Origin of the sequence: Pseudomonas sp. USHLN015, assembly GCF_037153275.1 — a bacterium.
Taxonomy (GTDB): Bacteria; Pseudomonadota; Gammaproteobacteria; order Pseudomonadales; family Pseudomonadaceae; genus Metapseudomonas; species Metapseudomonas tohonis.
Genome location: NZ_JBBCKP010000021.1, coordinates 1 through 41,717, shown reverse-complemented (window position 1 = coordinate 41,717; position 41,717 = coordinate 1). Strand labels below are relative to the sequence as shown.

Genomic DNA, 41,717 nt, shown 5'->3' with positions numbered 1-41,717 from the left:
CTGCGCAGCGATGCGCAAGCTGCTGAACATCGCCTATGGCGTCTTGAAATCGGGCCGGCCATTTGACGCAAAACTGGCCCTTGCTCACTAGGAATCAAGACGGTATCTACACAACGGTCATGTCCGAGCCTGTGTAGGGGCGACTTTAGTCGCCAAGCGCTTCGCTCCAAAGGCTGACGGCCATGCTGTGACTGGCGCCGGGTTGCAACAGCAGGGCGTCGTCCAGCACGCGGGCGGTTTCGATGCAGAGCATGCGCTGCCAGGCGTCGTCGGCGAACTGGGAGAGACGGGCGGCCTTGTCGATCCAGGGGTTCCACACCACTGCCGAGGCGGAGTCGCTGGCTTCGATCAGCACCCGGCGCTGCCAGGCCTGGTCGCGGATGGCCAGGCGGGACGGGGTGCCCAGGTAGATGCGGTCGGTCTCGCCGGCGAAGCCGACATCGCCTTGCTGGACGCGGCGCTCCCAGCCTTCCAGGGTCTCGATGTAGTCGCAGCCGTCCAGGCCTTCCACATGGGCCTGGTGGATATCGCCGATGGCGAAGTAGCTGTGCAGCGCCTGGGTCAGGGCCAGGGGCGCGGTGCCGCGGTTGCGGGTTTCCAGTTTAAGGTGCAGGCGCTGGTCGAGGCGGATCTCCAGGCGCAGCTCGGCGTCGCCGTTCCAGCCGGGCAGGGGCGAGCGGCGGCTGTCCCAGGACAGCACCAGGCGTGCCGCGCCCTCCAGGGCCTCGACGCTTTCGAGTTCCCAGTCGAGGCTGCGCACGCCGCCGTGGGCCGGGGCCTCGCTGTCCGCCGGGTAGTGGGCCTGCACGTCCAGGGGGTTGCGCCGCAGGTCGCCGAACCAGGGCCAGCACACCGGCACGCCACCGCGCACCGACTGGCCGCGCTTGAACGCCGCCTGCTCGCTGAGCCAGATCAGCGGCTCTTCGCCGTTGCGCTGGTAGCCCAGCACCTGGGCGCCCTGCTGGGCCACCAGCAGTTCCGCGTCGGCGGTGCGCAGGCGCCAGCACGCCAGTTCGTCCATCTCGATCCGCTCGATCTGCGGAACCTTGCTTTCGCTGTTCATCCGGGGGCTCCTGGGCCTGTGGCTGCTTGCCGTCTCCATTGGGCAGGGGCGGGCCGGCGGGGTTCCCCCGAAACCGGCGAATGCGTGAGCAAAATCAGGAAGAAGGGGCGTTCGCGGCTGCGGCGCCCCTCGTGCTGCTCAGCCGCGGCGCGGCGGAACGGGGCGGGTGCGACCGCTGCCGTCGATGGCGACGAAGACGAACACCGCTTCGGTGACCTTGCGCCATTCACTGGAGAGCGGGTCGTCGCTCCATACCTCGACCAGCATCTGGATCGAACTGCGGCCGATCTCCAGTGCCTGGGTATAGAAGGAGAGCTGGGCGCCCACGGCCACCGGGACGAGGAACGCCATGCGGTCGATGGCGACGGTGGCGATGCGGCCGCCGGCGACCTTGCTGGCCATGGCCGTGCCGGCGAGGTCCATCTGCGAGACCAGCCAGCCGCCGTAGATGTCGCCGAAACCGTTGGTTTCGCGCGGTAGCGCGGTGATCTGCAAGGCCAGGTCGCCCTGGGGAGTCAGGTTTTCTTCTTCTTCGATCTCGATCATGCCTGGGGTGCCTCTGCCCCTGTGCTGCTCTGGATGGCTTCTATGGACGGGGAAGGACAAGGTGCCCTGCAAAGTTCCCCCTGCGCCCGCCGACCCACTGCATGTCGCCCGCGCGCAACAGCGCGCAGTATATAGCTCGCCGCGTCGGGCGACGACCGCCGGGTTTCGCTTTTGACCACCCATACGTCAGAGATTGTGTGCGCCCGGCGGCTTTTTGCTATTTTGCGGACCGGCCCGCCGCCAACGCAGCGGCGGGGCATGCCCTGCCTGCACTGACAAGAGACCTTCCATGTCCACCGTTACCGCCTCCGAGGCCCCCGCGCGGCCGTTGACCCGCAGCGACTACAAGACCCTCTCCCTGTCCGCCCTGGGCGGTGCCCTCGAGTTCTACGATTTCATCATCTTCGTATTCTTCGCGGCGGTGGTCGGCAAGCTGTTCTTCCCCGCCGAGATGCCCGAGTGGCTGCGCCAGTTGCAGACCTTCGGCATCTTCGCGGCCGGTTACCTGGCGCGGCCCCTGGGCGGCATCGTCATGGCGCATTTCGGCGACCTGCTGGGGCGCAAGCGCATGTTCACCCTGAGCATCTTCCTGATGGCGGTGCCGACGCTGATCATGGGCCTGCTGCCGACCTACGCGCAGATCGGCATCTGGGCGCCGCTGGCCCTGCTGTTGCTGCGGGTGATCCAGGGCGCCGCCATCGGTGGCGAGGTGCCCGGTGCCTGGGTGTTCGTCGCCGAGCACGTACCGACCCGGCACATCGGCTACGCGTGCGGCACCCTGACGTCGGGGCTGACCTTCGGCATCCTGCTGGGCTCGCTGATGGCGACCCTGATCAACACCCTCTACACCCCGGAAGAGGTGCAGGCCTGGGCCTGGCGCGTGCCCTTCCTGGTGGGTGGCGTGTTCGGCCTGTTCTCCGTCTACCTGCGCCGCTGGCTGCACGAGACGCCGGTGTTCGCCGAGTTGCAGCAGCGCAAGGCGCTGGCCGAGGAGGTGCCGCTCAAGGCTGTGCTGCGCGAGCACCGTGGCGCCATCGCCATCAGCATGCTGCTGACCTGGGTGCTGTCGGCGGGCATAGTCGTGGTCATCCTCATGACCCCCACCGTGCTGCAGACCGTGTACGGCTTCGCGGCCGCCACCGCGCTCAAGGCCAACAGCCTGGCGATCGTCTGCCTGACGGTCGGCTGCGTCGCCTCCGGTGCCATCGCCGACCGCTTCGGCGCGGGCCGTACCTTCCTGGTGGGCGGGCTGTTGCTGGCGGCCAGTTCCTGGACCTTCTACACCAGCCTCAAGGCGCACCCGGACTGGCTGTTCCCGCTCTATGCGCTGACCGGCCTGTTCGTCGGCACCATCGGCGCGGTGCCCTATGTGATGGTCAAGGCCTTCCCTCCGGTGGTGCGCTTCTCCGGCCTGTCCTTCTCCTACAACCTGGCCTACGCCATCTTCGGTGGGCTGACGCCGATGATCGTCTCGCTGCTGATGAAGTGGGACCCGCTGGGCCCGGCCTATTACGTGGCGGCGCTGTGCGGGTTGGCGATGGTCATTGGTCTGTACCTGATCGGCAAGAAGCGCTGATCAAGGGCATGGCGCTGCGGTGATGGGCGCCATGCCCCTGCAGGAGCACTTCGTGCTGGGGCATTCCCCTAGGGTGGGCTTCAGCCCACGCTGACCCCCGCTGGTGGGCTGAAGCGGAACGCCGCCCGGCCCACCCTACATGGCCGCCACGTACGGGGCATCGATGCGGTTCGCTGAGCTCACCGCATCCTACGGACCGGCTCTATGCGCTGCGGCGATGGGCGCCATGCCCCTGCAGGGAGCACTTCGCGAGCAGAGCTCGCTCCTACAGGGGTGAAGCTCGGCGGGGCTGGCCTGGCCATCACTGGGCGGTGGAGGTCACCCGCCAGACCTTGTTGCCCACGTCGTCGGTCACCAGCAGGGCGCCGCGAGCGTCGAGCATGACGTCCACCGGGCGGCCCCGGGCGTTGCCGTCGGCATCGAGGAAGCCGGTGAGCACGTCCACCGGCTGGCCATTGGGCTTGCCGTCCTTGAAGGGCACGAAGATCACCTTGTAGCCGCTGTGCGGTTCGCGGTTCCACGAGCCGTGCTGGCCGACGAACAGGCCGTTCTGGAAGTCCGCCAGCGCGCTGCCGCGGCCGAAGGCGATGCCGAGGGAGGCGGTGTGCGGGCCCAGGGCGTAGTCGGGCACCAGGGCCCTGGCGACCATATCCGGGTTGGCCGGCTCGACGCGCTCGTCGACGTGCTGGCCGTAGTAGCTCCAGGGCCAGCCGTAGAAGCCACCGTCCTTCACCGAGGTGATGTAGTCGGGCACCAGGTCGCTGCCGATCTCGTCGCGCTCGTTCACCGCCGTCCACAGTGCGCCGGTCTCCGGCTCCCAGGCCAGGCCGTTGGGGTTGCGCAGGCCGCTGGCGAACAGGCGCTTGGTGCCGCTGGCGCGGTCCACTTCCCAGATCGCCGCGCGGCCTTGCTCCATCTCCAGGCCGTTCTCGCCGACATTGCTGTTGGAGCCGACGGTGACGTAGAGCTTGGTGCCGTCGGGGCTGGCGATGACGTTCTTGGTCCAGTGGTGGTTGATGCCCGCCGGCAGGTCGGTGACCTTCTGCGGCGTGGCGTCGATGCGCGTCTGGCCTTCCTGGTAGGGCACGCGCACCAGGGCGTCGGCGTTGGCGATGTAGAAGTCCCCGCCCACCAGGGCCATGCCGAAGGGCGAGTGGAGGTTTTCCAGGAAGGGCGTCTTCAGGTCGGCCACGCCGTCGCCGTCGGTGTCGCGCAGCAGGGTGATGCGGTCGGCGCTGGGGGTGCGGGCGCCGGCCTTCTCCATGACCTTGCCGGCGATCCAGCCCTTGAGGCTGAAGCCGCCATCGGAGGCCGGGGCGTTGCTCTCGGCCACCAGCACGTCGCCATTGGGCAGCAGGTAGAGCCAGCGCGGGTGGTCCAGGCCTTCGGCGAAGGCCTTCACCTGCGTACCGGTGGTGGCGGTCGGCAGGCCGCCTTCGGCCCAGCCCTTGGCCGGGGCCACGTTCACCGTGGGCAGCAGGGTCTTGTTCGGCGGCGGCAGCCTGGGGTTGGCGCCGGTGCCGTCGCTCACCTCGAGGGTGGCCTTGTCGCCGCAGGCCGTGCAGGCGGCGAGGAGGACCGCCAGGGGCATCAGTCGTAGGGGGTGCATGGTCGTTCTCCTAGGGGTGCGGGCTCATTCAAGCAGGTTTGGACCGTCATGATGGCCATTCATCCAATTGTCATATTCGGTTCATAGAGTGTTCATACGGCCTGCAGATACTGGCCCCCGATTCATCCAACCCGATCCTTTGCTAGGAGCAAGGCATGAAACTGAAGCGTTTGATGGCGGCCCTGACTTTCGTCGCCGCCGGCGTTGCGACCGCCAGCGCGGTTGCCGCTGTCGACCCGTCCATCCCGTCCTACACCAAGACCACTGGCGTATCCGGCAACCTCTCCAGCGTCGGTTCGGACACCCTGGCCAACCTGATGACCCTGTGGGCCGAAGCCTACAAGCGCGAATACCCGAACGTGAACATCCAGATCCAGGCCGCCGGTTCCTCCACCGCGCCGCCGGCTCTGACCGAAGGCACCGCCAACCTGGGCCCGATGAGCCGCAAGATGAAGGACGTCGAGCTGCAGGCCTTCGAACAGAAGTACGGCTACAAGCCGACCGCCGTCCCGGTCGCCGTCGACGCCCTGGCGATCTTCGTGCACAAGGACAACCCCATCAAAGGCCTGACCATGCAGCAGGTCGACGCCATCTTCTCCGCCAACCGCCTGTGCGGTGGCAAGAGCAACATCAAGACCTGGGGCGAACTGGGCGTGACCGGCGACCTGGCCGAGAAGCCGATCCAGCTGTTCGGCCGCAACTCGGTATCCGGCACCTACGGCTACTTCAAGGAAGAAGCCCTGTGCAAAGGCGACTTCAAGGCCAACGTCAACGAGCAGCCGGGTTCGGCTTCCGTCGTGCAGTCCATCAGCCAGTCCCTCAACGGCATCGGCTACTCGGGCATCGGCTACAAGACGTCCAGCGTGAAGACCGTCGCCCTGGCCAAGAAGGAAGGCGGCGAGTTCGTCGAAGACAACGAGCAGAACGCCCTGAACGGCAGCTACCCGCTGTCCCGCTTCCTCTACGTCTACGTCAACAAGGCCCCGAACAAGCCTCTGGCCCCGCTGGAAGCCGAGTTCGTGAAGCTGGTCCTGTCGCAACAAGGCCAGCAGGTCGTGGTGAAGGATGGCTACATCCCGCTGCCGGCCAAGGTCGCTGAAAAAGCACTGAAGGATCTGGGCCTGTAATCCAGGACAGATGAAGGGGGCGGCCGCTTCGCAGGCCGCCCCGCAAGGACGCGACGATGGCGGGAGACCCCCGCCATGGAGGCCCGCCCCCGGCAGCATGCCCAGGGTGGGCCTCGTTGCGTCACCTCGCTGTAATCTTTCTGTCATACGAAGGCTTTAGGGTGTGCCCATGAATGACCTGGCCAGTTCCCCCATGACCTCGACGAATCCCCCCGAGCGCATCGACTTCAATACGCCGGCGCTGCAGCGCAAGCGTCGCATCCGTGCGCTGAAAGACAACCTGACCCGCTGGTACGTACTGGTGGGCGGCCTGGCTGTGCTCGCGGCCATCACCCTGATCTTCTTCTACCTCGCCTACGTGGTGCTGCCCCTGTTCCAGGGTGCCGAGCTGACCGCGAAGAAGGTGCAGAGCCCCGCCTGGCTCCAGCAGGACGCCGGCAAGGCGCTGCTGCTGACCATCGAGGAGCAGAACCAGGTCGGCATGCGCATTTCCGACAAGGGCGAAGCGGTGTTCTTCGCCACCAAGGACGGCGCCGAGCTCAAGCGCACCCCGCTGCCGCTGCCTGCCGGCGCGAGCGTGGTGTCCATCGGCCAGGACCAGCCCGGCAGCCCGCTGGTGGCCCTGGGCCTCTCCAATGGCCAGGTGCTGCTGTTCAAGCACAGCTATGCGGTGACCTACCCGGACAACAAGCGGGTCATCACCCCGCAGATCGACTTCCCCTACGGCGACAAGCCCCTGGTGCTGAACCAGGACGGCGGCGCGCTGGAGCACGTGGCGGTCAACCACAACGACGAGACCCTGCTGCTGGCCGGCTCCACCGGCAACCAGTTGCACGTGCAGGAACTGGTCAGCGAAGAAAACATGATGACCGGCGAGACCACGGTCGAGCAGAACGCCATCGCCCTGCCGCAGATGACCGAGCCGATCAAGGCCATCTACGTCGACCCGCGCCAGCAGTGGCTGTACGTGGTCAACGGTCGTGCCCAGGTGGATGTCTTCAGCCTGCACGACAAGAGCCTCAACGGCCGCTACAAGCTGTTCGAGGAAGGTGATCGCGAAGTGTCCTCCAGCAACCTGCTGCTGGGTGGCATCTCCCTGATGATCGGTGACTCCAAGGGCGACGTGAGCCAGTGGTTCATGGTCCGTGGCGCCGACGGCGAAGCCCGCCTGACCCACATCCGCAGCTTCCAGCTGGGCCAGGCGCCGGTGGTGCAGATCGCCCCCGAGGAGCGTCGCAAGGGCTTCCTCGCCCTGGATGCCAGCGGCAAGCTCGGCGTCTTCCACAGCACCGCCGAGCGCACCCTGCTGATCGAGCAGGTCACCGACGGCGCCGGCCTGATGGCCTTCTCGCCCCGCGCCAACCGCGTGGTGATCGAGGAAGGCGGCCAGCTGCTGCCCTTCAGCCTGCGCAACCCGCACCCGGAAGTCTCCTGGAGCGCGCTGTGGGGCAAGGTCTGGTACGAAAGCTACGACGCACCCAAGTACGTCTGGCAATCCACCGCCGCCAACACCGACTTCGAACCCAAGCTGAGCCTGGCGCCGCTGACCTTCGGCACCCTCAAGGCCGCCTTCTACGCCATGCTGCTGGCCGCCCCGCTGGCCATCGCCGCCGCCATCTACACCGCCTACTTCATGGCGCCGAGCATGCGCCGCAAGGTCAAGCCGGTGATCGAGCTGATGGAAGCGCTGCCGACGGTGATCCTCGGCTTCTTCGCCGGCCTGTTCCTGGCGCCCTACGTCGAGGGGCACCTGCCGGGCATCTTCAGCCTGCTGCTGCTCACGCCGATCGGCATCCTGCTCGCCGGCTTCCTCTGGAGCCGCCTGCCCGAGTCGATCCGCCTGCGCGTGCCGGACGGCTTCGAAGCGGCGATCCTGATCCCCGTGGTGCTGCTGGTGGGCTGGTTCGCCCTGGGCATGAGCCCGCTGCTGGAAGCCTGGTTCTTCGGGGGCGACATGCGCCTGTGGATCAGCAATGACTTAGGCATCACCTACGACCAGCGCAACGCCCTGATCGTCGGCCTGGCCATGGGCTTCGCGGTGATCCCGAACATCTTCTCCATCGCCGAGGACGCCATCTTCAGCGTGCCGCGCAGCCTCACCTACGGCTCCCTGGCCCTGGGTGCCACGCCCTGGCAGACGCTGACCCGCGTGGTGATCCTCACCGCCAGCCCGGGCATCTTCTCCGCGCTGATGATCGGCCTCGGCCGTGCGGTGGGCGAGACCATGATCGTGCTGATGGCCACCGGCAACACCCCGGTGATGGAAGTGAACATCTTCGAAGGCATGCGCACCCTGGCGGCCAACGTCGCGGTGGAGATGCCGGAATCCGAGGTGGGCGGCTCGCACTACCGCGTGCTGTTCCTCGCGGCCCTGGTGCTGCTGATGTTCACCTTCGTCATGAACACCCTGGCAGAGCTGATCCGTCAGCGCCTGCGCAAGAAATACGCCTCGCTTTAAGGTGGAGAATTCCGTGAAACAGGTTTCCCTCAAATACTGGTTCAAAAGCGGCGCGCCAGGTGTGTGGATGAGCGGTGGCGCGGTATCCATCGCCGTCATCATGACCATCGGCCTGCTGTCGGTGATCGCCGTGCGCGGCCTCGGCCACTTCTGGCCGGCCGACCTGATCGAAGCCCAGTACAGCGTTCCGGGCCAGGCGTCCAAGGCGCTGATCGGCGAAGCGGTGCAGATCGAGGAAGTCTCCCGCGCGCGCCTGAAGGGTGCCGGCCTGCCGGTGCCCGAGGAAGGCCCCGAGTTCATGACCCGCGAGCTGGTCAAGGTGGGCAACCGCGAGGTGTACGGCAGCGACTTCACCTGGGTGGTGGGCGAATGGCTGCAGGACCAGAAGAAACCCGCCGAGCTGGTCGCCATGGAGCGCCGCGAGTGGGGCAACTTCTACGGTCGCCTGGTGAGCGTGAAGGAGAACGGCCAGGTCGTCGCCGAAGGCGAGGCCGCCATGGCCGAGCTGCAGAAGCGCCTGAAGCGCGTCGACGACCTCTACGCCCAGCTCTACAAGCTGGAGAAGAAGGACATCGGCGCCATCAACCACGGCCTCGAGCGCCTGCGCCTGGAAGGCCGCAAGCTGGAGCTGGACGGCAAGCTGGACGCCGCCGCGCAGGCCGACCTGGCTGCCGCGCGCGCCGAGCTGGAAGCCCGCTACAAGGGCCTCGAAGCGCAACTGGGCGGCCTGCACGAAGCCTTCAACCGCGACAGCGTGGTGGTCCGCGAGGCCGGTGGCCAGGAGCAGGAGATCTCCCTGGGCAAGGTGGTGCATGCCTATCAGCCCAACTCGATGGGCCTGTTCCAGAAGATCGGCTTCTACTTCGCCAAGCTGTGGGAGTTCCTCGCCGACGACCCGCGTGAAGCCAACACCGAGGGCGGCATCTTCCCGGCCATCTTCGGCACCGTGATGATGACCCTCATCATGGCCGTGATCGTCACCCCCTTCGGCGTGGTGGCGGCCATCTACCTGCGCGAATACGCCAAGCAGGGCCTGCTGACCCGCATCATCCGCATCGCCGTGAACAACCTGGCCGGTGTCCCGGCCATCGTCTACGGCGTGTTCGGCCTGGGCTTCTTCGTCTACGTGCTGGGCGGCTCCATCGACCGCCTGTTCTTCCCCGAGGCCGCCCCGGCGCCGACCTTCGGCACCCCGGGCCTGCTGTGGGCCTCGCTGACCCTGGCCATCCTCGCGGTGCCGGTGGTGATCGTGGCCACCGAGGAAGGCCTGGCGCGCATCCCCCGCGCGGTTCGCGAAGGCTCCCTGGCCCTTGGCGCGACCAAGGCCGAGACCCTGTGGAAGATCGTCCTGCCGATGGCCAGCCCGGCCATGATGACCGGCCTGATCCTCGCCGTGGCCCGTGCCGCCGGCGAAGTGGCGCCGCTGATGCTGGTGGGCGTGGTGAAGCTGGCTCCGAGCCTGCCGGTGGACGGCAACTACCCGTACCTGCACCTGGACCAGAAGATCATGCACCTGGGCTTCCACATCTACGACGTCGGCTTCCAGAGCCCCAACGTCGAGGCCGCCCGTCCGCTGGTGTACGCCACCGCGCTGTTGCTGGTGCTGGTGATCGCGCTGCTGAACCTCTCGGCCGTGGCGATCCGCAACCACCTGCGCGAGAAGTACAAGGCGCTGGATAACTGAGTCAGCCCCGAGCGGCGTGCAGCACGCCGCTCCGCTTGAAACTTGAAGCTTGTAGCCTGGCGCTACGAACGGAGTGAAACCATGCAACACGAAAGCCACAGCCACGGCGTCAACATCTCCGCCCTCGGCCGCAGCAAGCAGAGCCTGAGCCTGGCGCAGGAAACGGTTGCCCTCGAAGTGCCGGGCCTGAACCTGTTCTACGGCGAGAAGCAGGCGCTGTACGACGTGCAGATGAACATCCCGAAACAGCGCGTGACCGCCTTCATCGGCCCGTCCGGCTGCGGCAAGTCCACGCTGCTGCGCTGCTTCAACCGCATGAACGACCTGGTGGACGGCTGCCGCGTCGAGGGCGAGATCCGCCTCGACGGCAACAACATCTACCGCAAGGGCGAGGAAGTGGCCGAACTGCGCCGCCGCGTCGGCATGGTGTTCCAGAAGCCCAACCCCTTCCCCAAGAGCATCTACGAGAACGTCGTCTACGGCCTGCGCATCCAGGGCATCAACAAGAAGCGCGTGCTCGACGAAGCCGTCGAATGGGCCCTCAAGGGCGCGGCACTGTGGGAGGAGGTCAAGGACCGCCTGCACGAATCCGCCCTCGGCCTCTCCGGCGGCCAGCAACAGCGCCTGGTCATCGCCCGCACCATCGCGGTCGAACCCGAAGTGCTGCTGCTCGACGAGCCCTGCTCGGCCCTGGACCCGATCTCCACCCTCAAGGTGGAAGAGCTGATCTACGAGCTCAAGAGCAAGTACACCATCGTCATCGTCACCCACAACATGCAGCAGGCCGCGCGCGTCTCCGACTACACGGCGTTCATGTACATGGGCAAGCTGATCGAATTCGGCGATACCGATACCCTGTTCACCAACCCGGCCAAGAAGCAGACCGAGGACTACATCACCGGTCGCTATGGCTAGTCGCGTGGGACGCGACAGCTGCAAGCCGCAAGCTTCAAGCGGCAAGTCAGCTCAGGGACACGAATCAACCGACTTGAAGCTTGCAGCTTGAAGCTTGCGGCTTTCGCGGAGCGAAAACATGATCGACAAAGACAGCCTCACCCATCACATCTCCCAGCAGTTCAACGCCGAACTGGAGGAAGTGCGCAGCCACCTCCTGGCGATGGGCGGCCTGGTGGAAAAGCAGGTCAACGACGCCGTCACCGCGCTGATCGACGCCGACTCGGGCCTGGCCCAGCAGGTGCGCGAGATCGATGACGAGATCAACCAGATGGAGCGCAACATCGACGAGGAGTGCGTACGCATCCTCGCCCGTCGCCAGCCGGCGGCCTCCGACCTGCGCCTGATCATCAGCGTGTCCAAGTCGGTGATCGACCTTGAGCGCATCGGCGACGAAGCCTCGAAGATCGCCCGTCGCGCCATCCAGCTCTGCGAGGAGGGCGTGTCGCCGCGCGGCTATGTCGAGGTCCGCCACATCGGTGACCAGGTGCGCCGCATGGTGCAGGAATCCCTGGACGCCTTCGCCCGCTTCGACGCCGACCTGGCCCTGTCGGTCGCCCAGTACGACAAGACCATCGACCGCGAGTACAAGACCGCCCTGCGCGAGCTGGTCACCTACATGATGGAAGACCCGCGCGCCATCAGCCGCGTGCTCAACATCATCTGGGCCCTGCGTTCCCTGGAGCGCATCGGCGACCACGCGCGCAACATCGCCGAACTGGTGATCTACCTGGTGCGCGGCACCGACGTGCGCCACATGGGCCTGGCGCGCATGCAGGAAGAAGTGAAGGGCACCGCCAACAAGGCCGGCGACACCCCCGCCAGTTGATCCGCCCCGCTTCGGCAAGACGCCCGGCCATGCCGGGCGTTTTCGTTTGTGGCTCCACCCCTTTCTCTACCTCCCACCGTAGGAGCGGGCTCTGCTCGCGAAGCGTCTCCTGCCGTGTGGGAGCGAATTCATTCGCGATGCGTTCCTCCGCGGCGACGTCCCGCGAGCCCCACCAATCCCCTGTCGACCAAGGCCCTGGCGCCACCTTTCACGCGAAAGGGTGCGCGATGTCGCATTCAGCTTGGCAAAGCGCTATCAGCCGAGGCTATGCTTACGCCCGTTCTCTGAGGAGTGGTCGATGAGCAAGGTGACAGTGCTGGTAGTGGACGATGCGTCCTTCATTCGCGACCTGGTGAAGAAGGGGCTGCGCGACCATTTCCCCGGCATCCAGATCGAAGAAGCGATCAACGGGCGCAAGGCCCAGCAGATGCTGGCGCGCACGCCCGTCGACCTGATCCTGTGCGATTGGGAGATGCCGGAGATGTCCGGCCTCGAGCTGCTCACCTGGTGCCGCGCCCAGGACACGCTCAAGACCACGCCCTTCGTCATGGTGACCAGCCGCGGCGACAAGGAGAACGTGGTGCAGGCCATCCAGGCCGGGGTTTCCGACTACATCGGCAAGCCCTTCTCCAACGACCAGCTGGTGACCAAGGTGAAGAAGCAGCTGGCCCGCGCCGGCAAGATGGAGGCCCTGGCCGCCGGCGCGCCGCCGAAAATGCTCAGCTCCGGCGGCTTCGCCAACGATTCCCTCGCCGCCCTCACCGGTGGCAAGGCCGAGGTGGTCAAGCCCGCCGCGGCGCCCAAGGCCGCCGCCAAGACGGCTGCGCCCACCCCTTCGGCCAAGGCTGCCGGCCAGGCGCCGGGAGGCCGTGGGCAAGCCCAGCTGCGCCTGCCCAGCGGCGTGCTGTCCTGCGTGATCAAGACCATCAGCCTCAAGGACGCCCACCTCGTGGTGAAGCGCGGCGAGCCGCTGCCCCAGGTGCTGGAAAGCGCCGTGCTCGACCTGGAACAGGGCGAGGGCGGCGAGGTGGCGCGCCTCAACGGCTACCTGCACGCCGTCTCGGCCCTCGAACCCAAGCCCGACAGCGAGTGGCTGCAACTGACCTTCCGCTTCGTCGACCGCGATCCGCAGAAGCTCGACTACCTGTCGCGGCTTATCGCCCGTGGCTCGGCACAGAAACACTTCGTACCCGGCGCCTGAGCCAACCCCGTCACAGCCCGACGGCCGGCGCCTCGCGCGGTGCCGGCGGCGCTGCTAGGCTTGCCAGCTCGAACACCCATAACCACTAGATCCATGCAGTCATGCTAGGGCGCATCCTCCTTCTCTGCGGTTCGCTGGCGGCAGCCCTGCCGGCGTGCGCGCTGACCATCTACAAGTACACCGATGCCAACGGCGTGGTGACCTACACCGACAAGGCCGTCGCCGGTGCGCAGGTGTTCGTCTTCCGCGACCGCATGGTCGAGCGCCTCGACCTCTCGGTGAAGCTGGAAACCCAGAAGCATGACGCCGGCGAGACCCTGCTGGTGCGCAACGACCTGTATGCGCCGGTGGAAGTGGAGCTGAGCCTGAACAACGTCAGCAACGCCGTGGGTGCGCCGGAAAAGCCCATCCGCTGGGTGCTGCCGCCGCGCAGCAAGATCCGCCTCGCCACCCTGGCCCCGGCCGACGCCAGCAAGGCCATGCGCTACAAGCCGCGCCTGCGCTACGCCCTGGGCGACCCGCGCCAGCAGCCCTCGCTCTACCGCTACCCGCTGCCCTGGGTGGGCGGCCCGTTCCGCCTGACCCAGGGCGCCAACGGCCAGTACAGCCACTTCACCCCCAAGGGCCGCTACGCCCAGGACGTGGCCATGCCCGAAGGCACGCCCATCGTCGCGGCGCGGCCCGGCATGGTGGTGAAGATCGAGAACCAGCAGAGCGGGCGGGGCAACAACCCCTCCGGCAACTTCGTGCGCATCCTCCACAACGACGGCACCATGGGCGTCTACCTGCACCTGATGCGCGGCTCGGTGAAGGTCCAGGAGGGCCAGCGCGTCGCCATCGGCGAGCAGATCGGCCGCTCCGGCAACACCGGCAACAGCACCGGCCCGCACCTGCACTTCGTCATCCAGCGCAACGTGGGCCTTGCGCTCGAATCCATCCCCTTCCAGTTCGCCCAGCCGGTGGACACCCTGCCCAACTTCGCCGTGGGCGGCGACGAATAGCCCCGGCTAGCGCGCGAAGTAGCGCCCCGGCGTCACGCCGAAGTGGCGCCGGAACATGGCGATGAAGGCGCTGACGTTCTCGTAGCCCGTTTCCAGCGCCACCCGCGTCACCGCATCGCCCGCCGCCAGGCGCTCCAGGGCCCTCAACAGGCGGGCGCGCTGGCGCCACTGGCCGAAAGCGAAGCCCGTCTCCTCGACGAAGCGCCGGGCCAGCGTCCGCGATGAGACCCCCGCCCACAGCGCCCAGGCCTCCAGGCTGCGGTTGTCCGCCAGGTCATCGGCCAGCGCCTGGCAGACCTTCAACAGCCTCGGGTCCACCGGCAGCGGCAGGCCGAGGGGCTCTTCCGGCAAGGACTGCAACTCGTCGAGGATCACCCCGGCGATGCGCAGCCTGCGCTCATCCAGCAGCCCATCGTCCCAGCTCGACGCACGCAGCACCGCCTCGCGCAGTAGCCCCGAGGTGGCGATGATCCGTGGCGACTGCGGCAGCGCCTGGCAGGCCTCGGGCCTGACGTAGACGCTCCAGCCATCGAAGGGCCCGTGGGAGCGCAGGGCGTGTTCACAACCGGGTGGCACCCACACCGCGTGGGTGGCGGGCACCACCCAATGGCTGTGGGCCGCTGCCACCGATAGCAGGCCGCGACCGGCACCGAGCAACTGGCCACGGGCGTGGGAATGCCTGGCGGTCCGCCGCTCGCCGGGGCTGTGCTGCCACACCGCGACCAGCAGCGGGCCGCCCTCGGCCTGGACGAGCGAAGGGAGAAGCAGGGGCTGTGACATTGGCATTTTCACGTTATCGATCGGCAGGGATAAGGCAGTCTAGCCATTGGCCCGGTCGCAGAATGAGCCCTCATCCACAGGAGGACATCCCATGCGCGCCGAAGACCTGCTCCCCGACCACCTCGACCACCGCGACTTCAACGGCACCCGCGTGCGCAAGGGCACGGTGGGCGCCTTCCTGATCAACGCCCGGCTCTGGTGCGACCCGGCGGCAACGGCGGAGCAGCGCCAAGCCGCCGAGCGCAAGTTGCTGGCGGCCCTGCCGGCGCTCCAGGCGCTGGGGCTGTTCGAGCTGATGCAACTGCGCGATCCGGCCCTGCGCGCTTTGTGCGGGCAGTCATGACCCCGGCATGACGGGATTGCGCGGCGGCGCGGATCGGCCTAGGATTCGCGCCTTCTTCTCCCCTCAACCGACAGCAAAGGAGGTCCATCATGCAAACACTGATCACCCCTTGCAGGTCGCGCCTGGCTTAAACGCTTCTTCCGTCCTTCTTCGCGACGGTTCCGCACTGCCCGACCCAGACCTGCCAAATCCAAGCATTTTTCGTTTCAACCCATTTGGATTGGACCATGGGCACTTGCATTCGCAATCTGGCCGACGGCATCACCCTGATCGCCGCGGACGACACCTGGATCGAAGGAAAAGCGATCCAGCAACTTGAAACCACCGCCCGCCTGCCGGGCATGCAACGGGTGGCCGGCATGCCGGATCTGCACCCGGGGCGCGGCTACCCGGTGGGCGCCGCGTTCTTCTCCAGCGGCCGCTTCTACCCGGCGCTGGTGGGCAACGACATCGGCTGCGGCATGGCCTTCTGGCGCACCGACATCCCCGTCGCCAAGCTCCACCTCGACAAGCTGGAGAAGCGCCTGGGCTCCCTCGATGCGCCGATGGACGACAGCTGGCAGGCGGCGATCGCCGCCTTCGGCCTGCCGCCCTGCGGGCACGAGCGTTCCCTGGGCACCATCGGTGGCGGCAACCACTTCGCCGAGCTGCAGCAGCTCGACGAGGCCTATAACGATACGGCCCTGGCGGCCCTGGGCATCGACCGCAAGCACCTGCTCCTGCTGGTACACAGCGGCTCGCGCGGCCTGGGCGAAGCCATCCTGCGCGAGCAGGTGGACCGCTTCAGCCACGCCGGGCTGGAGGCCGGCAGCCCGGAAGCCGAGCACTACCTGGCCCGCCACGACGGCGCCCTGCGCTTCGCCGAGGCCAACCGCCAGCTCATCGCCCGACGCATGCTGGAACGCCTGCGTGCGAACGGCGAGCAGCTGCTGGATGTGAACCACAACCTCGTTTCCGCCGCGACCCTCGGCGGCGTCGACGGCTGGCTGCACCGCAAGGGCGCCACCCCCGCCGACCAGGGCGTGATGGTCATCCCCGGTTCCCGCGGTGACTACAGCTACCTGGTGGCCCCGGTGGCCGACGAGCGCAGCCTCAATTCCCTGGCCCACGGCGCGGGGCGCAAGTGGATGCGCAGCGAGTGCAAGGACCGCCTCGCCAAGCGCTACAGCGTCGAGCAGCTGGAGCGCACCGCGCTCGGCAGCCGGGTGATCTGCGCCGACCGCGCGCTGATCTACGAGGAAGCGCCGGAAGCCTACAAGGCCATCGACTCGGTGGTCGGCGCCCTGCGTGACGCCGGGCTGGTGCAGGTGCTGGCGCGGCTCAAGCCGGTGCTGACCTACAAGACGCGCGGAGGGTGCTGCTGATGATCCTCCTGCAACTCTCGGCGGCCCAGGGACCGGACGAATGCGCCCTGGCGGTGGCCAAGGCGCTGCAGCGGCTGACGCACGAAGCCGCGCAGCGGCAGGTGCGCGTCCAGGTGCTGGAGCGGGAGGAGGGTGCCCGGCGCGGTACCCTCGTCTCCGCCCTCCTGGCCCTGGACGGCGACCAGGCCGACGGCCTCGCCCGGGACTGGGAAGGCACCCTGCAATGGACCTGCCCCAGCCCCTACCGGCCCAACCACGGGCGCAAGAACTGGTTCTTCGGCGGCGCGCGGTTCGCCGCACCGCCGGCCAGCCTCGAAGGCGAGATCCGCTTCGAAGCGCTGCGTGCCTCGGGGCCGGGCGGCCAGCACGTCAACACCACCGACTCGGCGGTACGCGCCACCCACCTGGCCAGCGGCATCAGCGTCAAGGTGCAGAGCGAGCGCAGCCAGCACGCCAACAAGCGCCTGGCCGTCCTGCTCATCGGCCAGCGCCTGGCGCAGCGGGCCGAAGAGGCGGACGGCGCCCTGCGCGCGGAGCGCCGCCTGTTCCACCACCGGGTGGAGCGCGGCAACCCGGTGCGCTGCTTCCGAGGCGAGCGGTTCGAGCCGGTGTGAGCCGGTGTGAGCCGGCGTTCACCCACCCATGAAAAACGGGGCCATTGGGCCCCGTTCTTCATTTCAGCTGGCGCTTATGCCCGGGCTCATTCCCCCGGGATGTCCTTGCGCAGCTTGACCGGGTCTTCCTTGCGCCCGCGCGCGGTGCGCATGCGGATGTTCAGCGCTTCCACGGCCAGGGAGAAGGCCATGGCGAAGTAGACGTAGCCCTTGGGCACGTGGACTTCGAAGGACTCGGCGATGAGCACGGTACCGACCACCACCAGGAAGGACAGCGCCAGCATCTTCAGGCTCGGGTGCTTGTCGATGAAGTCGCTGATGGTGCCGGCGGCGGCCATCATCACCAGCACGGCGACGACGATCGCGGCGACCATCACCGGCACGTGGGACACCATGCCCACGGCGGTGATCACCGAGTCCAGGGAGAACACGATGTCGATGATGGCGATCTGGATGATGGTGCCGATGAAGTTGCGCGCGGCGCCGCCGGCCTGCGGCTGCTCGGCTTCGTCCTCGCCTTCGAGGCTGTGGTACATCTCGGTGCTGCTCTTCCACAGGAGGAACAGGCCGCCGAAGAACAGGATCAGGTCGCGCCCGGAGATGCCCTGGCCGAAGACGTGGAACAGGTCGGCGGTGAGCCGCATGATCCAGGTGATCGACAGCAGCAGGAGGATGCGGGTGACCATCGCCAGCGCCAGGCCGAAGAAGCGGGTGCGTGCCTGCATGTGCGGCGGCATGCGGCCCACGAGGATGGCGATCATGATGATGTTGTCGATGCCCAGGACGATCTCCAGGGCAGTCAGGGTGAAGAAGGCGACCCAGATTTCCGGGCTGGTCAGCCATTCCATGATGCGGATTCCTCGTGTGTTTCAGCGGTCAGGGGGTTGGAGCACGCCGAAGCCGGAACGTGCGCAGGCGCATTTCCGGCTTCGGCGAGGGCGCGTCGCCTGCGGTTCAGTGTGTACCGAACAGCGGGAACACGCCGAGTAACAGTGCGGCGAGCAGGATACACAGACAGATCATTACCGCCCACTTCAACGTGAAGCGCTGGTGGTCGCCGAATTCGATCTTCGCCAGGCCCACCAGCAGGTAGGTGGAAGGCACCAGCGGACTGAGCAGGTGCACCGGCTGGCCTACGATGGAGGCCCGCGCCATCTCCACCGGGCTGATGCCGTAATGGGCCGCCGCCTCGGCGAGCACCGGCAACACGCCGTAATAAAAAGCGTCGTTGGACATGAAGAAAGTGAACGGCATGCTCACCAGCGCCGTGATCACCGCCATGTAGGGCCCGAGGGATGGCGGGATCACCGCCAGCAGGCTCTTGGACATGGCTTCCACCATGCCGGTGCCGGTGAGGATGCCGGTGAAGATGCCGGCGGCGAAGATCAGCCCCACCACCGCCAGTACGTTGCCGGCATGGGCCGCGACGCGCTCCTTCTGCTGCTGCAGGCAGGGGTAGTTGATGATCATGGCGATGCTGAAGGCGATCATGAACAGCACCGGCAGCGGCAGCAGGCCGGCGATCAGCGTGACCATCAGGGCAGCCGTCAGCGCCGCGTTCACCCACAGGAGTTTCGGCCGGCGCGCTTCCGGGTACTGGGAGACGCTGATCTCGTCGTGGCGGGTCGGCTCGTCCGGGAGGTGCAGCACGCCGAGGCGGGCGCGCTCGCGCTTGCCATAGGCCCAGGCCAGGCCGAACAGGGCCAGGGAGCCGGCGATCATGGCCGGAATCATCGGCACGAAGATGTCCGACGGGTCCACGTGCAGGGCGCTGGCGGCGCGGGCGGTGGGGCCGCCCCAGGGAGTCATGTTCATGATGCCGCCGGCGAGGATGATCAGCCCCGCCATGATCAGCGGGCTCATGCCCAGGCGGCTGTAGAGCGGCAGCAGCGCAGCCACGCAGATCATGTAGGTGGTGGCGCCGTCACCGTCGAGGGAGACGATCAGCGCCAGCGCGGCGGTGCCCACCGAGACCTTCAGCGGGTCGCCCTTGACCAGGCGCAGGATGGCGCGCACGGCGGGGTCGAACAGCCCGGAGTCGATCATCAGGGCGAAGTAGAGGATGGCGAACATCAGCATCACGCCGGTGGGCGCGAGCTTGCCGATGCCCTCCAGCATCATCGGGCCGATGCCGGCCGCGAAGCCGCCGAGCAGGGCGAAGGCGATGGGGACGATGATCAGCGCGATCAGCGCGGACAGGCGCTTGGTCATGATCAGGTACATGAAGGTCATGACCATGGCGAAGCCGAGGAAGGTCAGCATGGGGAATCTCCGGACGAGGGCGAGGGCGGGGCTGGATCAGCGCGCGGGTCGGGTACGGAGAGGGGGCGGAACGAGGCCGTTGAGGCAGCAGGAGCGGAGCATGGCAATCACCCATCTTGTTGTTGTCGGGGTTGCCGGGTGGAGCGGGTGCAGCACCCGGCGGCCGGTCTTCGCCGGCGGTGGGGCGATGCTAAGGGGCGAAGCTTTCAGCCAGCTTTCGCCGGGAATCGGCGGCGAACGTGCCGCGAATTCCAGACGGGCGGCGCTCAGAGCGTACGGGCGAGGATTGCCTCGGCCAGTGCCCGGTCGTTATGCCCGGCCAGCTCGCTACGCTGTCGCAGCAGCTGCAGCGCGCTTTCCAGCTGGGCGCCACGGATGGCACCGTCGCTGGCGAGGAAACTCGCCGCATCGTCACGCGCCAGGGCCAGCCTGGGCTCGCCGCCGCCCATGGAGCGCACGCTCAGGGTGGTAATGAAGAAGGGCGAAAGCGTGAGGATCGCCGCGTAGGCCGACCCCAGCAGAAGCGGGTTCTCCTGCTCGATGTCCGCCAGCGCCGGCTGGAGCGCCAGGCAGGGCAGCAGCCCAATGAGCCAGCGGGCCTTCATGCCATGGCCTGCAGCAGGGCCAGTATCAGCACCAGGGTGGCGCCGGAGAGCAGCGTTTGCAGGGTGATGATCCCCGCCATCAGGTGGCCGTCGCCTCCCAGCTGGCGGGTCAGCACATAGGCGGTGGGGGCGGTGGGCAGGGCGAAGAACAGCACCAGGATGCTGCTCTCCATCGCCGGCAGGCCGAGCAGGCGTGCCACGGCGAAGGCCAGGGCGGGCATGGCCAGCAGGCGCGCCGCGCAGTTCCAGCCCAGGGCCGCCAGCTCGCCACCCAGCTCGCGGGGCTGCAGCGCCGCGCCGACGCAGAGCAGGCCCAGGGGCAGGCTGGCCACCGCCAGGAGGTTGAGCAGCCGGTCGATGCCGCCACCCAGGCCGAACCCGGCAAGGTTGTAGGCGGCGCCGGCGAGGCAGGCGAGGATCAGCGGGTTCTTCGCCATCGGCAGCAGCAGGCCCCGGGCGCTGACGCCGCGCTCGGCGGTGAGCGACCACACCGACAGCAGGTTCACCGTCGGCACCATCAGCGCCAGCATCAGCGCGGCGATGGCCAGGCCCTCCTTGCCGAACAGGCTGCCGATGGCCGCCAGCCCCAGGTAGGTGTTGAAGCGCAGCACGCCCTGGGTGATGGCGCCGAAGCGTGCCGCCGGCCAGCCCATCACGCGGCGGGCCAGCAGCAGGACGGCCCAGCCGACGCCCAGGCCCAGCAGCACCGCCAGGGCCAGGCGCGGCAGCGCGGGGTTGTCCAGCGGCGCCGTGGCCAGGCTGCTGAACAGCAGCGCAGGGAAGAGGATGAAGTAGTTCAGGCGCTCGGCGGCGGGCCAGAAGGCATCGCCGGGGAAGCCCTTCAGGCGCAGCGCGTAGCCGCCGACGATCAGGGCGAAAAGGGGCCAGAGGGCTGCAAGCAGTGCGGTCACATCGGGTTCCGGTGGTCCGGTCGGGAGGCGGCCATCTTGTGCAACGCCGCGCACATCCGCAAGCCGACCATTGGCCGATGCGCCTTGCAGCGACTAGGTTTTCCCACTGCACAGGAGGACGTACCCATGACCCAGGTCCATATGGGCGGCTGCCATTGCGGGCGGCTGCGCTACCGCATCGAAGCCCCGCTCACCGATATCGCCCACTGCCACTGTTCGGACTGCCGGCGCACCACCGGCGGCATCGTCACCACCTGGATCACCGTGCCGCTGGCGTCCTTCACCTGGACCCGTGGCGAGCCGGCGCAGTACCACTCCTCCCCCGGCTGCTCGCGCTATTTCTGCGGCGGCTGCGGCTGTCTGCTCGGCCTCTTCACCCAGCAGGCCCCGGGCACCATGGACGTGACCATCGCCACCCTGGACGACGTGGCCGAGGCCCTGCCGGACCGCCACATCTGGGTGCGCAGCCGGCTGCCCTGGCTGCACCTGGACCCGGGCCTGCCGGAGGAGCAGGAAGAGAAGCTGTGAGGGGCGAGCGCCGCCCTCAACTGAGCACGGCGACCCGGGGCAGGTCGGCGTAGGGCACCCACAGCCGCCCCTGCCACTCCAGCACGCTCACCTGATGGCCCTCGCTGACGAGCTGCCGGCGGCGGGGCTGGGCGAGGTCGCCGCGTTCTTCGCTGCGCAGGGTCAGGACCACCTCGTGGGTCAGCCAATGGCGGATGCAGCGGTTCTCCGGGTGGTAGTAGTGGATGAGCGTGGCGTACACGGCGGACTCGCTGATCAGCAGGCCGTGCTCCAGCGCGCCTTCGGCATCGAGGAACCAGGCCCACTGCCATTGATCGGCATCGAGGTTGTTGCGGACCCGCTCCTCCAGCGGGTGCTGCATCAGTCGGCCGAGGTCGCGCACGCTGAACCAGGCCTGGTCGTCGAGCAGGAAGGCACGCAGCTGACGACGGTGGCGGATGAAAATGCGGGGGTAGAGGGTTGGGGTGTCAGGGGACTGTGCCTGATCGGCTTGGGATGACTCCATCATCGAATGGCTCCTGTGAGTTCGTTGAATGCCACCCCTGTTGAGAGGGTGGCCGGGCACTTCAACACCGCTCACAGACGGCCCGCAGATTTCCCCCCGAAGGAGTCTTTTATTGCTGCGCGCTACCCGGCCATGACACTGACCGCCGCGCTGTCGGGGACGGTAGCCGCTGTGAGAGGTGTGTTGAGCACCGGCGGCGACACTAGGGAGCCAAAAGCGCGCAAACAACGGGATCACAGGGGAATCGGATTGTACGGAGGCGATCCAATCCGATTCCTGCACCGTCTTCATCCGGTGGTGTAGGAAAGGGCGTAAAGATGCTTAGTGAGGATGTGGATAAGTCTGGCGACGTAACGACCTGCTGGGCACTGCTTCTGCGTAGGGCGGGTGAAACCCCGAAGGTCCTGTGCACGGAACGCCGGTTCGCACCCGAGCTACGGGGCTCATGCCACGGCGTGGCCGCTCCCCGTAGGGTGGGTAGAGCGGAGCGAAACCCACGCGGATGGTTTTCGGCGCAAGTCATTCCCTATCGGCCTGCGCCTTGATCGTAGGGTGGGCTTCAGCCCACCGGTGGGGCTGGACGTGGGGCAAAGCCGTCAGGGCAGCTCGAGCCCGCCGGCGTCCTTGTGCAGCTGGCGCAGGTGGGCGCTGAGCTGGTCGAGGTTGAGTTGCACGGCGTCCAGCTCGGCGAGGATGCGCGGGTCGATCAGGTGGCGCACTTCGCGGTCGAGGTCGTCGGTGAGGCTGCGCAGCTTCTGCTGGCGGCTGCTGCTCTCGGCCTCCAGGCGCTGCCACTCGCTGGCCTGGGGCAGGCCGTAGCCGCCTTCGAGCATGTCCGCCGGGCGGCTGAGGAAGCCGCTGTTGGCGAGGATCTGCTCCAGGGTGCCGCCGGCCCTGGAGAACTCGGCATTGCCGAGCTTCTCGCGGCTGTCGAGGTAGTGGCGCTTGAGTTCGTCCTGGGCCAGCAGCATCTGCTTGCGCATGGCCGCCTGCTCCAGCAGCAGCAGGGCGGCGCTGGCGCGCAGGTCGGCGTCGGCGATCCAGGGTCGGCGCCGGTCGGCGGGCAGGTCGAGCCAGGTCTCGACATCGGCCTGGGGCAGGGCCAGGCGCTCGCGGGCGATGGCAAACATGGCCTGGTAGCGGTCGCGGAAGGAGTCGAAGCGGTAGCCCAGGCGCAGGGCTTCCTTCGGGTCGCGCAGCGGTTGCGGGTCGGCCACGCCACGCCCTTCGAGCAGGGCCAGCAAACCGTTGGGCATGATGCTGTCGAGATCCGCCAGGCGCGGGTCGGCGGTGCCGCTGCGCAGCAGCTTGAGGGTCTCCACCGCGCAGTTGTTGGAGAGGAACCAGTAGTCGCCGTCGTAGCTCCAGTGCATCTCGGTGGCGCGCTCCACCAGGCGCTCCACCTGGTCGCGGTCGAGCTTGAGCGGCACCGAGGCGAGGCTGCGCATTTCGACCTTGGTGTATTCGTCGATCACCTGGGACAGCGGCAGGACGAACAGGCGCGAGGGGTAGGCGCCGGTGAGGCCGTCCCAGCTGGAGAGCTGCACGTCGCCGACGAAGGCGCGATAGGACAGCACCAGGTGCTGGTCGAGGTCGAGGCGGCAGTCCGGGCCGCGCGGTCGGCCGGGGGCGCAGATGACCAGGCGCAGCATGCTGTGGCCCCAGCGGCTGACCCAGTTGTCGTTGGCTTCGGCGAACAGGTAGTCCACTTCGTAGACCCGCTCGGGGTCGAGACGGCCCAGGGGTTCGCGCCCGAAGTCGCGCCCGGCGTTGAGGTAGGCCAACTCCCCGGCGCACTCGGCCTGCTGCGCGGGGGCCCAGCCGAAATGCTGGCGCAGGTAGCGGTAAAGCGCCGGGCGGCGGCAGGCGAAGGCGGGGTCGAGGAGGAAGTACTCCATGTTCACCGCGACGAACTCGCGCGGGTTGCTCAGCTCGTAGAGATCCGGGCTGCGTGCGACCTGGTGATTCTCCGCCTCGCGGTCACCGCGCCGGCCGACCTGTTGCGGCCAGCCGGCGAGGTCGAGCAGGCGCGGGTCGTCGCTGAGGCTGAAGCGCCGCGCCACCTGCCCCCGGCATTCGCCACGCTGCCCCACCAGGCCGGTGCTGTCGGCCGCCAGGCCACAACGGAACTGCAGGCTGCGCTCGGCCGGGGTACGCCAGCGGGCGCGGTCGTAGAGGTGGGTGAGTTCGTGGAGCACGGTGGCCAGCAGTTCGCGGCGCACGGTGCCGTGTGGGCGGCGGGTTTTTTCCTGCGCGGCGCTGCCATCGGCCAGCTCCGGCAGCAGGGCGCGGTTGAGGTCGAGGGCGTCGATGCGGGTGGCGCGGCCGTAGGCGTTGTCGGGCAGGTCATCGGCCCAGGTGACCTCGACGCGGCGGTCGAGGCGCTGGACGAAGCTCGGTGGCAGGGCGGCGAGGGCTTCATCCAGCAACGCTTGGCTGGCCTGGCGCTGGGGCGCGCTCAGGCCGTCACTGTTCAGGTCCAGTTGCAGCTCGGCCCGAACTGTTGCGCTCGCCAGCAATCCCGCCAGGCAAACCCAGCGCAGGACAGTGGGCAGGCGCACGGCCAAGACGGCGGCCAGGGGGCGATCAGAGCGCGAGGATGGCCTGGGCCAGGGCCTCGTCGCTGGCGTCGCGGGCCTCCGGCAGGCGCTCGCGCAGGGTGCTGAAGGCGGCTTCCAGCTGGACGCCGCGGATGTCGCCTGCGCTGGCGACGAAGCTGGCGGCATCGTCGCGGGCTTCGCGGATCACCTTCATGTCGCGGATCGAGGTGGTGGTATCGGAGGTGAAGTCGATGCTGCGGCCGAAGGCGCGGACGATGATGTTGCTGGTGGCAACCAGGGTCTGTGCCTGGACGGCGCCGGCGACGAGGGTGAGGGCGGTGGCGGCGGCAATCAGCGTGCGACGCATTGGATCTCTCCGAAGGTGAAAACTGTACGGGTCATTGGACGGAAAACCCCTGGCGCAGTTCAAACCGAGCGAAGCGGCGCAGGAGGTTGCCGGGCCCGGGGCGCGGCGGGCGCCAAGGCTAGCGGAATGCGGGGTTCACGGCCAGGGCCGGCAGGCGCGGGGAGCGCCCGCCGGGAGGGGCGTCACAGGGCGAGGATGGCCTGGGCCAGTTGCAGGTCGCTGGCCTGCAGCTGCGGCTGGACGCTGCGGATGTGCACGAGGGCGGCCTCCAGGCGCGCGCCACGGATGTCGCCTGCGCTGGCGACGAAGCTGGCGGCGTCGTCACGGGCGGCGAGGACGAGCTTGTCGTCGCGCAGGGAAGAGGTGACGTCCGAGGTGGCATCGAAGGTGGCGCCGACGGCACCGACGACGGCATCGGTGGTGACCACGAAGCTGGTGGCCGAGGCGCTGGTGGCCAGGGCCAGCAGTGCGGCTGCGCCGAGCAGGCGGGAGAGGGACATGGGAATAACTCCTGTGCGGGACTAAGGGCGCTGCACGCGCAGCGCCCCGTGGCGTAGAGCCTAGCGAAGCGGCGGGAGTCGTTCCAGTGGTGGCACGCGTGGTGTCCGCGCCTAGCGCCAGAAGGGCTTGTCCAGCTCCTGGCTGCGGTCGCACTCGCTGAGCCCGATGTCCGCCAGTTGCTGCGCGTTCAACTGTGCCAGCTGGTAGCGGGTGCGCATGTTGCGCTGCCATTCGGCCACGCGGGCGAACAGGCGGATGGCCAGCGGGGTGCGTTGCAGGGACGGGGCGGCGGGGGCAGGGGAAACGAAGCTGCGTTCCATGGCGGTCTTCCTTCCCGCGTCTGGGCGGGTTCGGGTTATGGGAGACCATGTTCGCGCGCCGGGGCGCTTGGCGGCAGGGACAGCGGGGCGCAATTGTAGGGGGTCAGTGCCCCAACTTGGCCAACTGTACCGGCCCTATCGGGCCGCGCTGTTACGCAGGTTTCCGGGCCCCGAAAAAACGAAACCCGCCGGCGATACCTCTGCGGCGGGTTCTGTCAGGTGTTGCAGTGCGGCTGGCGCCGCTTCGGGCTTAGCGCCAGAAGGGCTTGTTCAGCTCCAGTTCGCGCTGCGCCTCGCTGATGCCGGCATCGGCCAGCAGGCGGGAGTCGAGCATCGCGAGCTGATGGCGGCTGGAGATGCGACGCTGCCACATCAGCAGGGTGGAGATGACGCGCAGCGGCCAGGAGGCCTTGGCGCTGGATTCGGAGGAGCTGAGGATCAGGTCGGAACTGAGGGTACGTTCCATGGTGGCGCTTCCTTCCCGCTTGTGGCGGGGCTAGAGGGGTTTGTCTGGTGCCTATTTTCTGTCCAGAACAAACGACCCAGTAGTCACAGCTGATTGAAATTGTACGGGTAGTACTGAGCAAGCTAACTAACTGTGCCTGCGAAATTTCCATCAGCTGTATTGGTGCCCCGTTGAAACCCTCGGCGAACGACGGGAAACCGGATTTTTCACTGCCGAAGCGAACTTCGGCAGGGATTGGCAGCAGTACAGTTGGCCTTTTACCGGAAGCTGTTTTTTGACCTGTTCGTCAGCAAAACGCCCGCTGTACCGATTCAGCTGGCGATCATGCGCCCGGTTTCTTCCAGGTTGATGTGCCAGTCCATGGCTTCGCGCAGCAGATGGGGGGTGTGCCCGCCCTTGGCGCAGGCGCGCTCGAAGTAGTCGTCCAGTGCGGCGCGGTAATCCGGGTGCACGCAGTGGTCGATGATCGCCCGGGCGCGTTCGCGCGGGGCCAGGCCGCGCAGGTCGGCCAGGCCCTGTTCGGTGACGAGGATGTCGACGTCGTGCTCGGTGTGATCGACATGGCTGACCATGGGCACGACGCTGGAGATGGCGCCGCCCTTGGCGATGGACTTGGTGACGAAGATGGCCAGGTGGGCGTTGCGGGCGAAGTCCCCCGAGCCGCCGATGCCGTTCATCATCTTCGTGCCACCGACGTGGGTGGAGTTGACGTTGCCGTAGATGTCGAACTCCAGGGCGGTGTTGATGCCGATGATGCCCAGGCGCCGCACCACTTCGGGGTGGTTGGAGATCTCCTGCGGGCGCAGCACGAGCTTGTCCTTGTAGCGTTCGAGGTTGCCGAAGACATCGGCGTTGCGGCGCGCGGAGAGGGTGATGGAGCTGCCGGAGGCGAAGCGCAGCTTGCCGGCGTCGATCAGGTCGAAGGTGGAGTCCTGCAGCACCTCGGAGTACATGCTGAGGTTCTGGAAGGGCGAGTCGATCAGCCCGCACATCACGGCGTTGGCGATGCTGCCGATGCCGGCCTGCAGGGGCGCCAGGCTGTTGGACAGGCGCCCGGCCTCCACTTCGCGGGCGAAGAAGCCGATCAGGTGGTCGGCGATGGCCTGGGTCTCGGCATCCGGCGGCAGCACGGTGGAGAGCGAGTCCGGCTGTTCGGTGAAGACGATGGCGGCGATCTTCTCCGGGGGGATCGGGATGGCGGTGGTGCCGATGCGGTCGTCCACGCGGGTCAGGGGGATGGGAGTGCGGGTCGGCCGGTAGGTGGGGATGTAGACGTCGTGCAGGCCTTCGAGGTTGGTGTCGTGGGCCAGGTTGATCTCGACGATCACGCGCTTGGCGAAGATGGCGAAGCTGGCGGAGTTGCCCACGGAGGTGGTGGGCACGATGTGGCCTTCCTCGGTGATGGCCACGGCCTCGATGACGGCGATGTCCGGCAGCTTGAGCTGGTGGTTGCGCAGCTGTTCGACGGTTTCCGACAGGTGCTGGTCGATGAACATGACGCTGCCGTCGTTGATCGCCTTGCGCAGGGTGCTGTCCACCTGGAAGGGCATGCGCCGGGCCAGCACGCCGGCTTCGGTGAGTTGCTTGTCGAGGTCGTTGCCCAGGCTCGCCCCGGTCATCAGGGTGATCTGCAGCGGCTGCTGCCTGGCGCGCTCGGCCAGCGCCCGGGGCACGGCCTTGGCCTCGCCGGCGCGGGTGAAGCCGCTCATGCCGATGGTCATGCCGTCTTCGATGAGGGACGCGGCATCGGCCGCACTCATTACCTTGCCCAGCAGCGAGGGCAGGCGTACGCGATCAGGGTGCATGGGGGAACCTCGGGCAACGGGGGAAACGAGCCGCGCAGTCTAGGGGCTCCGAGGGCCGCCGCCTTCTATACCAAGGTCGAAGACCGGATATGGGGGAGGCAAGCGAGCGGGGCGCGGCCATGGGCATGGGAGCGAATTCATTCGCGATCCGGCGTGGCTCGGTGATGGGTTTCGCTTCGCTCTACCCATCCTGCGGTGTGGCCCTGTGTTCCCTGGTACCTATAAAAGAAAACCCCGGCACTGGGCCGGGGTTTTCGGTGGTGCGGGGCAGGGGTCAGTCGACCGCCTTGACCATGTCTTCGATGACCTTCTTGGCGTCGCCGAAGACCATCATGGTCTTGTCGAGGTAGAACAGTTCGTTGTCCAGGCCGGCGTAGCCGCTGGCCATCGAGCGCTTGTTGACGATCACGGTCTTGGCCTTGTAGGCCTCGAGGATCGGCATGCCGGCGATCGGCGACTTCGGATCGTTCTTCGCGGCCGGGTTGACCACGTCGTTGGCGCCGAGCACCAGGACCACGTCGGCCTGGCCGAACTCGGAGTTGATGTCTTCCATCTCGAACACCTGCTCGTAAGGCACTTCGGCCTCGGCCAGCAGGACGTTCATGTGGCCCGGCATACGGCCGGCGACCGGGTGGATCGCGTACTTCACGGTCACGCCACGGTGGGTCAGCTTCTCGGCCAGCTCCATCAGCGCGTGCTGGGCACGGGCCACCGCCAGGCCGTAGCCGGGGACGATGATGACGGTGTCGGCGTTGGTCAGCAGGAAGGCCGCGTCGTCGGAGGAGCCCGACTTCACAGGGCGCTGTTCCTTGCTGCCGGTGGCGGCGCCGGCATCCGCATCGGCACCGAAGCCGCCGAGGATGACGTTGAAGAACGAGCGGTTCATCGCCTTGCACATGATGTAGGAGAGGATCGCGCCCGAGGAGCCCACCAGCGAACCGGCGATGATCAGCATCGAGTTGTTCAGCGAGAAGCCGATACCGGCCGCCGCCCAGCCCGAGTAGCTGTTGAGCATCGACACCACCACCGGCATGTCGGCGCCACCGATCGGGATGATGATCAGCACGCCGATGACGAAGGCCAGGGCCACCAGCAGGGCGAAGGCTCGGATGTCACCGGTGAAGGTGAAGTACAGGCCCAGGCCGAGGATCGCCAGGCCGACCGCCAGGTTGACCATGTGCTGGCCCTTGAACACCACCGGGGCACCCTGGAACAGGCGGAACTTGTACTTGCCCGAGAGCTTGCCGAAAGCGATCACCGAACCGGAGAAGGTGATGGCACCGATGGCTGCGCCAAGGAACAGTTCCAGGCGGTTGCCTTTCGGAATGGCGTCGCCCAGTGCGGCGACGATACCCAGGGACTGGGGCTCGACGACGGCGGCGATGGCGATGAACACGGCGGCCAGGCCGATCATGCTGTGCATGAAGGCGACCAGCTCCGGCATCTTGGTCATTTCGACGCGCTTGGCCATGACCGAGCCGGCGGTGCCGCCGACCAGCAGGCCGACGATGACGTAGCCGATGCCCTGGGTGGCGAGCTCAGCGCCGAGCTTGTAGATCAGGCCGACGGTGGTGAACACCGCGATGGCCATGCCGATCATGCCGAACAGGTTGCCGCGACGGGACGTGGTCGGGTGCGACAGGCCCTTCAGTGCCTGGATGAAGCACACCGAGGCGACGAGGTAGAGAACAGTGATCAGGTTCATGCTCATGGTCAGTGCTTCTCCGCCGACGCCTTGGGCGCTTTCTTCTTGAACATTTCCAGCATGCGTCGGGTGACCAGGAAGCCACCAAAGACGTTGACCGCGGCCAGGGCCACGGCCAGGGTGCCCATGGCCTTGCCCAGCGGGGTGACGGTGAGGGCGGCGGCCAGCATGGCGCCGACGATCACGATCGCGGAGATGGCGTTGGTCACGGCCATCAGCGGGGTGTGCAGGGCGGGGGTCACGTTCCAGACCACGTGGTAGCCGACGTAGATCGCCAGCACGAAGATGATCAGGTTGTAGATGCCGTCAGAAATCATATCCATGTCCGCTGCCCCTTAGCCGTTGGTGCGGACGACTTGCCCGTCGCGGCACATCAGGCACGCGGCGACGATGTCGTCTTCGAGGTTGACGTGGAACTGGCCGTCCTTGTCGATGACCAGCTTGAGGAAGTCCAGCAGGTTGCGCGCATAGAGGGCCGAGGCATCCGCCGGCACCAGGGCCGCCAGGTTGCTGTAGCCGACGATGGTGACGCCGTGCTTGACCACCACCTGCTCGGCTTCGGTCAGCGGGCAGTTGCCGCCCTGTGCCGCCGCCAGGTCGATGACCACGGAGCCCGGCTTCATCTCGGCGACGGTCGCCTCGTGCAGCAGGGTCGGTGCCTTGCGGCCCGGAATCAGCGCGGTGGTGATGACAATGTCGGCCTGCTTGGCGCGCTCGTGCACGGCCTTGGCCTGGCGCTCCATCCAGGAGGCCGGCATCGGGCGGGCGTAACCGCCGACACCCTGGGCGCATTCGCGCTCTTCATCGGTCTCGAAGGGCACGTCGACGAACTTGGCGCCGAGGGATTCGATCTGCTCCTTCACTGCGGGGCGTACGTCGGAGGCTTCGATCACCGCACCCAGGCGCTTGGCCGTGGCAATGGCCTGCAGGCCGGCGACACCGGCACCGAGGATGAGGATGCGTGCGGCTTTGACGGTGCCGGCGGCGGTCATCAGCATCGGCATGAAGCGCGGGTAGTGATGCGCGGCCAGCAGCACGGACTTGTAGCCGGCGATGTTGGCCTGGGACGACAGCACGTCGAGGCTCTGGGCGCGGGAGGTGCGCGGCGCCGCTTCGAGGGCGAAGGCGGTGATGCCACGGGCATTCATGCGCGCGATGGTCTCGTTGCTGAACGGGTTGAGCATGCCGACCAGCACGGCGCCGGCCTTCATGAGGGCCAGTTCGGCGTCGGACGGGGCGACGACTTTCAGCACCAGGTCGGCACCGAAGGCGGCGGCGTCGCTGCCGAGGGTGGCGCCGACGGCTTCATAGGCCGCGTCGGTGATGCTGGCGCTGACGCCGGCACCGCTCTGGACGGTGACCTGATGGCCTTGGCCGATCAGTTTCTTGATGGTCTCGGGAGTCGCGGCTACCCGCGTTTCACCGGCCAGGGTTTCGAGAGGAACACCGATGTGCACGTAAATTCTCCTGCGTGATCGTTGTGATTGACCAGCGCACTACGTTGGCGCTCTGGCGGGGGCGGATCAGCACAAAACCGCTCGGTGCACTGGGTGCTGACCGGCGGGCGCGGCATTTTGCAGGCGAACCGCGAGTGCTTCAAGAAGTTCTGAAGTCAAACGCGGCAGTAACTACAAGTCACCAATTGACCGGGAAAACGGCCATTTGATTCAAAGTGCCGTCCGGACTGGCTGCGCAGCCTATCCGGGGGCCCTGTGGGCGGGGAATGACATCCCTGACATGAATGGATGTCCATCAGGCCATGCCCGACCCACTGGGAGGCCGCGACATCCTGCCGTCATTGGCGGCGCGACTGTTAGTCAGCGTTTTTTATAGTTGCCATAAGTGTCTGGAAAACGGGGCTTCTGTAGCTTTGATGAATATTTGACTACAGGGTCAAATATCGCCGAAAAGCCCGTCCCAGAGGGGGAAGTGCAGGAAGGGCGGGCGCGCCCTGTGGTGGATTGTCGCGGTTGCGCCTCAAACCAGCAGGCCGAGGCTCTTGGCGCGCATCACTGCCTGGGTGCGGCGCTTCACGCCGAGCTTGCTGTTGATCTTCTTGGTGTGGGTTTTCACCGTGTTCACCGAGATGAACAGGTAGCTGCCGATCTCCTGGTTGGAGAAACCCTCGGCGAGCAGCTGCAGGACCGAGCGTTCGCGCTGGCTGAGCAGGTTGCTGTGGTCGCCCGTGCCCGCCGTGCCGCTGCGCTCGCCGGGTTGGCCGGCGGCGGGCCACTCCTGCAGCAGGCCCTGCATGCCGAGGTGGGCGGCCTGTTGGCGAGCCTCGCGCTCCAGGTTGGCGGCATCCCCCTGGCCGAGCCAGCGGGCCGCCTCGGCCAGCGCCAGGCCGACTTCGCAGGCCAGCGGTCGGTACTGGAGGAATTCGCAGCGCTGCAGCAGTGGGCGCAGCATCGCCTCGGCCTGTTCGGCGCGGCCCGCCGCCAGGTGCCCGCGGGCCAGCAGGAGCAGGTTGCGCAACGGCAGGGTGGGGTAGTCCAGCGGTGGCATCCAGGGGCTGTCGCCCTCGAAGTAGCGCTGGATGCGCAGGCCCACGGGCTCGACGCGGTCCCAGCGCTGCTGCCGGGCGAGCACGCGCATGCTCTGCAGGCTGAGCACGCCGTTGAAGGACAGGCGCCAGACCTGGCGGCAATGCATTTCCCGTTCGGCATCACGCAGGTGGACGAAGGCCTGGTCGAACTCGCCGCGCCGCGAGCGGAGTTCGGCAAGGCCGAGGTAGCCGTGCAGGGCGAAGGGGTCGGCGCATTCCAGGGCCTGTTCCAGGCCGATGCGCAGTTCCGTCTCGGCGTCGTCGAGGCGGCCGTGGATCAGGTGCAGTTCGCCCTGGATCAGGTGCAGGCGGCCGAGCAGCAGGCCGTCCACCGCCTTGCGCTGGCCGATCAGGGCGAAGCTCTGGGTGACCAGCCCCTGGGCGCGGGCGAACTCGCCGCGCAGCAGCAGCAGGCGGGTGCGGTCGAGGTTGATCAGGGTTTCGAACAGCAGGCTGCCCTGGCGCCGGGCGATCTCCAGGGCGTCGTGCAGGCGCACCGGGGCGAGGTCGGGCTGGCCGCTGGCCATGGCGATGCGGGCGAGGGCGGAGTGGCACAGCAGGATCGGCATCCAGTCCCGCTCGGGCAGGTGCTCCAGGGCTTGCTGGCAGTGCAGCGCGGCGTCCTGACCGGGGCGGCCGCGCAGGGCTCCGAGCACGCCGTGCAGGGCCTGCCAGTTGGCCAGCAGCTTGCGGTTGCGGCGGGCATCGGCCTGGGGCAGGAAGCGGCCGAGCTTGTGGATGCAGTCCTCGGCTTCGTCCAGGCGCCAGGCCAGCAAGAGCGCCCAGGCGTTGAGGGTGAGCAGGCGCGGCGTGCTCTCCAGCAGCAGGGCCGGGAGTCGGCCGCGCCAGGCGAGCAGGTGGGCGAGGTGCTGCTCGCCGGTGAGCCATTCCTGGCCGAGGTGTTCGAGGTAGTTGGCGGCGACTTCCGGTTGCCCGGCGCAAAGCGCTTGTTCGATGGCGTCTTCCACCTGGCCGGCGGCGATGAACACCCGGCACGCAGCCAGGTGCAGGTGGGCCGCGGCGGTGGCCGAGATGCGGTTGCGCAGGACCTTGGCCACCGCGGGCAGCACGCGGTACCAGTGGCCGTCCTCGTCCAGCGGCATGCAGAAGGCCTGGCGGGCGAGCAGGCGCGAGAACAGTTCGGCGCCGTCGCTTTCCTCCCACAGCTGGCGGCACAGTTCGGCGGAGACCTTGGGCAGGTGGACCAGCGCGAACAGGCAGCGGGCTTCCTCGTCACCCAGGCGCGCGAGCAGTTCGTGGTCGAGGTATTCCTTCAGCCAGCAATGGCTGGCGGCGGCAGCGGTGCCGGGGCCGTGCGGGTGATTGCGGCTGGACAGCTGCAGGCGGGCGCCGGCGCACCAGCCTTCGCTCTCCTGCCAGAGTTCCTCGCGCTGGGCGTCGCTGGCCTGGGGAGCGAGCTGGTCGACCAGGCGCTCCAGTTCGTCGCGGGTCAGGGCCAGGTGGGTGGCGTCCAGTTCCTGCAGTTCGCCGGCCAGCAGCAGGCGTGGCAGGTTCCAGTCCGGCCGCTGGCGGGCGCTGACCAGCAGCTGCAGGTTGGGCAGGGCGCGGGCGAGCAGTTGGTCGATGCAGGCATCGAGTGCTGCCGGGGGCTGGCTCGGGTAGTCGTCGAGCACGAGCCACAGCGGCTTGCCGCCGCCATCGAGCAGTTGCAGCAGGGCGAGCGGCGCGGGCAGGTCGGGGACCGGGCGCTGCAGGGCGCCGGCGATCTGCGCGATCAGCTGCTCGGGGTGCAGTGGCTGGCCGGCGAGGTTGAGCCAGAGCACCTGGCCGGGGTCGCGCAGGCCCAGCAGCAATTCGCTGAACAGCACGCTCTTGCCGAAGCCGGCCGGGGCGCAGAGCAGGCGCAGCCGGCTCTGTTCGGCGAGCAGGCGTTCGGTCAGCCGGGGGCGCGGCACATGGGCCGGCGGCAGGCGCGGGATGCTGGAGTGAGGGGCGCGAACGGACGGAACGCCGGAGCTGCTGCGGGGCATGGCGGTTCTCGCGGATGTTGTTGTTATGGGATGAACCGTGGTCATTGAGACTAGACCCAAGGCAGCGGCAGGTGAAGCGCTATGGCCGCGAATGATTGTGCGCCATAACGCAGCCCCGGAACGCGCGCGCCCCGGACATGCCGGGGCGCGGGTGGAGCGGGTGGATCAGCGGATGCCGGCGTTGCGCAGGGCGGCCGGGGTGTAGTCGGCGCCGCTGGCCTTGAAGCCGAATTCGGTGCCGTGTTTCTCCTCGTTCTTCAGGCCCAGGGCGATGTAGCGGCCGGCGATGATGTCGTACAGGGCCTCCAGGGTGTAGCCGGAGACCTGCTGGCCGTAGTGGTACTCGGCGTGGCCTTCGCCGACGCGCCACAGCTGGCCGCGACCGTCGTAGTGATCCACCAGGGCGACCTGCCAGCTGTCTTCATCGATGTACATGTGGCGCTTGGCGTAGATGTGGCGTTCGCCGGATTTCAGCGTGGCCTCGACTTCCCAGACACGGTGCAGCTCGTAGCGGGTCAGGTCCTGGTTGATGTGGCCGGCCTGGACGATGTCCTTGTACTTGAGGGAGGTGGAGTCGAGCTTGTAGCTGTTGTAGGGGATGTACATCTCCTTCTTGCCGATGAGCTTCCAGTCGTAGCGGTCGGGCGCGCCGGAGAACATGTCGAAGTTGTCGGCGGTGCGCATGCCGTCGGCGGCGGTGCCGGGGCCGTCGTAGGCGACCTGCGGCGCCCGGCGCACGCGACGCTGGCCGGCGTTGTAGATCCACGCCAGGCGCGGCTCCTTGACCTGGTCGATGGTCTCGTGGACCAGCAGCACGTTGCCGGCGAGGCGCGAGGGCGCGAGGACCCGCTGCTTGAAGTAGAGGAGGATGTTGGCGGCCTTGTCCTGGTCGAGGTCGCTCATGTCGCCGGGGAAGGCGACTTCGTCCTGGAACTGCACCGGGGAGAAGGAGCCGTTGGTCTGCGGGGTGACCTGCACCACCAGGCGCCGGGCGTTGCCGCCGCGGTAGCGGGTGATGTGGTTCCACAGCACCTGGACGCCGTCCTTGGGAATCGGGAAGGCGTAGTAGTGGCTGGCGGCGAAGTTGGACAGGCCGTTGCCGCCGTCCACCGGCTGGGTGTTGAGGGCGCTCTGCTTGGCGGCGGCGTAGATGGCGTCCGGCGCGGCGGCGGTGCGGTGGGTGGTGTAGACCGGGATCTTGTAGGTCTCGGGGTAGCGCTTGAACATCGCCAGCTGGCCTTCGGAGAGCTTGTCCTTGTACTGCGCGGCGTTGGCGGCGGTGATGGTGAACAGCGGCTTCTCGCTGGCGAAGGGGTCGGCGAGGAAGCCGTTGGCGTCGATGGCGGCCGCGTTCTTGGGCAGGCCCCCGGTCCATTCGGGGATGCTGCCATCGGCATTGCCGGCCTTCTCGGCGCCCAGCGGGGTGAGGCTGGTGCCGAGCTTGGCGGCCTCGTCGGGCGATACCGCGGCCATCACGGTGGCGGCCAGCAGGCTGAGGGCCAGCACACCGCCTTGCAGGATTCTTGTGGTTCTCATTGTGCGAGTCCTATGCGGTCGTTGATCAGAAGTTCAGGCCGAAACTGAGGGCGATGAAGTCGCGGTCAGTGGTGGTGTTGTAGTGGCCGCCGAAGAAGTCGGTGTAGCTGAGGCTGGCGGTGTAGGTGTTCTGGTATTCGGCGTTGAGGCCGAGGCTGATGGCCTTGCTGCCTTCGTTGAAGTTGGGGCCGTAGCCATCCACGTCATGGGACCAGGCGAGGCTGGGGGTGAGGTTGATGCCGGCGAAGACGTTGCTGTAGTCCAGGGCGGCGCGGGCGCGGTAGCCCCAGGAGCTGCTGGTGTAGAAGCCCTTGTCGTTGCACTCGCGCTGGGCCGGGCTGGTGGCGGTGAGCGCCAGGCAGGTGGCTTGCGAGGAGAGCTGGCCGGGGCCGTAGATCGGGTCGCGGCCGTAGCGCAGCGAGCCCATGTCGTCGTCGAGGCCGCCGATGTGGTTGTAGCCGACCTCGGCCACCAGGGTCAGGCGGCTGGCGCCCATGACCTGGTCGACGAACTGGGTGGCGGTGACCTGGGCCTGGGTGACGGGCTTGCGCTCGTAGCCGTGGAGGATGGCGCCGGCGGTGTTGCTGCCGTGGCCGCTTTCGAAGATCGGCGAGGAGGGGACGGCCAGGGCGGCGAAGGACAGGTCGGTGCTGTTGAGCTGCAGCGGCATGTTGGGGCGGAAGCTGAGCTCGCCGGCGACCGAGGTGCCTTCGATGTTGGTCTGGAAGCTCACGCCGTAGAGGCGGATGTCCTCGGGGTATTCGATGAAGTAGCGGGCACCCGGCGCGCCGGGGATGACCGCCAGGCTCGGGGTGGTGGTGCGGATGGTGCTGAACACCGGCCCGCGGCTGTGGTAGTTCATCGCATAGGCACCGAACTCGGTGTCGTTGAACTCCGGCACGAACCAGCGCAGGGCGACGCCGAACTGGCCGCTGTCGCGGGCGTCCTTGTCGCCGGCGCGGGGGATGTAGAGGGTGGCGCCGGTGTTGGTGGAGACGCCGGGCGGCAGGTCGGGGCCGTTGACGACGAGGCGGTCGGTGCAGCCGTCGGCGACCACGTCGGAGGTGGAGAAGAAGGTGCCGCAGTTGTCGGCGACCGTCTGGTCCCACTCCAGCTGGTAGAAGGCTTCGGCCGAGAGGCTGTCGGTCAGGCTCTGGGAGACGTAGATCATGTTGACCGGGATGAGGCCTTCCTTGATCTCGGCGCCGGGACGGCGGAAGGCGGCGACGTCGATGGGGTTGATGCTGTTGATCGAGTTGCCGATGAAGGTGCTCTCGCCCCAGCTCACCACCTGCTTGCCGACGCGTACGCTGCCGGGCAGGTCGCCCAGGTTGTAGTTGTGGTAGATGAAGGCATCGAGGATCTGCGCGCCCGAGGACTTGGCGCCCTCTTTGCGGTTGTGGTCGTCGATGTCGTAGAACTCGCGGTGCTCGTCCTTCAGCTCGAAGTCGTACCAGTACTTGCCGCGGATGAAGACGCCGGTGTCGCCGTACTTCAGTTCGAGGTCATGGATGCCCTTGAAGATCTTCGAGAAGGTCTCGCCCTTCTTGAAGTTGAGGCGGCCGTCGTCGGAGGTGCGCGAGAGCGCTTCGCCACCGCTGGCGACGGAGATGAATTCCGGGTCCGGCGCGCGGGTGCCCCAGCTCGCGCCGACCGACAGCGATGAGTCGAACTGCGCTTCTATCTCCCCGATGTTGAAGGTGACGGCGAACGAGGGGGCGGTGAATCCCAGTGCCACGGCGGCGGCCAGCGCGTGCGGCCGGAAGATTCCGCGCATTGTTCTTGTTGTCATGCGGCTCTCCAGTGAAGGATGAAGGAGGCCTCATGCTAATCAGCCGAAAGTCTGCCCATAACTGCCTGAACGGGCGATTTCACCCATCACCCGGGTGGGTGATGCCATCGCCCGCGCGGGCCTGTGCGGGGGCTTTTCAGGGCGACGAAGGGCGGGCGGGGCGATACGGCCTGGCGGGCTGCTACTTTGCGTGACAGTGGCGGGCGTGTGGACTCAGTCCTGGCCGGCCTGCTGGCGGTAGAGGCGCGCGGCTTCCACCAGCCAGTCGCGGAAGGCGCCCAGGGCGGCGGATTCGACCTTGCGCTCGGGGATGATCAGGTAATAGGCCTTGTCGCTGCGGAAGCTGTGGTCCAGCGCGGTGACCAGGCTGCCGTCGGCCAGTTCGCGCTGGATGAGGAAGGGCGGGATGAGGGCGATGCCCATCTCGTGGGTGGCGGCCTGGGCGAGCATGGAGAAGAGTTCGTAGCGCGGGCCGCTCATGTCACGCGGGACATTGAGGCCGAGGGAGCCGAACCACTGGCGCCAGGCGTAGGGGCGGGTGGTCTGTTGCAGCAACGGGAGGCCGGCGATCTCGCTGGCGCTGAGGCGCGTGCGGCCGCCGAGCAGGCGCGGGCTGCACACCGGCACCGAGTGCTCGTGCATGAGGAAGTGGGATTCGGTGCCCGACCAGTCGGCGTCACCGAAGTAGAGCGCGGCATCGAAGGCGGTGTCGGCGAAGAGGAAGGGGCGGGTGCGGTTGGTGAGGTTGACCGTCACTTCCGGGTGCAGGCGCTGGAAGTCGGCCAGCCGGGGGACCAGCCACTGGGTGCCGAAGGTGGGCACCACGGCCAGCTCGATGGCCATGGCGCCCTGCTGGCCCATCACGGCGAGGGTGTCGCGCTCCACGGCATCCAGCTGGGTGGCGATGCGCCGGGAGTAGGCGAGGCCGGCTTCGGTGAGCTTCACGCCACGGCGCGAGCGGCGGAACAGTTCCAGGCCGAGGAATTCCTCCAGCCCGCCGATCTGCCGGCAGATGGCGCTCTGGGTCAGGGCCAGTTCTTCGGCGGCCTTGGTGAAGCTCTGGTGCCGCGCGGCGGATTCGAAGGCGATCAAGGCACTGGTGCTGGGGATCTTGCGGCGCATGCTGTACCTCTGCCTCACAATTGAGTGGCGTAAACGGCGGCTTGTGCGATTTCGGAGTGAGAAATTAGCACAAGAGGGTGCAAAATCCTCGTTTGCCCCTGGCGGCCGGCACTGTCTAGGATGAATGCATACGACAAGACGGGCGCGACCCGTTCCGCATCCACCGCATACCGAGGATTCCTTCATGGCTGCCAAAGCTGCTTTCAACTGGATCGACCCGCTGCTGCTGGACCAGCAACTGACGGAAGAGGAGCGCATGGTGCGCGACAGCGCCGAGCAGTTCGCCCAGGACAAGCTGGCGCCTCGTGTGCTGGAAGCCTTCCGTCATGAAAAGACCGATCCGGCGATCTTCCGCGAGATGGGTGAGGTCGGCCTGCTGGGCGCGACCATCCCGGCGGAGTACGGCGGCAGCGGCCTGAACTATGTGTGCTATGGGCTGATCGCCCGCGAGGTGGAGCGCGTCGACTCCGGCTATCGCTCGATGATGAGCGTGCAGTCGTCCCTGGTGATGGTGCCGATCAACGAATTCGGCAGCGAGGCGCAGAAGCAGAAGTACCTGCCGAAGCTGGCCAGCGGCGAGTGGATCGGCTGCTTCGGCCTGACCGAGCCGAACCACGGTTCCGACCCGGGCTCGATGATCACCCGCGCGCGCAAGGTGGAGGGCGGCTACCGCCTGACCGGCAGCAAGATGTGGATCACCAACAGCCCGATCGCCGATGTCTTCGTGGTCTGGGGCAAGGACGATGCCGGCGATATCCGCGGCTTCGTGCTGGAGAAGGGCTGGGAAGGCCTGAGCGCACCGGCCATCCACGGCAAGGTGGGCCTGCGGGCGTCCATCACCGGTGAGATCGTGATGGATAACGTGTTCGTCCCCGAGGAGAACATCTTCCCCGAGGTGCGTGGCCTGAAGGGGCCGTTCACCTGCCTGAACTCCGCCCGCTATGGCATTTCCTGGGGCGCCCTGGGTGCCGCCGAGTTCTGCTGGCACACCGCGCGCCAGTATGTGCTGGACCGTCACCAGTTCGGTCGTCCGCTGGCGGCCAACCAACTGATCCAGAAGAAGCTGGCCGATATGCAGACCGAGATCACCCTGGCGCTGCAGGGTTGCCTGCGCTTGGGTCGCATGAAGGATGAAGGCACCGCTGCGGTGGAGATCACTTCGATCATGAAGCGCAACAGCTGCGGCAAGGCGCTGGACATCGCCCGCCTGGCCCGCGACATGCTGGGCGGCAACGGGATTTCCGACGAGTTCGGCATCGCCCGTCACCTGGTGAACCTGGAGGTGGTCAACACCTACGAGGGGACCCACGACGTGCATGCGCTGATCCTCGGTCGCGCGCAGACCGGTATCCAGGCGTTCTTCTGATCCGGAGTTGCCACTCCCTCTATATATAGAGGGGGTGGTGCCTGTCCTTCCTTCTCCTTTGGGTGATTCCATGGCCGGTGCCCTTTCGCATATCCGCGTGCTCGATCTTTCCCGTGTGCTGGCCGGGCCCTGGGCCGGGCAGATACTCGCCGACCTCGGTGCCGAGGTGATCAAGGTCGAGCGACCGGGGGCCGGGGACGACACCCGCTCCTGGGGCCCGCCCTATCTGAAGGACGCCGATGGCCGGGATACCAGCGAGGCGGCGTACTTCCTTTCCGCGAACCGCAACAAGCAGTCGGTGACCATCGATTTCACCCAGGCCGAGGGGCAGGCGCTGGTGCGCAAGCTGGCGGCGGAGTCGGACATCCTCATCGAGAACTTCAAGGTGGGTGGGCTGGCGGCCTATGGGCTGGACTACGAATCCCTGAAGGCGATCAATCCGCGCCTTATCTATTGCTCCATCACCGGCTTCGGCCAGTTCGGGCCCTACGCCAAGCGCGCGGGTTACGACTTCATGATCCAGGGGCTGGGTGGGCTGATGAGCCTGACCGGGCGTTCGGATGCCGAGGAGGGAGCCGGGCCGGTGAAGGTGGGGGTGGCGCTGACCGATATCCTCACGGGGCTGTATTCCTCCGTCGCCATCCTCGCTGCGTTGACCGCGCGCGGGACGACCGGGCGTGGGCAGCACATCGACATGGCGCTGCTGGACGTGCAGGTGGCTTGCCTGGCGAACCAGGCGATGAACTACCTCACCACGGGGAACGCACCTCGCCGGCTGGGCAATGCGCATCCCAACATCGTGCCGTATCAGGACTTCCCCACCGCGGATGGGGATTTCATCCTAACCGTTGGCAACGATGGGCAGTTCCGCAAGTTCTGCGAGGTCGCCGGCCACCGGGAGTGGGCCGACGACCCGCGTTTTTCTTCCAACAAGGCGCGGGTGGCGAATCGTGCCGAGCTGATCCCGCTGATCCGCCAGGCGACCGTGTTCAAGACGACGGCCGAGTGGGTAGCGGCGCTGGAGGAGGTCGGTGTGCCCTGCGGGCCGATCAACGACCTGGCGGCGGTGTTCGAGGATCCCCAGGTGCTGGCTCGTGGGCTGAAGGTGGAACTCCCTCACGCGCTCTCGGGGCTGGTTGCCCAGGTGGCGAGCCCGCTGCGTCTTTCCGACACCCCCGTGGAATACCGCCTTGCGCCACCGCGCCTGGGTGAGCACACCGACGAGGTGCTGGCACGCGTGCTGGGGCTGGGCAGTGATGCCATCGCCGCACTGCGTGGGCAGCAGGTGATCTGATCCCTCTATATATAGAGGCGAGTGGCTGATTCCTGACCATTCGAACAATAGATTCGGCTTTTTTCGAATAGGGGGTTTACACCTGTCCTCGCTCATGTAGAATGCGCGCCTCGCTGAAGCGGAAAGCTCTGCTGAAGCGAGTAAGTTGTTGAAAAGAAAAGAAATTTTCAAAAAACAACTTGACGCAGTACCGGGGTGATGTAGAATGCGCCCCTCGCTGAAGAAGACGAAGTCAACTGAAGCGCTAAGTTGTTGAGTAGAAAGAAAAAATTCTTCGAAAAACAGCTTGACAGAAAGAAAGGCTGCTGTAGAATGCGCGGCCTCGGTTGAGACGAAAGACTTGATCGAAATTGCTCTTTAACAACTTGAATCAAGCAATTCGTGTGGGTGCTTGTGATGTAAGACTG

The 41,717-nt window shown here is 67.2% G+C and carries 36 protein-coding genes; 14 read left to right on the top strand and 22 right to left on the bottom strand.

All coding sequences use genetic code 11. The features are described from left to right. Window positions 1-145: 145 nt before the first annotated feature. On the bottom strand, window positions 146-1,063 hold the full coding sequence (locus tag WFQ67_RS29890) for a D-hexose-6-phosphate mutarotase (RefSeq protein WP_213627313.1): 918 nt from the start codon (window positions 1,061-1,063) through the stop codon (window positions 146-148). Between the two features lie 138 nt (window positions 1,064-1,201). Continuing rightward, window positions 1,202-1,609, bottom strand: coding sequence for an acyl-CoA thioesterase (locus tag WFQ67_RS29885; RefSeq protein ID WP_213627311.1), 408 nt, complete (start codon window positions 1,607-1,609; stop codon window positions 1,202-1,204). A 289-nt stretch (window positions 1,610-1,898) separates the two neighbouring features. Here WFQ67_RS29885 and WFQ67_RS29880 point away from each other — a divergent pair, with 289 nt between their 5' ends. Continuing rightward, window positions 1,899-3,185: an MFS transporter gene (locus tag WFQ67_RS29880; RefSeq protein WP_213627309.1), complete on the top strand. Its 1,287-nt coding sequence runs from the start codon at window positions 1,899-1,901 to the stop codon at window positions 3,183-3,185. A gap of 301 nt (window positions 3,186-3,486) precedes the next feature. Here the strand turns inward: WFQ67_RS29880 and WFQ67_RS29875 are convergent, their stop codons facing one another. Beyond that, window positions 3,487-4,794 (bottom strand): PQQ-dependent sugar dehydrogenase, encoded by a 1,308-nt coding sequence (locus WFQ67_RS29875; RefSeq protein WP_337058971.1) that lies wholly within the window; start codon window positions 4,792-4,794, stop codon window positions 3,487-3,489. Window positions 4,795-4,949: 155 nt separating this feature from the next. Between WFQ67_RS29875 and WFQ67_RS29870 the strand changes: the two genes are divergently transcribed. From WFQ67_RS29870 to WFQ67_RS29840, 7 genes are all read left to right on the top strand, one after another. After that, the gene (locus tag WFQ67_RS29870) at window positions 4,950-5,921 is read left to right on the top strand and encodes a phosphate ABC transporter substrate-binding protein PstS (RefSeq protein ID WP_111263322.1); all 972 of its coding nucleotides are present in this window, start codon (window positions 4,950-4,952) and stop codon (window positions 5,919-5,921) included. Window positions 5,922-6,090: 169 nt separating this feature from the next. Further along, the gene (locus tag WFQ67_RS29865; protein ID WP_244862958.1) at window positions 6,091-8,379 is read left to right on the top strand and encodes an ABC transporter permease subunit; all 2,289 of its coding nucleotides are present in this window, start codon (window positions 6,091-6,093) and stop codon (window positions 8,377-8,379) included. 67 nt (window positions 8,380-8,446) lie between these two features. Next, a complete protein-coding gene (gene pstA / locus WFQ67_RS29860) occupies window positions 8,447-10,063 on the top strand; it encodes a phosphate ABC transporter permease PstA (protein ID WP_337058973.1) in 1,617 nt (538 codons plus the stop codon). 81 nt (window positions 10,064-10,144) lie between these two features. Further along, window positions 10,145-10,978: a phosphate ABC transporter ATP-binding protein PstB gene (gene pstB / locus WFQ67_RS29855; protein ID WP_213627303.1), complete on the top strand. Its 834-nt coding sequence runs from the start codon at window positions 10,145-10,147 to the stop codon at window positions 10,976-10,978. A gap of 118 nt (window positions 10,979-11,096) precedes the next feature. Next, on the top strand, window positions 11,097-11,846 hold the full coding sequence (gene phoU / locus WFQ67_RS29850) for a phosphate signaling complex protein PhoU (protein ID WP_173178196.1): 750 nt from the start codon (window positions 11,097-11,099) through the stop codon (window positions 11,844-11,846). A gap of 298 nt (window positions 11,847-12,144) precedes the next feature. Continuing rightward, a complete protein-coding gene (locus WFQ67_RS29845; RefSeq protein WP_337058970.1) occupies window positions 12,145-13,047 on the top strand; it encodes a response regulator in 903 nt (300 codons plus the stop codon). Between the two features lie 101 nt (window positions 13,048-13,148). Further along, the gene (locus WFQ67_RS29840) at window positions 13,149-14,048 is read left to right on the top strand and encodes a peptidoglycan DD-metalloendopeptidase family protein (protein WP_213627299.1); all 900 of its coding nucleotides are present in this window, start codon (window positions 13,149-13,151) and stop codon (window positions 14,046-14,048) included. A 6-nt stretch (window positions 14,049-14,054) separates the two neighbouring features. On the opposite strand, the gene WFQ67_RS29835 is transcribed toward WFQ67_RS29840, so the two are convergent. Continuing rightward, window positions 14,055-14,828 carry an AraC family transcriptional regulator gene (locus tag WFQ67_RS29835; RefSeq protein ID WP_213627297.1) on the bottom strand — a complete coding sequence of 258 codons (774 nt, stop codon included), beginning with the start codon at window positions 14,826-14,828 and terminating at the stop codon, window positions 14,055-14,057. Window positions 14,829-14,919: 91 nt separating this feature from the next. Here WFQ67_RS29835 and WFQ67_RS29830 point away from each other — a divergent pair, with 91 nt between their 5' ends. The 3 genes from WFQ67_RS29830 (at window position 14,920) to prfH (ending at window position 17,149) form a co-directional block, all read left to right on the top strand. Next, window positions 14,920-15,171, top strand: coding sequence for a DUF7709 family protein (locus WFQ67_RS29830; RefSeq protein ID WP_337058969.1), 252 nt, complete (start codon window positions 14,920-14,922; stop codon window positions 15,169-15,171). Window positions 15,172-15,398: 227 nt separating this feature from the next. Next, window positions 15,399-16,535 (top strand): RNA ligase RtcB family protein, encoded by a 1,137-nt coding sequence (locus tag WFQ67_RS29825; RefSeq protein WP_213627295.1) that lies wholly within the window; start codon window positions 15,399-15,401, stop codon window positions 16,533-16,535. After that, complete coding sequence (prfH, locus tag WFQ67_RS29820) at window positions 16,535-17,149, top strand: peptide chain release factor H (RefSeq protein WP_337058968.1); 615 nt, start codon at window positions 16,535-16,537, stop codon at window positions 17,147-17,149. The genes WFQ67_RS29825 and prfH overlap by 1 nt, the downstream gene beginning before the upstream one ends. Before the next feature lie 86 nt (window positions 17,150-17,235). Here the strand turns inward: prfH and WFQ67_RS29815 are convergent, their stop codons facing one another. The 4 genes from WFQ67_RS29815 to WFQ67_RS29800 form a co-directional block, all read right to left on the bottom strand. Then, entirely contained in the window at window positions 17,236-17,997 is a 762-nt protein-coding gene (locus WFQ67_RS29815; protein ID WP_213627291.1) for a TerC family protein, read from the bottom strand. 106 nt (window positions 17,998-18,103) lie between these two features. After that, a complete protein-coding gene (locus tag WFQ67_RS29810; RefSeq protein WP_213627289.1) occupies window positions 18,104-19,411 on the bottom strand; it encodes a CitMHS family transporter in 1,308 nt (435 codons plus the stop codon). A 266-nt stretch (window positions 19,412-19,677) separates the two neighbouring features. After that, the gene (locus WFQ67_RS29805; RefSeq protein ID WP_213627287.1) at window positions 19,678-20,016 is read right to left on the bottom strand and encodes a DUF2388 domain-containing protein; all 339 of its coding nucleotides are present in this window, start codon (window positions 20,014-20,016) and stop codon (window positions 19,678-19,680) included. After that, on the bottom strand, window positions 20,013-20,981 hold the full coding sequence (locus WFQ67_RS29800; protein WP_442969641.1) for an AEC family transporter: 969 nt from the start codon (window positions 20,979-20,981) through the stop codon (window positions 20,013-20,015). The genes WFQ67_RS29805 and WFQ67_RS29800 overlap by 4 nt, the downstream gene beginning before the upstream one ends. 72 nt (window positions 20,982-21,053) lie before the next feature. Between WFQ67_RS29800 and WFQ67_RS29795 the strand changes: the two genes are divergently transcribed. Next, window positions 21,054-21,455 carry a GFA family protein gene (locus tag WFQ67_RS29795; RefSeq protein ID WP_213627283.1) on the top strand — a complete coding sequence of 134 codons (402 nt, stop codon included), beginning with the start codon at window positions 21,054-21,056 and terminating at the stop codon, window positions 21,453-21,455. Window positions 21,456-21,471: 16 nt separating this feature from the next. On the opposite strand, the gene WFQ67_RS29790 is transcribed toward WFQ67_RS29795, so the two are convergent. The 14 genes from WFQ67_RS29790 to WFQ67_RS29725 all read right to left on the bottom strand — a co-directional run bounded on the left by WFQ67_RS29790 (window position 21,472) and on the right by WFQ67_RS29725 (window position 38,650). Continuing rightward, the gene (locus tag WFQ67_RS29790) at window positions 21,472-21,963 is read right to left on the bottom strand and encodes a BRO-N domain-containing protein (RefSeq protein WP_244862957.1); all 492 of its coding nucleotides are present in this window, start codon (window positions 21,961-21,963) and stop codon (window positions 21,472-21,474) included. 593 nt (window positions 21,964-22,556) lie between these two features. After that, on the bottom strand, window positions 22,557-24,515 hold the full coding sequence (locus WFQ67_RS29785) for a DUF7844 domain-containing protein (protein WP_337058972.1): 1,959 nt from the start codon (window positions 24,513-24,515) through the stop codon (window positions 22,557-22,559). 31 nt (window positions 24,516-24,546) lie between these two features. After that, window positions 24,547-24,867 carry a DUF2388 domain-containing protein gene (locus WFQ67_RS29780; RefSeq protein WP_173178206.1) on the bottom strand — a complete coding sequence of 107 codons (321 nt, stop codon included), beginning with the start codon at window positions 24,865-24,867 and terminating at the stop codon, window positions 24,547-24,549. Window positions 24,868-25,049: 182 nt separating this feature from the next. After that, complete coding sequence (locus WFQ67_RS29775) at window positions 25,050-25,367, bottom strand: DUF2388 domain-containing protein (RefSeq protein WP_213627281.1); 318 nt, start codon at window positions 25,365-25,367, stop codon at window positions 25,050-25,052. Window positions 25,368-25,478: 111 nt separating this feature from the next. Continuing rightward, complete coding sequence (locus WFQ67_RS29770) at window positions 25,479-25,688, bottom strand: DUF1127 domain-containing protein (RefSeq protein WP_213627279.1); 210 nt, start codon at window positions 25,686-25,688, stop codon at window positions 25,479-25,481. A 250-nt stretch (window positions 25,689-25,938) separates the two neighbouring features. Continuing rightward, entirely contained in the window at window positions 25,939-26,154 is a 216-nt protein-coding gene (locus WFQ67_RS29765; RefSeq protein ID WP_111263305.1) for a DUF1127 domain-containing protein, read from the bottom strand. 311 nt (window positions 26,155-26,465) lie between these two features. After that, window positions 26,466-27,959: an acetyl-CoA hydrolase/transferase family protein gene (locus tag WFQ67_RS29760; protein WP_213627277.1), complete on the bottom strand. Its 1,494-nt coding sequence runs from the start codon at window positions 27,957-27,959 to the stop codon at window positions 26,466-26,468. A 274-nt stretch (window positions 27,960-28,233) separates the two neighbouring features. Next, entirely contained in the window at window positions 28,234-29,670 is a 1,437-nt protein-coding gene (locus WFQ67_RS29755) for an NAD(P)(+) transhydrogenase (Re/Si-specific) subunit beta (RefSeq protein WP_173178210.1), read from the bottom strand. A gap of 2 nt (window positions 29,671-29,672) precedes the next feature. Next, window positions 29,673-29,987 carry an NAD(P) transhydrogenase subunit alpha gene (locus tag WFQ67_RS29750; protein WP_021217425.1) on the bottom strand — a complete coding sequence of 105 codons (315 nt, stop codon included), beginning with the start codon at window positions 29,985-29,987 and terminating at the stop codon, window positions 29,673-29,675. Window positions 29,988-29,999: 12 nt separating this feature from the next. Continuing rightward, window positions 30,000-31,121 (bottom strand): Re/Si-specific NAD(P)(+) transhydrogenase subunit alpha, encoded by a 1,122-nt coding sequence (locus WFQ67_RS29745; RefSeq protein ID WP_173178211.1) that lies wholly within the window; start codon window positions 31,119-31,121, stop codon window positions 30,000-30,002. Window positions 31,122-31,641: 520 nt separating this feature from the next. Then, window positions 31,642-34,200 carry a LuxR C-terminal-related transcriptional regulator gene (locus tag WFQ67_RS29740; RefSeq protein ID WP_337058966.1) on the bottom strand — a complete coding sequence of 853 codons (2,559 nt, stop codon included), beginning with the start codon at window positions 34,198-34,200 and terminating at the stop codon, window positions 31,642-31,644. Between the two features lie 165 nt (window positions 34,201-34,365). Further along, on the bottom strand, window positions 34,366-35,736 hold the full coding sequence (locus WFQ67_RS29735) for a DUF1329 domain-containing protein (protein ID WP_043243041.1): 1,371 nt from the start codon (window positions 35,734-35,736) through the stop codon (window positions 34,366-34,368). 25 nt (window positions 35,737-35,761) lie between these two features. Continuing rightward, the gene (locus WFQ67_RS29730) at window positions 35,762-37,528 is read right to left on the bottom strand and encodes a DUF1302 domain-containing protein (protein WP_337058965.1); all 1,767 of its coding nucleotides are present in this window, start codon (window positions 37,526-37,528) and stop codon (window positions 35,762-35,764) included. 213 nt (window positions 37,529-37,741) lie between these two features. After that, window positions 37,742-38,650 (bottom strand): LysR family transcriptional regulator, encoded by a 909-nt coding sequence (locus WFQ67_RS29725; protein WP_213627267.1) that lies wholly within the window; start codon window positions 38,648-38,650, stop codon window positions 37,742-37,744. 184 nt (window positions 38,651-38,834) lie between these two features. On the opposite strand from WFQ67_RS29725, the gene WFQ67_RS29720 reads away from it, so the two are divergent. Beyond that, window positions 38,835-40,016, top strand: coding sequence for an acyl-CoA dehydrogenase (locus WFQ67_RS29720; RefSeq protein WP_337058963.1), 1,182 nt, complete (start codon window positions 38,835-38,837; stop codon window positions 40,014-40,016). A 70-nt stretch (window positions 40,017-40,086) separates the two neighbouring features. Next, window positions 40,087-41,310: a CaiB/BaiF CoA transferase family protein gene (locus WFQ67_RS29715; RefSeq protein ID WP_337058962.1), complete on the top strand. Its 1,224-nt coding sequence runs from the start codon at window positions 40,087-40,089 to the stop codon at window positions 41,308-41,310. Window positions 41,311-41,717: the final 407 nt, after the last annotated feature.

Coding starts and splice junctions, on each gene's coding strand:
- WFQ67_RS29890 (WP_213627313.1), bottom strand. CDS start 1,063: ATGAACAGCGAAAGCAAGGTTCCGCAGATCGAGCGGATCGAGATGGAC.
- WFQ67_RS29835 (WP_213627297.1), bottom strand. CDS start 14,828: ATGTCACAGCCCCTGCTTCTCCCTTCGCTCGTCCAGGCCGAGGGCGGC.
- WFQ67_RS29790 (WP_244862957.1), bottom strand. CDS start 21,963: ATGATGGAGTCATCCCAAGCCGATCAGGCACAGTCCCCTGACACCCCA.
- WFQ67_RS29760 (WP_213627277.1), bottom strand. CDS start 27,959: ATGCACCCTGATCGCGTACGCCTGCCCTCGCTGCTGGGCAAGGTAATG.
- WFQ67_RS29720 (WP_337058963.1), top strand. CDS start 38,835: ATGGCTGCCAAAGCTGCTTTCAACTGGATCGACCCGCTGCTGCTGGAC.
- WFQ67_RS29735 (WP_043243041.1), bottom strand. CDS start 35,736: ATGAGAACCACAAGAATCCTGCAAGGCGGTGTGCTGGCCCTCAGCCTG.
- phoU (WP_173178196.1), top strand. CDS start 11,097: ATGATCGACAAAGACAGCCTCACCCATCACATCTCCCAGCAGTTCAAC.
- WFQ67_RS29770 (WP_213627279.1), bottom strand. CDS start 25,688: ATGGAACGCAGCTTCGTTTCCCCTGCCCCCGCCGCCCCGTCCCTGCAA.
- WFQ67_RS29725 (WP_213627267.1), bottom strand. CDS start 38,650: ATGCGCCGCAAGATCCCCAGCACCAGTGCCTTGATCGCCTTCGAATCC.
- WFQ67_RS29830 (WP_337058969.1), top strand. CDS start 14,920: ATGCGCGCCGAAGACCTGCTCCCCGACCACCTCGACCACCGCGACTTC.
- WFQ67_RS29825 (WP_213627295.1), top strand. CDS start 15,399: ATGGGCACTTGCATTCGCAATCTGGCCGACGGCATCACCCTGATCGCC.
- WFQ67_RS29805 (WP_213627287.1), bottom strand. CDS start 20,016: ATGAAGGCCCGCTGGCTCATTGGGCTGCTGCCCTGCCTGGCGCTCCAG.
- WFQ67_RS29715 (WP_337058962.1), top strand. CDS start 40,087: ATGGCCGGTGCCCTTTCGCATATCCGCGTGCTCGATCTTTCCCGTGTG.
- pstA (WP_337058973.1), top strand. CDS start 8,447: ATGAGCGGTGGCGCGGTATCCATCGCCGTCATCATGACCATCGGCCTG.
- WFQ67_RS29775 (WP_213627281.1), bottom strand. CDS start 25,367: ATGTCCCTCTCCCGCCTGCTCGGCGCAGCCGCACTGCTGGCCCTGGCC.
- WFQ67_RS29765 (WP_111263305.1), bottom strand. CDS start 26,154: ATGGAACGTACCCTCAGTTCCGACCTGATCCTCAGCTCCTCCGAATCC.
- WFQ67_RS29875 (WP_337058971.1), bottom strand. CDS start 4,794: ATGCACCCCCTACGACTGATGCCCCTGGCGGTCCTCCTCGCCGCCTGC.
- pstB (WP_213627303.1), top strand. CDS start 10,145: ATGCAACACGAAAGCCACAGCCACGGCGTCAACATCTCCGCCCTCGGC.
- WFQ67_RS29885 (WP_213627311.1), bottom strand. CDS start 1,609: ATGATCGAGATCGAAGAAGAAGAAAACCTGACTCCCCAGGGCGACCTG.
- WFQ67_RS29840 (WP_213627299.1), top strand. CDS start 13,149: ATGCTAGGGCGCATCCTCCTTCTCTGCGGTTCGCTGGCGGCAGCCCTG.
- WFQ67_RS29730 (WP_337058965.1), bottom strand. CDS start 37,528: ATGACAACAAGAACAATGCGCGGAATCTTCCGGCCGCACGCGCTGGCC.
- WFQ67_RS29810 (WP_213627289.1), bottom strand. CDS start 19,411: ATGCTGACCTTCCTCGGCTTCGCCATGGTCATGACCTTCATGTACCTG.
- WFQ67_RS29880 (WP_213627309.1), top strand. CDS start 1,899: ATGTCCACCGTTACCGCCTCCGAGGCCCCCGCGCGGCCGTTGACCCGC.
- prfH (WP_337058968.1), top strand. CDS start 16,535: ATGATCCTCCTGCAACTCTCGGCGGCCCAGGGACCGGACGAATGCGCC.
- WFQ67_RS29815 (WP_213627291.1), bottom strand. CDS start 17,997: ATGGAATGGCTGACCAGCCCGGAAATCTGGGTCGCCTTCTTCACCCTG.
- WFQ67_RS29870 (WP_111263322.1), top strand. CDS start 4,950: ATGAAACTGAAGCGTTTGATGGCGGCCCTGACTTTCGTCGCCGCCGGC.
- WFQ67_RS29740 (WP_337058966.1), bottom strand. CDS start 34,200: ATGCCCCGCAGCAGCTCCGGCGTTCCGTCCGTTCGCGCCCCTCACTCC.
- WFQ67_RS29845 (WP_337058970.1), top strand. CDS start 12,145: ATGAGCAAGGTGACAGTGCTGGTAGTGGACGATGCGTCCTTCATTCGC.
- WFQ67_RS29865 (WP_244862958.1), top strand. CDS start 6,091: ATGAATGACCTGGCCAGTTCCCCCATGACCTCGACGAATCCCCCCGAG.
- WFQ67_RS29795 (WP_213627283.1), top strand. CDS start 21,054: ATGACCCAGGTCCATATGGGCGGCTGCCATTGCGGGCGGCTGCGCTAC.
- WFQ67_RS29780 (WP_173178206.1), bottom strand. CDS start 24,867: ATGCGTCGCACGCTGATTGCCGCCGCCACCGCCCTCACCCTCGTCGCC.
- WFQ67_RS29755 (WP_173178210.1), bottom strand. CDS start 29,670: ATGAGCATGAACCTGATCACTGTTCTCTACCTCGTCGCCTCGGTGTGC.
- WFQ67_RS29750 (WP_021217425.1), bottom strand. CDS start 29,987: ATGGATATGATTTCTGACGGCATCTACAACCTGATCATCTTCGTGCTG.